The 57671-nt window shown below is 45.6% G+C and carries 43 protein-coding genes (1 of these 43 running past the window's edge); 12 read left to right on the top strand and 31 right to left on the bottom strand.

The window, feature by feature from the left end:
- Both rpoB and rpoC read left to right on the top strand, forming a co-directional pair.
- Positions 1-3368: the 3' portion of a DNA-directed RNA polymerase subunit beta gene (gene rpoB / locus ACED42_RS13075; RefSeq protein WP_009844675.1), read on the top strand. The gene continues 661 nt to the left of window position 1, outside the view; 3368 of the gene's 4029 nt are visible here — the last part of the coding sequence; the start codon falls outside the window, past its left edge; its stop codon occupies positions 3366-3368.
- A 90-nt stretch (positions 3369-3458) separates the two neighbouring features.
- Entirely contained in the window at positions 3459-7661 is a 4203-nt protein-coding gene (gene rpoC, locus ACED42_RS13070; protein WP_371702838.1) for a DNA-directed RNA polymerase subunit beta', read from the top strand.
- A 330-nt stretch (positions 7662-7991) separates the two neighbouring features.
- Here the strand turns inward: rpoC and ACED42_RS13065 are convergent, their stop codons facing one another.
- The gene (locus tag ACED42_RS13065; RefSeq protein WP_012604999.1) at positions 7992-8489 is read right to left on the bottom strand and encodes an Rsd/AlgQ family anti-sigma factor; all 498 of its coding nucleotides are present in this window, start codon (positions 8487-8489) and stop codon (positions 7992-7994) included.
- Between the two features lie 164 nt (positions 8490-8653).
- Between ACED42_RS13065 and nudC the strand changes: the two genes are divergently transcribed.
- Both nudC and hemE read left to right on the top strand, forming a co-directional pair.
- Positions 8654-9463 carry an NAD(+) diphosphatase gene (gene nudC / locus ACED42_RS13060; protein ID WP_371702836.1) on the top strand — a complete coding sequence of 270 codons (810 nt, stop codon included), beginning with the start codon at positions 8654-8656 and terminating at the stop codon, positions 9461-9463.
- A 299-nt stretch (positions 9464-9762) separates the two neighbouring features.
- Positions 9763-10830, top strand: coding sequence for a uroporphyrinogen decarboxylase (gene hemE, locus ACED42_RS13055; RefSeq protein WP_004729761.1), 1068 nt, complete (start codon positions 9763-9765; stop codon positions 10828-10830).
- 108 nt (positions 10831-10938) lie between these two features.
- Here hemE and ACED42_RS13050 read toward each other — a convergent pair whose 3' ends face one another.
- Together ACED42_RS13050 and ACED42_RS13045 are read right to left on the bottom strand one after the other, a co-directional pair.
- A complete protein-coding gene (locus ACED42_RS13050; RefSeq protein WP_017096514.1) occupies positions 10939-11532 on the bottom strand; it encodes a uracil-DNA glycosylase family protein in 594 nt (197 codons plus the stop codon).
- Complete coding sequence (locus ACED42_RS13045; RefSeq protein ID WP_017096515.1) at positions 11532-12458, bottom strand: D-2-hydroxyacid dehydrogenase; 927 nt, start codon at positions 12456-12458, stop codon at positions 11532-11534. The genes ACED42_RS13050 and ACED42_RS13045 overlap by 1 nt, the downstream gene beginning before the upstream one ends.
- A gap of 71 nt (positions 12459-12529) precedes the next feature.
- On the opposite strand from ACED42_RS13045, the gene ACED42_RS13040 reads away from it, so the two are divergent.
- Positions 12530-13117: a YjaG family protein gene (locus tag ACED42_RS13040; RefSeq protein WP_017055908.1), complete on the top strand. Its 588-nt coding sequence runs from the start codon at positions 12530-12532 to the stop codon at positions 13115-13117.
- 83 nt (positions 13118-13200) lie between these two features.
- On the opposite strand, the gene ACED42_RS13035 is transcribed toward ACED42_RS13040, so the two are convergent.
- A complete protein-coding gene (locus ACED42_RS13035; protein WP_135382773.1) occupies positions 13201-14352 on the bottom strand; it encodes a CNNM domain-containing protein in 1152 nt (383 codons plus the stop codon).
- A gap of 270 nt (positions 14353-14622) precedes the next feature.
- Here ACED42_RS13035 and hupA point away from each other — a divergent pair, with 270 nt between their 5' ends.
- On the top strand, positions 14623-14895 hold the full coding sequence (hupA, locus tag ACED42_RS13030) for a nucleoid-associated protein HU-alpha (protein WP_371702834.1): 273 nt from the start codon (positions 14623-14625) through the stop codon (positions 14893-14895).
- A 47-nt stretch (positions 14896-14942) separates the two neighbouring features.
- Positions 14943-15641: a DUF1481 domain-containing protein gene (locus tag ACED42_RS13025; RefSeq protein ID WP_009844684.1), complete on the top strand. Its 699-nt coding sequence runs from the start codon at positions 14943-14945 to the stop codon at positions 15639-15641.
- Between the two features lie 168 nt (positions 15642-15809).
- Here the strand turns inward: ACED42_RS13025 and purD are convergent, their stop codons facing one another.
- Positions 15810-17099 carry a phosphoribosylamine--glycine ligase gene (purD, locus tag ACED42_RS13020; protein ID WP_371702832.1) on the bottom strand — a complete coding sequence of 430 codons (1290 nt, stop codon included), beginning with the start codon at positions 17097-17099 and terminating at the stop codon, positions 15810-15812.
- A 282-nt stretch (positions 17100-17381) separates the two neighbouring features.
- Positions 17382-18974 carry a bifunctional phosphoribosylaminoimidazolecarboxamide formyltransferase/IMP cyclohydrolase gene (gene purH, locus ACED42_RS13015; protein ID WP_371702830.1) on the bottom strand — a complete coding sequence of 531 codons (1593 nt, stop codon included), beginning with the start codon at positions 18972-18974 and terminating at the stop codon, positions 17382-17384.
- Between the two features lie 325 nt (positions 18975-19299).
- On the opposite strand from purH, the gene zntR reads away from it, so the two are divergent.
- Positions 19300-19740, top strand: a complete 441-nt coding sequence (gene zntR, locus ACED42_RS13010; RefSeq protein WP_009844687.1) for a Zn(2+)-responsive transcriptional regulator — start codon at positions 19300-19302, stop codon at positions 19738-19740.
- 47 nt (positions 19741-19787) lie between these two features.
- On the opposite strand, the gene ACED42_RS13005 is transcribed toward zntR, so the two are convergent.
- The 10 genes from ACED42_RS13005 to ACED42_RS12960 form a co-directional block, all read right to left on the bottom strand.
- On the bottom strand, positions 19788-20747 hold the full coding sequence (locus ACED42_RS13005; RefSeq protein WP_017096520.1) for a GGDEF domain-containing protein: 960 nt from the start codon (positions 20745-20747) through the stop codon (positions 19788-19790).
- Positions 20748-20918: 171 nt separating this feature from the next.
- Positions 20919-21215, bottom strand: coding sequence for a DNA-binding transcriptional regulator Fis (gene fis, locus ACED42_RS13000; protein ID WP_004729744.1), 297 nt, complete (start codon positions 21213-21215; stop codon positions 20919-20921).
- Between the two features lie 23 nt (positions 21216-21238).
- Positions 21239-22207, bottom strand: a complete 969-nt coding sequence (dusB, locus tag ACED42_RS12995) for a tRNA dihydrouridine synthase DusB (RefSeq protein WP_009844689.1) — start codon at positions 22205-22207, stop codon at positions 21239-21241.
- 140 nt (positions 22208-22347) lie between these two features.
- Entirely contained in the window at positions 22348-23235 is an 888-nt protein-coding gene (gene prmA / locus ACED42_RS12990; protein WP_012604987.1) for a 50S ribosomal protein L11 methyltransferase, read from the bottom strand.
- A gap of 188 nt (positions 23236-23423) precedes the next feature.
- Positions 23424-24767, bottom strand: a complete 1344-nt coding sequence (accC, locus tag ACED42_RS12985) for an acetyl-CoA carboxylase biotin carboxylase subunit (RefSeq protein WP_009844691.1) — start codon at positions 24765-24767, stop codon at positions 23424-23426.
- 15 nt (positions 24768-24782) lie between these two features.
- Entirely contained in the window at positions 24783-25235 is a 453-nt protein-coding gene (gene accB / locus ACED42_RS12980; RefSeq protein ID WP_004729736.1) for an acetyl-CoA carboxylase biotin carboxyl carrier protein, read from the bottom strand.
- A 74-nt stretch (positions 25236-25309) separates the two neighbouring features.
- Positions 25310-25759: a type II 3-dehydroquinate dehydratase gene (gene aroQ / locus ACED42_RS12975; RefSeq protein WP_009844692.1), complete on the bottom strand. Its 450-nt coding sequence runs from the start codon at positions 25757-25759 to the stop codon at positions 25310-25312.
- Positions 25760-26082: 323 nt separating this feature from the next.
- Positions 26083-28032 (bottom strand): acetate--CoA ligase, encoded by a 1950-nt coding sequence (gene acs / locus ACED42_RS12970; RefSeq protein WP_009844693.1) that lies wholly within the window; start codon positions 28030-28032, stop codon positions 26083-26085.
- Between the two features lie 218 nt (positions 28033-28250).
- Positions 28251-28883, bottom strand: a complete 633-nt coding sequence (locus ACED42_RS12965; protein WP_371702828.1) for a 3'-5' exonuclease — start codon at positions 28881-28883, stop codon at positions 28251-28253.
- Positions 28884-28894: 11 nt separating this feature from the next.
- Complete coding sequence (locus ACED42_RS12960) at positions 28895-30724, bottom strand: DUF294 nucleotidyltransferase-like domain-containing protein (RefSeq protein WP_371695206.1); 1830 nt, start codon at positions 30722-30724, stop codon at positions 28895-28897.
- A gap of 249 nt (positions 30725-30973) precedes the next feature.
- On the opposite strand from ACED42_RS12960, the gene ACED42_RS12955 reads away from it, so the two are divergent.
- A complete protein-coding gene (locus ACED42_RS12955; protein WP_009844696.1) occupies positions 30974-32170 on the top strand; it encodes a 3-phenylpropionate MFS transporter in 1197 nt (398 codons plus the stop codon).
- Positions 32171-32287: 117 nt separating this feature from the next.
- Positions 32288-35719, top strand: a complete 3432-nt coding sequence (locus ACED42_RS12950; RefSeq protein WP_371702826.1) for a PAS-domain containing protein — start codon at positions 32288-32290, stop codon at positions 35717-35719.
- A 129-nt stretch (positions 35720-35848) separates the two neighbouring features.
- Here ACED42_RS12950 and ACED42_RS12945 read toward each other — a convergent pair whose 3' ends face one another.
- The 4 genes from ACED42_RS12945 to ACED42_RS12930 all read right to left on the bottom strand — a co-directional run bounded on the left by ACED42_RS12945 (position 35849) and on the right by ACED42_RS12930 (position 39813).
- The gene (locus tag ACED42_RS12945; RefSeq protein ID WP_371702824.1) at positions 35849-37234 is read right to left on the bottom strand and encodes a class II fumarate hydratase; all 1386 of its coding nucleotides are present in this window, start codon (positions 37232-37234) and stop codon (positions 35849-35851) included.
- Between the two features lie 12 nt (positions 37235-37246).
- Positions 37247-37630 carry a hypothetical protein gene (locus ACED42_RS12940; RefSeq protein WP_017096527.1) on the bottom strand — a complete coding sequence of 128 codons (384 nt, stop codon included), beginning with the start codon at positions 37628-37630 and terminating at the stop codon, positions 37247-37249.
- A 202-nt stretch (positions 37631-37832) separates the two neighbouring features.
- Positions 37833-39536 carry a sodium:solute symporter family protein gene (locus ACED42_RS12935; protein ID WP_009844700.1) on the bottom strand — a complete coding sequence of 568 codons (1704 nt, stop codon included), beginning with the start codon at positions 39534-39536 and terminating at the stop codon, positions 37833-37835.
- Between the two features lie 10 nt (positions 39537-39546).
- Positions 39547-39813, bottom strand: a complete 267-nt coding sequence (locus ACED42_RS12930; protein ID WP_009844701.1) for a DUF4212 domain-containing protein — start codon at positions 39811-39813, stop codon at positions 39547-39549.
- Between the two features lie 438 nt (positions 39814-40251).
- Between ACED42_RS12930 and ACED42_RS12925 the strand changes: the two genes are divergently transcribed.
- Positions 40252-42003 (top strand): potassium/proton antiporter, encoded by a 1752-nt coding sequence (locus ACED42_RS12925; RefSeq protein ID WP_371702822.1) that lies wholly within the window; start codon positions 40252-40254, stop codon positions 42001-42003.
- On the opposite strand, the gene ACED42_RS12920 is transcribed toward ACED42_RS12925, so the two are convergent.
- The 11 genes from ACED42_RS12920 to aspA form a co-directional block, all read right to left on the bottom strand.
- A complete protein-coding gene (locus tag ACED42_RS12920; RefSeq protein ID WP_012604978.1) occupies positions 42000-42629 on the bottom strand; it encodes a response regulator transcription factor in 630 nt (209 codons plus the stop codon). The genes ACED42_RS12925 and ACED42_RS12920 overlap by 4 nt on opposite strands.
- Before the next feature lie 212 nt (positions 42630-42841).
- Complete coding sequence (locus ACED42_RS12915; protein ID WP_371702821.1) at positions 42842-44710, bottom strand: protein-disulfide reductase DsbD; 1869 nt, start codon at positions 44708-44710, stop codon at positions 42842-42844.
- 175 nt (positions 44711-44885) lie between these two features.
- A complete protein-coding gene (locus ACED42_RS12910; protein ID WP_009844705.1) occupies positions 44886-45374 on the bottom strand; it encodes an arginine repressor in 489 nt (162 codons plus the stop codon).
- A gap of 327 nt (positions 45375-45701) precedes the next feature.
- The gene (pyrI, locus tag ACED42_RS12905) at positions 45702-46166 is read right to left on the bottom strand and encodes an aspartate carbamoyltransferase regulatory subunit (RefSeq protein WP_009844706.1); all 465 of its coding nucleotides are present in this window, start codon (positions 46164-46166) and stop codon (positions 45702-45704) included.
- Between the two features lie 15 nt (positions 46167-46181).
- Complete coding sequence (pyrB, locus tag ACED42_RS12900) at positions 46182-47111, bottom strand: aspartate carbamoyltransferase (protein ID WP_371702819.1); 930 nt, start codon at positions 47109-47111, stop codon at positions 46182-46184.
- A 499-nt stretch (positions 47112-47610) separates the two neighbouring features.
- A complete protein-coding gene (locus ACED42_RS12895; RefSeq protein ID WP_009844707.1) occupies positions 47611-48621 on the bottom strand; it encodes an ornithine carbamoyltransferase in 1011 nt (336 codons plus the stop codon).
- A gap of 178 nt (positions 48622-48799) precedes the next feature.
- A complete protein-coding gene (gene arcC / locus ACED42_RS12890) occupies positions 48800-49711 on the bottom strand; it encodes a carbamate kinase (protein ID WP_009844708.1) in 912 nt (303 codons plus the stop codon).
- Between the two features lie 72 nt (positions 49712-49783).
- Positions 49784-51007, bottom strand: a complete 1224-nt coding sequence (gene arcA / locus ACED42_RS12885; RefSeq protein ID WP_009844709.1) for an arginine deiminase — start codon at positions 51005-51007, stop codon at positions 49784-49786.
- A gap of 804 nt (positions 51008-51811) precedes the next feature.
- Positions 51812-53260 (bottom strand): YfcC family protein, encoded by a 1449-nt coding sequence (locus ACED42_RS12880; RefSeq protein ID WP_012604975.1) that lies wholly within the window; start codon positions 53258-53260, stop codon positions 51812-51814.
- Positions 53261-53770: 510 nt separating this feature from the next.
- Positions 53771-55078 carry an anaerobic C4-dicarboxylate transporter gene (locus ACED42_RS12875; RefSeq protein ID WP_009844713.1) on the bottom strand — a complete coding sequence of 436 codons (1308 nt, stop codon included), beginning with the start codon at positions 55076-55078 and terminating at the stop codon, positions 53771-53773.
- Between the two features lie 181 nt (positions 55079-55259).
- Positions 55260-56711, bottom strand: a complete 1452-nt coding sequence (aspA, locus tag ACED42_RS12870) for an aspartate ammonia-lyase (RefSeq protein ID WP_009844714.1) — start codon at positions 56709-56711, stop codon at positions 55260-55262.
- A gap of 284 nt (positions 56712-56995) precedes the next feature.
- On the opposite strand from aspA, the gene ACED42_RS12865 reads away from it, so the two are divergent.
- Positions 56996-57520 carry an FxsA family protein gene (locus ACED42_RS12865; RefSeq protein ID WP_012604974.1) on the top strand — a complete coding sequence of 175 codons (525 nt, stop codon included), beginning with the start codon at positions 56996-56998 and terminating at the stop codon, positions 57518-57520.
- Positions 57521-57671: the final 151 nt, after the last annotated feature.

Genomic DNA, 57671 nt, shown 5'->3' with positions numbered 1-57671 from the left:
TAGATCTGTTCTTCGACAAAGTGAACTTCGAAGTGAAAGACCAAACTCTACTTATGGAGTTGGTTCCTGATCGTCTACGTGGTGAAACTGCGTCATTCGACATCGAAGCAAACGGCAAAACTTACGTTGAGACTGGTCGTCGTGTAACTGCTCGCCATATCCGTCAACTTGAAAAAGATGGCGTTGAGCACATCGAAGTACCAGTAGAGTACATCGTTGAAAAGATTGCTGCGAAAGATTACATCAACGAAGCAACTGGCGAGATCATCGTTGGCGCAAACCAAGAGATTAGCCTAGAAGCACTTGCTAACCTGTCTCAAGCAGGTCACAAGACTCTAGAAGTGCTGTTCACGAATGACCTAGACCATGGTCCATTCATGTCAGACACTCTACGTGCGGATAGCACAGTAGATCGCATCTCTGCATTGGTAGAAATCTACCGCATGATGCGTCCTGGCGAGCCACCAACGAAAGAAGCTGCAGAATCATTGTTCGAAAGCCTATTCTTCTCTGAAGATCGTTACGACCTATCAACTGTAGGCCGTATGAAATTCAACAGCTCTATCGAGCGTGAAGAAGAAGAAGAGCGCGGTACTCTGGATGAATCAGACATCATCGAAGTGATGAAGAAACTGATTGGTATCCGTAACGGCATTGGTGAAGTGGACGATATCGACCACCTTGGCAACCGTCGTATCCGTTCTGTAGGTGAAATGGCAGAAAACCAATTCCGTGTTGGTCTAGTTCGTGTAGAACGTGCCGTTAAAGAACGTTTAAGCCTTGGTGACCTTGATGCAATCATGCCTCAAGATCTTATCAACGCTAAGCCGATCTCTGCTGCAGTTAAAGAATTCTTTGGCTCTTCACAGCTTTCACAGTTTATGGACCAAAACAACCCATTGTCAGAAGTTACGCACAAGCGTCGTATCTCTGCTTTAGGTCCTGGTGGTCTTACTCGTGAGCGCGCAGGCTTCGAAGTACGTGACGTTCACGTAACTCACTACGGTCGTCTATGTCCGATCGAAACGCCTGAAGGTCCAAACATCGGTCTAATTAACTCGCTATCTGCATTTGCACGTTGTAACGATTACGGTTTCCTAGAAACTCCGTACCGTCGTGTAGTAGATGGTGTAGTAACAGAAGAAGTTGATTACCTGTCTGCAATCCAGGAAGGTCAATTCGTAATCGCGCAAGCAAACACCATTCTTACTGAAGAAGGTACGTTTGCAGATGAGCTAATCACAGCTCGTCAAAAAGGTGAATCTGGTCTTCACCCACGCGATCACGTTGACTACATGGACGTTGCGACAAACCAAGTAGTATCTATCGCTGCTTCGCTTATCCCGTTCCTAGAACACGATGATGCGAACCGTGCATTGATGGGTGCCAACATGCAACGTCAAGCTGTACCAACACTGAGAGCTGATAAGCCTCTAGTAGGTACGGGTATCGAACGTAACATCGCAGTTGACTCTGGTGTTACAGCGGTTGCTAAACGTGGTGGTCAAGTTCAGTCTGTTGACGCTTCTCGTATCGTAGTTAAGGTTAACGAAGATGAATTGGTACCTGGCGAAGCTGGTATCGATATCTACAACCTGACTAAGTACACGCGTTCGAACCAAAACACATGTATTAACCAACGTCCAACTGTACTTCCTGGTGAACCAGTTGCACGCGGCGATGTTCTTGCTGACGGTCCTTCAACAGACCTTGGTGAACTAGCTCTTGGCCAAAACATGCGTATCGCATTCATGCCTTGGAACGGTTACAACTTCGAAGACTCGATCTTAGTATCTGAGCGCGTAGTTCAAGAAGACCGTTTCACGACAATCCACATTCAAGAATTATCTTGTGTGGCTCGTGATACTAAGCTGGGTTCTGAAGAGATCACAGCTGATATTCCAAACGTAGGTGAGTCTGCTCTGTCTAAACTAGACGAGTCAGGTATCGTTTACATTGGTGCTGAAGTTAAGGGTGGCGACATCCTAGTTGGTAAAGTAACCCCTAAAGGTGAAACTCAACTGACTCCTGAAGAGAAGCTACTACGTGCTATCTTCGGTGAGAAAGCATCTGATGTTAAAGATACTTCTCTACGTGTACCAAACTCTGTTTCGGGTACTATCATCGATGTACAAGTCTTTACTCGCGATGGCGTAGAGAAAGACAAACGTGCACTTGAAATCGAACAGATGCAGCTTAAAGAAGCTAAGAAAGATCTAACTGAAGAGTTCCAAATTCTTGAGGGTGGCCTTCTTAACCGTGTTAAAGCTGTACTTCTGTCTGGTGGTTACTCTGAAGCTAAGCTTGATACTATCGGTCGTAAGCAATGGCTAGAGCAAGTTCTAGAAGACGATGCGCTACAAACACAGCTTGAGCAACTTGCTGAGCAGTGGGATGAGCTAAAAGCAGACTTCGATAAGAAGTTTGAAACTAAGCGTCGTAAAATCACTCAAGGTGATGATCTAGCACCTGGCGTTCTTAAGATTGTTAAAGTTTACCTAGCGGTTAAACGTCGTATCCAGCCTGGTGATAAGATGGCCGGTCGTCACGGTAACAAAGGTGTAATCTCTAAGATTAACCCTGTTGAAGACATGCCATACGATGAGAAAGGTCAGCCTGTAGACATCGTACTTAACCCGCTGGGTGTACCATCGCGTATGAACATTGGTCAGATCCTAGAAGTTCACTTAGGTTTGGCTGCGAAAGGTATCGGTGACAAGATCAACCAAATGGTTAAGGAACAACAAGAACTGCATAAGTTCCGTGAGTTCCTACAGAAGGTTTACGATCTTGGCGATACTCGTCAGAAAGTTGATATTGCTGAACTGTCTGATGATCAAGTTCGTACACTGATCAAGAACCTACGTGGCGGTCTACCGATTGCTACACCTGTGTTCGACGGTGCTTCTGAGTCTCTAATCAAAGAACTACTTAAACTGGGTGATCTGCCAGAATCTGGTCAGCTTAAACTGTTTGATGGGCGTACTGGTGATTCGTTTGAGCGTCCTGTAACTGTTGGTTACATGTACATGCTGAAACTGAACCACTTGGTTGATGACAAGATGCATGCTCGTTCAACTGGTTCTTACAGCCTAGTAACTCAGCAACCACTTGGTGGTAAAGCTCAGTTCGGTGGTCAGCGTTTCGGTGAGATGGAAGTATGGGCACTAGAAGCATACGGTGCTGCATATACTCTACAAGAAATGCTAACAGTTAAGTCGGATGACGTTAACGGCCGTACTAAGATGTACAAGAACATCGTAGATGGTAACCATAGCATGGAACCTGGCATGCCAGAGTCGTTCAACGTACTGTTGAAAGAGATTCGCTCGCTAGGTATCAACATCGAGCTAGAAGACGAAGAGTAATCCCTCTTTTTTATAAAGAAGATTGGATTACTTGGTAAAGGGGGCTCACTTTAGTCGGTGAGCTCCTTTAACTCCTTACAGGAGCTGAACGTGAAAGACTTATTAAACTTTCTAAAAGCACAGCATAAGACCGAAGAATTTGATGCAATCAAAATCGGTCTATCTTCACCAGACACGATCCGTTCGTGGTCTTTTGGTGAAGTTAAAAAGCCAGAAACAATTAACTATCGTACGTTCAAACCTGAACGTGATGGTCTGTTCTGTGCACGTATTTTTGGTCCAGTTAAAGACTACGAATGTCTTTGTGGCAAATACAAGCGCCTGAAGCACCGTGGTGTTATCTGTGAGAAGTGTGGCGTTGAAGTTACACAAACTAAAGTTCGTCGTGACCGTATGGGCCACATCGAGCTTGCTTCACCAGTTGCTCACATCTGGTTCCTAAAATCACTACCGTCTCGTATCGGTCTACTAATGGATATCCCTCTGCGTGATATCGAACGTGTTCTTTACTTCGAAATGTACGTAGTAACTGAACCGGGTATGACTGATCTAGAAAAATCTCAGATGCTTACTGAAGAAGAGTATCTGGATCGTCTAGAAGAGTGGGGTGACGAATTCACTGCTAAGATGGGTGCTGAAGCGATCAAAGATCTGCTTTCAACAATGGACCTTCATCAAGAAGTGGAAGAAATGCGCGAAGAGTTGGAAACAACTAACTCTGAAACTAAGCGTAAGAAAGTTACTAAGCGTTTGAAGCTAGTTGAAGCGTTCATTTCGTCAGGCAACAAGCCTGAGTGGATGATCCTGACTGTACTTCCAGTGCTACCGCCAGATCTACGCCCTCTAGTACCACTAGATGGCGGTCGTTTTGCGACTTCTGATCTGAACGACCTTTACCGTCGTGTGATCAACCGTAACAACCGTTTGAAGCGTCTTCTAGAGCTAGCGGCTCCAGACATCATCGTACGTAACGAAAAGCGTATGCTGCAAGAGTCTGTTGATGCCCTTCTAGATAACGGTCGTCGCGGTCGTGCGATCACGGGTTCTAACAAGCGTCCTCTGAAATCTCTTGCTGATATGATCAAGGGTAAACAAGGTCGTTTCCGTCAGAACCTTCTAGGTAAACGTGTAGACTATTCTGGCCGTTCTGTAATCACAGTTGGTCCATACCTTCGTCTACATCAGTGTGGTCTTCCTAAGAAGATGGCACTTGAGCTATTTAAGCCGTTCATCTACAGCAAGCTAGAAACTCGTGGCATGGCTACGACAATCAAAGCTGCTAAGAAAATGGTAGAGCGCGAAGAAGCGATCGTTTGGGATATCCTAGACGAAGTTATCCGTGAACACCCAGTACTGCTTAACCGTGCACCTACACTTCACCGTCTAGGTATCCAAGCGTTTGAACCAGTACTAATCGAAGGTAAAGCGATTCAGCTTCACCCACTAGTGTGTGCGGCATACAACGCCGACTTCGATGGTGACCAAATGGCTGTACACGTGCCTCTAACTCTAGAAGCACAGCTTGAAGCTCGTACCCTAATGATGTCGACGAATAACATTCTGTCGCCAGCATCAGGTGATCCAATCATCGTACCTTCTCAGGACGTTGTATTGGGTCTTTACTACATGACACGTGACAAGATCAACGTGAAAGGTGAAGGTATGTACCTTGCTGGCCCTGCTGAGGCTGAAAAGGCATACCGTACTAAGACTGCTGAGCTACACGCTCGCGTTAAAGTACGTATCACTGAAACTGTAGTAGATGAAGACGGCAATAGCACAACGAATACTGGCCTAGTTGATACGACTGTAGGTCGTGCAATGCTATGGCAGATCGTTCCAGCTGGCCTACCGTACAACATCGTTAACCAAAAGTTAGGTAAGAAGCAGATCTCTACTCTTCTTAACGAGTGTTACCGTAAGCTTGGTCTAAAAGATACAGTAGTATTTGCTGACCAAATCATGTACGCAGGTTTCGCATACGCGGCACTTTCTGGTGTTTCTGTAGGTATCAACGATATGGTTGTTCCTCAAGCGAAATACGATGAAATTGAATCTGCTGAAGAAGAAGTTCGTGAAATCCAAGAGCAATTCCAATCAGGTCTTGTTACTGCGGGTGAGCGTTACAACAAAGTTATCGATATCTGGGCATCTACGAATGACCGCGTTGCGAAAGCAATGATGGATAACCTATCTTCTGAAACAGTTATCAACCGTGACGGCGAAGAAGAACAGCAAGAATCGTTCAACAGCATCTACATGATGGCTGACTCGGGCGCACGTGGTTCTGCAGCTCAGATTCGTCAGCTAGCAGGTATGCGTGGTCTGATGGCGCGTCCAGATGGTTCAATCATCGAAACGCCGATCACAGCGAACTTTAAAGAAGGTCTAAACGTCCTTCAGTACTTTATCTCAACGCACGGTGCTCGTAAGGGGCTTGCGGATACAGCACTGAAAACAGCAAACTCGGGTTACCTAACTCGTCGTCTAGTAGACGTTGCTCAAGACGTTGTAGTACACGAACATGACTGTGGCACGCATGAAGGTATCGACATGATGCCTCACATCGAAGGTGGTGACGTTAAAGTTGCACTTTCTGAGCTTGCTCTAGGTCGTGTAGTAGCTGAAGACGTTCTTAAGCCTGGTACTGAAGATGTACTGATTCCACGTAATACTCTGATTGATGAGAAGTGGTGTCAAATCATGGAAGACAACTCAGTAGATAGCATGAAAGTGCGCTCTGTTGTTACCTGTGATGCAGACTTCGGTTGTTGTGCACAGTGTTACGGTCGTGACCTAGCACGTGGTCACCTAGTGAACCAAGGTGAAGCAGTTGGTGTTATCGCTGCACAATCTATCGGTGAACCGGGTACACAGCTAACGATGCGTACGTTCCACATCGGTGGTGCGGCATCTACTGCAGCAGCAGAGAACAGCATCCAAGCTAAGACAACTGGTACTGTGAAACTTCACAATGCTAAGTTCGTAGTTAACAAAGATAAGAAACTGGTTATCACTTCTCGTGCATCTGAGATGACGATTATTGATGAATTCGGCCGTACTAAAGAGAAGCACAAACTTCCTTACGGTTCGATGCTAACCAAAGGCGACAACGCAGCAGTTACTGCTGGTGAAGTTGTAGCTAACTGGGAAGCGCATACCATGCCAATCATCACTGAAGTGGCAGGTCGTATCCAATTCGTAGATATGATCGATGGTATTACAGTTTCTCGTCAAACTGACGATCTAACGGGTCTTTCTTCAAGTGAAGTAACAGACGCAGCAGCTCGCCCAGCAGCAGGTAAAGATATGCGTCCAGCTATCAAACTTGTTGATGAACAAGGTAATGACGTAATGATCCCTGGTACTGATATGCCAGCTCACTACTTCCTACCTGGCAAAGCGATTGTAAACATCGAAGATGGCGCTGAAGTTGGCATTGGTGACACACTATCTCGTATCCCTCAAAAATCGAGCGGAAACAAAGATATCACCGGTGGTCTGCCACGCGTAGCTGACCTATTCGAAGCTCGTAAGCCTAAAGAGCCTGCGATCCTTGCTGAGCACACAGGTACTGTGTCTTTCGGTAAAGAAACGAAAGGTAAGCGTCGTCTAGTAATCACTCGTGAAGGCGGTGACGCTTACGAAGAGATGATTCCTAAGCACCGTCAATTGAACGTGTTCGAAGGTGAGAAGATTGAACGTGGTGATGTAATCGCCGACGGTCCTGAAACTCCACACGATATCCTGCGTCTACGTGGTATCCACGCAGTGACTCAGTACATCGCGAACGAAGTTCAAGAAGTTTACCGCTTACAAGGCGTAAAGATTAACGATAAGCACATCGAGACTATCGTTCGTCAAATGCTACGTAAGTGTACAATCACTCATTCTGGTGACTCTCCGTTCCTACCTGGCGAACAAGTTGAGTACCACAATGTTAAGATTGCTAACCGTAAGCTAGAAGCTGAAGGTAAAGAACTAGTGCGTTTCGAGCGTGACCTACTAGGTATTACTAAAGCATCTCTTGCAACTGAGTCATTCATCTCAGCTGCATCGTTCCAAGAAACGACTCGCGTACTAACAGAAGCTGCGGTTTCTGGTAAGCGTGATGACCTTCGCGGTCTGAAAGAGAACGTAATTGTTGGTCGTCTGATCCCAGCTGGTACTGGTTTCGCATACCACCAAGAGCGTCAAAAGCAACGTGAAGAAGAGCAAGAAGGTCCTTCAGCTGAACAAGCTACTGACAATCTAGCAGCACTTCTAAACGCTGGTTTCTCTTCAGAAGAGTAAGCTCTACGAGTAGTCTCTAAGAGATAAGAAAAAGGCACCTTCGGGTGCCTTTTTTGTATCTGGCGTATTGGTATTTAGCTATGACTTATAAAGTGATAGGTGTGATTATCTAGCTGGTGGGGTTGGATTTATGTCCTGAAGAGTGCTCTTTGAGGCCAGTAAGATAAAGGGTAGAGATGATTAGGCTGATTAGGGCTGTAACCATATGCTTATGGCTAAAGGTCAGGGCGAGCGAGTAAGCTCTGTCTGAAAGGTTCTGGGTAGTTTGGATAACCTTACAGACAAAACAAAAAGCTTGCACAGAGGCAAGCTTATTAAGGATTCAGCTAACTAAGCGCCTGGTGGAATCGCTAAACTGTCTGCAATAAGCTGGATAAGATTATCTTCTACTTCAAAACGTACTTCGAGTAGTTCACCTACTTTTGACATATCTCCTTCGAAGTTAGGCAACTCATCGTCTGCACTTACTTTAACGTACTTATCATTGAACTCTAGAAGCGGCTCGGTTGTAAGTACGATCTTCGCGTAAGTTGTATCAATCTCGTCATTGGTTTTAAAGCCTGTTGCTTGCCATTTTTTCATGACCATATCGTAGATCTTAAAATGACCCTCTGAGATATAATCGACAACATGATCGCAGAATGAGCTTATTTCTTTAGGAGAAGGGAGTTCAACAACGTTTGATTGCCCATTGCTAGCTGGCTGCAAGGCACCTAGCTTACAATACTCAACGATTAGAGACTGTCGAGTTTCGAGCCAATGATCGATGACCTCATTAGAGCCACCCCATTGTTCTTGTATTTGTTTGAATTTATTTAGCATGACCATGTCCTCATGATCTGATCACAACCTTGTGATCAAGTAATTGCCTAAGCAGGGTCCATTTATTGGTATCTACTAAAAGTAATAGTTTGAATTATTCTCGGCTACAACTCTAGTATGAAATCAGATTGCCAGTAAAATGAACGAACTGCAAGCAATGAGGCATAGGGATGTTAAAAAAAAGTGATAACAAAATGACAGAGCAAGCTTATTGGTGCGTCGTTTCAGGTAGTGATATTTGGGTTAATAATGATCAGTTTCCTTATGGCTCAGCTGAAGAGCTAGGGCTGGATGTCGAGCATGCAATCTGCATTGGTCAGCATCAAGGTCGTAAGGTGTATTGGCTCAACGATTGCGATGTGGAGATTGATCTGAGCATGGTCAGCCTAAGAGATTTGCTTCACTGGCCTGAATCAAGTTTTCTGATCGCAAGCAAAGCTATCCAGTATGGGCACATGACACAAAGTATGCGTTTTTGTCCTCAGTGCGGCGGTCGTAATCATTTGAATCATAATCAGGTGGCGATGCAATGTGGAGACTGCCGAACGCTTCATTACCCTCGTATCTTCCCGTGCATCATTGTCGCTGTACGAAACGACAACAAGATATTACTTGCGCAGCACCCAAGGCATAAAACGGGTATGTACACCGTAATAGCGGGCTTCCTAGAGGTTGGAGAAACCCTAGAGCAGTGTGTGGCGCGAGAAGTCAAAGAAGAAACGGGGATCGATGTGAGTAACATTCGTTACTTTGGTAGCCAGCCATGGGCGTTTCCATCGAGTATGATGATGGGCTTTCTTGCAGATTATGCTGGTGGTACGCTTAAACCCGATTACAGTGAACTGTCGGATGCCCAATGGTTTGACGTAACAAGCCTACCTGATGTTGCTCCAGTCGGAACGATTGCGAGACAATTGATTGAGAATACAGTCGATGACATAAGGAAAGCCGGCGTCGCGGAGCAAGAACTAGAACATTAAATTACCTGTGATAGTATTTGGCCTATGGGTGGTCAAACACTAAAAAAAACCCTCCACAAGTGGAGGGGGTAAGTAAGATGTCGTTATGAGATGCTGAGTAGTGACTACTCAGTTGTTATAATTGTAATTTTCGCTAGCGAACAAATTTTTAACATGCTCCTGTAATTGGGTGCAAATTAAGCATGGATTTAAAAGTTAATAACTTGATCTAGGTTGCAAAGCACACAGCTTTTACCCTTCAATCAGTGTTAGAATACTTGCCATCAAAACTAGACAAGATTGAATTGGAATTTAACGGAATGACCGAATTAAAAAACGATCGCTATTTACGCGCACTTTTAAAACAGCCTGTTGATTACACACCGGTATGGATGATGCGCCAAGCTGGCCGCTATCTTCCAGAGTACAAAGCAACGCGCGCTGAAGCGGGCGATTTCATGTCTTTGTGCAAAAACGCTGAACTAGCATCAGAAGTAACACTTCAACCTTTACGTCGTTTCCCGCTTGATGCGGCAATCTTGTTCTCTGACATCCTAACTATCCCAGATGCGATGGGGTTAGGTTTGTACTTCGAAACAGGTGAAGGCCCTAAGTTTGAACGCCCTATCACATGTAAAGCTGACGTAGAAAAAATTGGCCTACCTGATCCTGAAGGTGAACTTCAATACGTAATGAATGCCGTTCGTCAGATCCGTAAAGACCTGAAAGGCGAAGTGCCACTGATTGGTTTCTCTGGTAGCCCTTGGACATTGGCAACTTACATGGTTGAAGGCAGCAGCTCGAAGGCGTTCACTAAGATCAAGAAGATGATGTATGCAGAGCCACAAACGTTGCACTTACTTCTAGATAAGCTGGCTGACACTGTTATTGAATACCTGAACGCGCAAATTAAAGCAGGTGCACAATCGGTAATGGTATTCGACACATGGGGTGGTGTACTTACTCCGCGTGACTACAACCTGTTCTCACTGCAGTACATGCACAAAATTGTCGATGGCCTAATTCGTGAAAACGAAGGTCGCCGTGTACCGGTTACTCTGTTCACTAAGAACGGTGGCATGTGGCTAGAATCTATCGCAGCGACTGGCTGTGATGCAGTTGGGCTAGACTGGACAATCAATATTGCTGATGCAAAAGCACGTATTGGCGATAAAGTGGCTCTACAAGGCAACATGGACCCATCAGTACTTTACGCACAACCTGAGCGTATTCGTGAAGAAGTCGGCACTATCCTTGAAGGTTTTGGTGACGGCGGTACTGGCCACGTATTTAACCTTGGCCATGGTATTCACCTAGATGTGCCACCAGAAAATGCTGGTGTATTTGTGGACGCAGTTCACGACCTATCTAAGCCATACCATAAGTAATTCAGTATGTGTTTTTAGAAAAAGCGCTGTCGAGAAATCGGCAGCGCTTTTTTATTATCTTTCTATCCGCACTCAATATCGGCTAAATCATCGTTGATGTGCAGCTAATTAGGCATTTGGATCATGGCAGGCCAAATGCTCTGATACGTGCTTCCTGATATAGGGAATGACTTCACTTTCGAACCATGGGTTTTTCTTGAGCCAGATATTATTACGTGGTGAAGGGTGGGGAAGTGGCAAAAATTCTGGAGCCCAAGCCTGCCAGTTACGTACCGTTTCAGTGAGTGTGCTGGTGGCTTTATCTTTTAGATAATAGTTTTGCGCATACTGACCAATCAGCAAGGTCATTTGGATGTTGGGCAGTGATTGCAGTACTTTTTGGTGCCATAGCGCAGCGCACTCCTTTCGAGGCGGTAGATCGCCACTTTTTCCCTTTCCTGGATAGCAAAAGCCCATCGGGACAATCGCGACTTTTTGTTCGTCATAAAACGTATCGCTATCCATCTCTAGCCATTCTCTCAATCGCTCGCCACTGGCGTCGTTCCAAGGGATAGATGATTGATGAACCTTGATACCGGGTGCTTGGCCTATGATTAACAAGCGCGCGTTTGGGTGTGCCTGAATCACTGGGTTTGCACCGTGTGATAAATGAGGTTCACAAGCGGTGCATTGTCGTATCTCGGTGAGCAGTGACGAGAACATCAGTAGCCTTTATCAAAATCAATGGTGTTATTCAGTGTAAAACCATCTCGCCATTGTTGGTAATTATTGGCGAAGATCTCCACGACCTGTCTTGGCTCACTTAGAGCCGCAATGTGTGGTGTGATGGTCACTTGCGGCAACGTCCAAAACGGGTGTTCTTGTGTGAGAGGTTCGCATTCAAAGACATCTAAGAAAGCGTGTTCAACCCATTTATTCTTAATCGCAAGCAGTAACGCTTTATTGTCTACGCTTTCCCCGCGCCCCACATTAAACAGCAATACGTTAGAGCAGTAGCTTAAGGTGGTTTGATTCAGTAGTTGGTAGGTCTCATCCGTTGATGGCAGGGTGTTCACTACAATATCCGCTTGCTTGAGGGCGGCTTCTAGTTCATTAATGTGGAAAGTGTCTTTGAAGGTTTCTTGCTTTGATGGGATACCTGTCCGGTTGACACCTATGGTGTGAATACCAAAAGCAGCAGCGGTTTTAGCTAAATGACTGCCAATTGACCCCGTTCCTAAAATCACCATGGTTTTGTCAGTTAGGCTGGTATAAAGCTGCGGCTGCCAGTTTCGTTGTACTTGTTGCTGGTGGTAGTGAGGAAAGTGTCTACAGTGGCTGATCGTGTAACCCAACACGTATTCAGCAATCGCAGGGCCGAAGATGCCTTTGACGTTGGTCAGCGTATAATCTTGGCGAAGATCCGGCTGAGTGAGTTTATTGATTCCAGCATAGGTACTTTGCACCCAGTCTAGCTTTTTAAACTCATTAAGTCGCTCCACTATTAAAGGAGGAGCAGCCAGTACGATCTCAGCTAATTCGGGGTTTTGAGTGATTTCGAGGTCAGGTAACCCTTGGTTTAGAATCAGTTGCGTATAGGTATCGTCATGCTCGGTAAGAATATAGAGCTTATTCGTAAAATTGTTCATCGGCTTACCTTTTCCCCCCAGGGTTTATCAAGTACACTTTCGCTGTCTTTTTCTGCAATTATTGAGTGACTATGCTTCAGAATCCACTGCAGGTTCGTCTTGAAAAGTTAGAACCTTGGCAACAAATTACTTTTATGGCGTGTCTATGTGAGCGTATGTATCCTAACTATGCCATGTTTTGTGAGAATACAGAATTTGCGGAAGCTCGAATCTACCGTGATGTTTTGGATAGCATTTGGGAAATCCTAACCGTTAAAACGGCAAAGGTGAACTTTGAGCGTCAACTTGAGAAAGTAGAAGAGCTATTCCCTAGCGCAGATGATTTTGATTTCTATGGTGTTTACCCTGCAATGGATGCATGCCAAGGCTTAGCAACATTAATCCATGGTCTACTTGATCGTGAGCATATGTTGGAAGCGGTAATTAAAGTGAGTCAACAATCGGTGAAGACGGTTGCTGAGCTTGAGTTTGCTCAAGGCGCTGAAGAAGTGACGAACGAAAACCAGAAAGAAAACGAAGCGGTATGTGAAGAGTGGGACGTTCAGTGGGCCATTTTCCGACCTCTACGTGAAACGACTGAGCGTGACTTAGAGCTGATCAAAGACCTACGCCACGAACTGCGTGAAGACCCAGTGAGCAACATTGGTGTTGCGTTATAACGGATGTTGAGTTGTAGCGAATAGAATAAAAAACAAAGGCTCCCTAGGGAGCCTTTGTTGTATCTGACGCTATCAAATTTAGATTAAGCGTCTTTCTTGTCTTCTTTTTGAACCTTGCTTTCATCCGCTGACTTTGAGTCTGAGGTGTCGTTGTCTGCTAGAGTTTTTTCTTCTAGCTCGTCCTCTTCATCGCGGTTTTCGATAACACCGTGTGTCTCTTTCCACGTTTCCCAGCGTTGGAACGCCAGTTCTTGCATGTCTGTGGTTTTATCTGCTTCGTCGACAATCTCTTCACCCACTAGGTGTTCAAAGATATCTTCTAGGGTGATGATGCCCTGAATTGTGCCGTACTCGTCCACAACTAAAGACAGTTGCAGGCGGTTTGCCATCATTTGGTCAAAGGCCTTAGCTAAGCCCATGTTGTTTAGCAAGACGTGGATAGGGCGCATCACTTCACCCAGAGCCTTCTCACCGCAACCCGCTTGCTGCAATCTAAACAGCTCTAAGCGGTGGACAAAACCGATGATATTGTCAGTTTGCTCGCTGTAAACCAGTGGGCGTGAGAATGGCGTGTCTTTGTGTTGTTCTAGGAACGTATTAACACTCATTTCTGCATCAACGCGGAATACAACAGGGCGTGGTGTCATGACTTGAGTCACGGGCACATCTTGAATACCTAACAGATTGCTCAGGATTTTTGATTCACCTTCAGCAAATTCACCGCTCTCTTTTGCCAAAATAGCCATTGCAGATAGCTCATCACGCATTTTTGGTGCCTGGTGGCCGCGAGCTAAACGTTTGGTGATTTGCTCTGAGAACCACACAAATGGTGTTAGGAAAAAGACCATCCAGCGAAGCACATTTGATGATGCTGGAGCAAGTTGACGCCAGTAGGTTGCGCCAATGGTTTTTGGAACAATCTCAGACAGAACTAAAATACCCAGAGTTAATACGGCAGAGAATACGCCTAACCATTGGCTACCAAAAATGACTGCTGCTTGTGCACCCGCTGTCGCTGCACCTATGGTGTGCGCGATGGTGTTGAGCGTTAAAATTGACGCAAGCGGGCGGTCAATGTCGGTTTTCAGTTTGTCTAATGACTCTGCTGCAGGGTGCCCATTTTGTTTTAGTTGAGCAATGTAGCTCGGACTAATACTCAAAAGTACAGCTTCCAAAACAGAACAAATGAAAGAAACTCCAATAGCAATGGAGACGTAAATAGTTAGCAGCAGCATGTTTGCCCTTAAATTAAATTGTACGCTTTAGCAGCGATTCAGCGTGGATTATAGAGAATAAGTAGTGGCTAGGTCATCATTAATTTTGCTCTCAACCCCTTTTAAACAAGGGCTTGCTCAGTAAAATCAGTAACAAATTGTGAGTTATTACTCATATTATGGCTAAAACTACGGCATTAGAGCTAAAGATCGACGACAAACCTTTGCCAGATGGGGCATTTATGTTTTAGAGTGAATCGAATTCAAAAATACAAAGAAGGGAAACCTAAAATGAACAAGACTCAATTAATCGACTTTATTGCTGAAAAAGTGGACCTTTCTAAAGCACAAGCTAAAGCTGCTCTAGAAGCGACTCTTGGCGGTGTTACAGATGCTCTTAAAGATGGCGATCAAGTTCAGCTAATTGGTTTTGGTACTTTTAAAGTAAACCACCGTGCAGCTCGCACTGGTCGTAACCCAAAAACTGGTGACGAGATCCAAATCGCTGCTGCAAATGTTCCAGCATTTGTTGCAGGTAAAGCGCTGAAAGATTCAGTGAAATAATCTAAACTGTACCGAGGTAGTCGTATTCCACCTCGGTACAGGTTTTTATGAAAAAAGCATTTCTTCTCGTTTCACTATTATCTACATTTCTCATTGGCTGTTCATCAACCAGCCCTCGCAAAAACCTAGAGCAATTTGAAACTCACACCGGCGGCCAAGTCATGGGCGACGCGACAAGTTTCTACTGGGTTACAAACAAGCTAACACAACCTCATACTTCAGCTGACTACGTCACTGTAGGCGATTACGGCTGGTACCAAACGGACTATGCTTGGTCGGAAGGTATACTTCGTGAATTTATTCGTGAAGGTGAGCAACGTAATTCTTCTAATGAGCTGGTTCCGTATAGTGTCCATGTGCGTTTTAATAAGTCAGGCGAAGCTGTATATCAGCAGTATCGTATTGATAGCAAAATTTTACCTATCCAAGTTAAGCAACTCGAAAGCTACCAGAAAGAAGCCAAGTCGGTTTTAGAAACTACGATGAAGCAGCATGACGAAGGGCTAAGACTGGTTCAGGGTTACTGGAATGGTCGTTCTTTTGAAACGTGTGCTGGTGGTGAGTTTGATCGCTTTGAATTTAATCAGACCTTGCCAAGCTTCGTGATCGATCGATTGGCGTCTGTGGAAAGCTATGCGGCGTTTCTTGGCAGTGATTCACTAGGTAAGATGAGCGTAGAAGAGTTACTGATGCTGGCTGAAGACAGCCATGATTGTGTCGTTAGGCCGTCATTGTTGAAAGAATAGCGATCAACTAAAGGATTGAGGGTATTTGGCTTGCTGTAGGCCAAGTGCTGATTTGTCTGTACAGGTACAGATTCCTAGAGAGATTGAGTGATAAAAAAGGCGCCTATCGAGGCGCCTTTTCTGTCATTTGCTTACTGTTATTGGAAAGTAAGCGAGCAACAAGATTGTTTACTGCTCTTGTTCGCGCGCAATCGCACGGTAACCAATATCATTGCGGTGGAACATACCATTCCAGCTAACTTGCTTCGTCAACGCGTAAGCGCGCTCTTGAGCCTCAGAAACCGTATTGCCCAGTGCTGTTGCACAAAGTACACGACCGCCGTTTGTCACAACGTCGCCAGCTTCATTATTTGTCGTACCCGCGTGGAAAACCTTTTGGCCTTCAACTTCGCTTGTTGGTAGTGAAATAACGTCACCTTTTGCGTAGTCAGCAGGGTAACCGCCAGCCGCAAGAACAACACCGATAGAAGCGCGTGGATCCCACTTCGATTCTGCTTCGTCGAGCTTCTCGTCGATAGCCATCAGGCAAAGTTCAACAAGGTCTGACTCCATACGCATCATGATAGGTTGCGTTTCAGGGTCGCCAAAGCGGCAGTTGTATTCGATAACTTTAGGTGTGCCGTCAGCATCGATCATTAGGCCAGCGTAAAGGAAACCTGTGTAAGGTGCGCCTTCCGCGTCCATGCCACGTACCGTTGGGTAGATAACTTCTTCAAGGATACGGTTGTGGATTTCAGGCGTCACAACAGGAGCAGGAGAGTAAGCACCCATGCCACCGGTGTTAGGACCAGTGTCTTTGTCGCCAACACGTTTGTGATCTTGGCTGGTGGCCATAGGAAGCACGCTAGAACCGTCAACCATTACGATGAAGCTTGCTTCTTCGCCTTCAAGGAACTCTTCAATTACCACGCGGCTGCCTGCTTCGCCAAATGCGTTGCCTGCTAACATGTCTTTGATTGCGTCTTCTGCTTCTTCAAGGGTCATCGCAACGATAACGCCTTTACCAGCAGCAAGGCCGTCAGCTTTTACTACGATTGGAGCACCTTGCTCGCGAACGTAAGCGATAGCTGGCTCGATCTCAGTGAAGTTTGAGTAGTAACCTGTTGGGATATCGTGACGAGCTAGGAAGTCTTTGGTGAATGCTTTAGAGCCTTCAAGCTGTGCTGCCGCTTGAGTTGGGCCGAAGATTGGTAGGCCAACTTCGCGGAATGCATCAACCACACCAATAACCAATGGTGCTTCAGGGCCCACGATAGTCAGTTCGATTTTTTTATCTTGAGCAAACTCGACTAAACCAGCGATGTCTTCAACACCGATGTTTACGTTCTCAAGTTTCGGCTCAAGTGCAGTACCTGCGTTGCCTGGAGCGATGAATACTGTTTCAACATTTGGGTTTTGTGCCGCTTTCCAACCAAGTGCATGCTCACGACCGCCGGCACCGATAATCAATACATTCATGTTTTAAAATCCTTATAGCTGCTTCAGAGCCTTTATTTCTGCGTCAAACATGCTCACTTATGGTCATAAGCTCCGCGTGTTTTCCTTGAACTAAAGTCACTGACTTGCTCTACGTATTTCAAATATCGGAATATTTAAAAAACAAAATTATAAGTTTTGCTCAAAGTAGTTGGTGATGTGGCTAGGCAGCAATTGAGCCCATCCCCGGGAGCATAGTCCGCTATGTGACCGGGGTGGGCGAAAGCAGCTAACGACGCCACAGTGCCAAATACGAAGAGGAAATTAGTGGCGGAAGTGACGCATGCCCGTAAAGATCATCGCCATGCCGTGTTCGTCTGCTGCAGCGATAACTTCGTCATCACGCATAGAGCCGCCCGGTTGGATAACACACTTGATGCCAGCTTCTGCTGCCGCGTCGATACCGTCACGGAATGGGAAGAATGCATCTGATGCCATCACACAACCTTCAACCTGTAGACCTTCGTCCGCCGCTTTGATGCCTGCGATCTTCGCTGAGTAAACGCGGCTCATTTGGCCTGCGCCAACACCAATTGTCATGTCACCTTTCGAGTAAACGATAGCGTTAGACTTAACGTACTTCGCTACTTTCCAGCAGAATAGCGCATCTTTTAGCTCTTCAGCCGTTGGTTGACGCTTAGAAACTACTTTTAGGTCGTCTTCAGAAACCATGCCTTGGTCGCGGTCTTGAACTAGCAGGCCGCCGTTAACGCGCTTTACGTCAAAGCCAGTCGTCTTCGTTGTCCACTCGCCACACTCAAGTAGGCGAAGGTTTTTCTTAGCTGCTACGATTTCTACTGCTTCAGCAGAAACTGATGGTGCAATGATAACTTCAACGAATTGACGCTCAGTGATAGCCGTTGCTGTTGCAGCGTCTAGCTCACGGTTGAAAGCGATGATGCCGCCAAATGCAGACGTTGGGTCTGTTTTGAATGCACGGTCGTAAGCTTCTAGGATGTCTTCACCTAGTGCAACACCACATGGGTTAGCGTGCTTAACAATTACACATGCTGGCTGGTCGAACTCTTTCACACACTCAAGTGCTGCGTCAGTGTCAGCGATGTTGTTGTAAGAAAGTGCTTTACCTTGGATTTGACGAGCTGTAGATACAGACGCTTCTTCAGGGTTTGCTTCAACGTAGAAAGCGGCTGCTTGGTGGCTGTTCTCACCGTAGCGCATGTCTTGCTTCTTCTCGAACTGTTGGTTGAACGTGCGAGGGAATTTGCTCTCTTCATCGCCTTCCTTGTTCGCGCCGTAGCTAGGAACCATAGTGCCGAAGTAGTTAGCGATCATGCCGTCGTAAGAAGCCGTGTGCTCAAATGCAGCGATAGCGAGGTCGAAGCGAGTCTCTAGGGTTAGAGATTGCTCGTTAGCGTCCATTTCAGTGACAACGCGCTCGTAGTCGTGTGCGTTTACAACGATCGTTACGTCTTTGTGGTTTTTCGCTGCAGAGCGAACCATTGTAGGGCCACCGATGTCGATATTCTCAACAGCGTCAGCAAGGGTACAACCTTCTTTAGCAACGGTTTCTGCGAATGGGTATAGGTTTACAACAACCATATCGATAGGGTTGATACCGTGAGTTTCCATCACGTCATCATCTTGGCCACGACGGCCTAGAACACCACCATGAACTTTTGGGTGCAGAGTCTTAACACGGCCATCCATCATTTCTGGGAAACCAGTGTAGTCAGATACTTCTGTAACAGAGATGCCTTTTTCAGCAAGCAGGCGAGCAGTGCCACCGGTAGATAGGATATCTACACCACGGTTAGCAAGAGCTTGTGCAAATTCAACGATACCAGTTTTGTCTGATACGCTGATGAGAGCGCGGCGAATTGGACGAGCGTTATTCATGCTTCCATCTTCCTCAAATTCATGGGGTTAAAATAAAGATATTTGCCAAAAAAGAACTTGTTTCTATCTTCTTAGCGTGGATTATCTTAGATACCAGTAAGAGATAAAATATTGGCCAGTTTTGGTAAAGACCTTTTGGGTTTGTCTTATGATTAAGCAATAAGATAACCAACTCCAAATTTGATGGCGCAGATTCTAACTAATTTATTACAAAAAAGCTCGCGCAATCGTTTGGCATCTCAAAATTAATTATGAAAAGTGCCATTTCAGCCTGAAAAGTAACGATAAGGTTAATTGTGGAATGGACGGAACAGTAGGAAAAAACATGTTTCAGATCGGTGAATTAGCGAAAAGATGCGGTGTGACAGCCGATACCTTGCGGTTTTATGAAAAAAGTAACCTGATTGCTCCTGCCAGTCGCAGTGACTCAGGATATCGCTTATATGATGAAAACAATCAAAAACAGGTGACCTTTATTCTTAAATCTAAAGCGTTAGGGCTGAGTTTAGATGAAATTAAGGAATTGCTCGAGATTCGCTTGGAAGCAACGCAGCACAGTTGCTCGGAAGTGAAAGCCATCACAACGGCAAAGCTGACACTTATTGATGAAAAAATCAGTGAACTTGGCAGAATACGCACGGCATTAAAGAAGATTAATGATGCTTGCTGCGGTCATGTAGATGACGATGCGAGCCATTGTTCTATCTTAGGTGCTTTGGCGAGCGAAGATAAACAAAGCTCATGCTGTGCTGCTGATGGTAAATAGCTGAAAAGGTCCCCGTTAGGGAGAGAGGTTTACTACGGTTGATAACCCTAGGAAGCTTGCAGTATTTTGGCTCTTAGTTGAGCGTCAATTTTTAAAGTGGGTAGGTTATTATGGTAAAGCGTGACTTGGTTGCGACCAGTCTGCTTTGAAGAGTACATGGCTCTATCAGCTTGAGCCAATAGTTCTTTTATGGTTTTAAGGTGTGGTGTGTATTCAGCAACACCGATGCTGACTGTTGGGTAGATGATGTGGCCGTCTACGGTACACGGCGTTGATTCAATCGTTTTACGAATCGTCTCCGCAACGTAATAAGCTTCAATGGCACTGGTGTGTGTGAGAATGACACCGAATTCTTCGCCACCCAAGCGACCTAGATAATCATCGCAGTCTATTGACTGTTGGCATAAACTCGCGACTTGAACGATTACCTCATCACCAGAAAGGTGGCCAACTTGATCATTGATCTCTTTGAAGTGGTCTATGTCTATCATCAAACACGTTAAGCTTTGCTTAGGCGATTGACTGAACTCTTTTTCCAACCCAAGTAAAAAGGCACGTCTATTTAAAATCCCAGTTAGCTCATCGATTTCAGCGAGTTCTATCAGCTCAGCTTCACGTTGCTGTGCTTTAGTAATATCTCGCTCTTGCCACAGCACGTATTGCTTTTCTGGCGAGAGATACAATGGCTTTAATGTCGATTCAAAATATCGATCGTCTGATTCTGCAGATTCTTCCCCTTGAGCGAAAAGTTGTTCAATAGAAAGCTGAAGTTGCTGACAGGGCGCAAGAGAGTATTGAATGTATTGAATTTCGCGACTGGAATAAGCTTGCTTTGCCGCCTCTAACAGCTGCTTTTCAACCGCGGGAGGCAACAGTTCTGAAACTGTGTGGTGATTTGGATTGTCAAAGTTTTCAACAATACGTCCGGATGTATCCAACAGAAGATGACGATCAGGCAGTTCACGGATCAGTGTGCTAAGCCATTCTTCCCTTTTCATATCAAGCATGTAGCTTCCAGACGATTAGATTAATGGGTCATTATATCGGTAGTGATTACGTTATCAATCGTTACATCTCATTAATTGATTGATAATTGTTCGCTTGTTGCCATATAAACAAAAAAAAGCCGAGTTCAATAAAGAGCTCGGCTTCTAATTCAATAAATTACGAAAGAACGATTAGTTCATGCCGTATTTTTTAAGTTTCTTGCGAAGAGTACCGCGGTTAATACCCATCATGGTTGCTGCGCGAGTTTGGTTACCGCGAGTGTACTGCATGATAGTGTCTAGTAGTGGCTGTTCAACTTCAGCTAATACTAATTCGTATAACTCGCTGACTTCTTGACCGTTTAATTGAGCAAGGTAATTTTTCAATGATGCTTTAACTGAGTCACGTAGTGGCTTCTGCGTGATTTGGTCTTGTGATGTAACTGTAGTTACTGTCAATGCTTCTGAAGTCAGATTTTGTTCGAACATATTCGGTCTAGCTCTTCTCGTAATTATGGTGCAACGTTATCAAAAAAACCTTCTAGCGCTTCAAGCTGCAGATCACCTGCTTCGAATGCGTTGAAGGTACGGCGAAACTCACTCGCTTGTTCATGCTCTTTTAGATACCAACCCACATGCTTACGAGCGATGCGAGGGCCTAAAAACTCTCCATAAAATTCATGTAGAGCGAGCACATGACCAAGCATGATGTCTTTCACTTCCGAAATCGGGAGTGGGTCCATCGTGGTGCCGTTTTCCAAATAGTGTAGGATTTCGTTAAAAATCCAAGGACGTCCTTGGGCAGGTCGACCTATCATTAAAGCATCAGCGCCGGTGTACTCCAGCACAAACTTCGCTTTTTCCGGACTATCGATATCACCGTTAGCGATAACCGGAATAGATACTGCTTGTTTCGCTGCTTTAATGTGTTTGTATTCTGCCTCACCTTTGTACATACAAGCGCGAGTTCTCCCGTGAAGGGCAAGAGCTTGTATGCCGCAGTCTTCGGCTATTTTCGCGATTTGGACACAGTTTCTATTGTCTGTATCCCAGCCTGTGCGCGTTTTCAACGTTACTGGAACGTCGACAGCATTTACGACAGCCTTCAGAATATCTTCAATGAGTTCTGGATGCTGAAGTAGGGCTGAGCCCGCAAGCTTCTTATTCACTTTTTTGGCTGGGCAACCCATATTGATATCGATGATTTGCGCACCGTTAGCAACATTGAATTGAGCAGCCTCGGCCATAAGCTGTGGATCTGCACCAGCGATTTGTACTGAACGAATGCCCGATTCGCCTTCATGTACCATACGCTGCTGAGATTTTGACGTTTTCCAAACTTTCGGATTGGAGGACATCATTTCACTGACTGCCATCCCCGCACCGTAACGAAGACACAACTCACGGAATGGTCTATCCGTTACGCCAGCCATAGGAGCGACGATTAGATTGTTCTTAAGTTGATAATTTCCGATTTTCAAAAATGTCATCACAGTTCTGTACCAGCAAGGGCGCGCATTTTACGCATTTTTTCGCTGCGTGAAAAGACTAATATTTGAGCATTTACAATTTGTTTTTGTAATTCGTTTAAATTTCAATCAATTAGCGCCCAAAGTCTTACCTAGCCTTGCTTGCGACCAGAGATTCGACACCATTCTTGTTGTTCAATGATCGGATCAATGTGAAGCTCATCACGATAATAAGTTGCAACATCTTCCGCTTGTGTATCTAAAACACCCGACATTGCTAGTACACCATTTGGCTTTACTAGACCTTTAATGATGCCAGAAAGGTCGCGTAATGGACCGGCAAGAATGTTGGCAACAACAACGTCAGCGAGCAAACCTTCCGGTTGATCTTGTGGCAAGAACACCTCTAGTTGCTCAGCAACACCATTGCGTTGTGCGTTGTCTTTTGATGCAAGCAGAGCTTGAGGATCAATGTCGATCCCGACAACTTTTGCCGCGCCAAGTTTGATCGCAGCGATCGCAAGAATGCCTGAACCACAACCGAAGTCGATCACGGTTTTGCCTGTCAGGTCTAGGCCTTCAAGCCATTCAAGACACAATGCTGTTGTTGGGTGAGTGCCCGTACCAAATGCAAGACCAGGGTCTAGCATGACGTTTACAGCGTCAGGTTCAGGGATATCGCGCCAGCTAGGGCAAATCCATAAACGCTCACCAAACTTCATTGGGTGGAAGTTGTCCATCCATTCACGTTCCCAATCCTTGTCTTCAATTTGCTCTACTTTGTGAGCAAAGTCTGCAGGGAACATGTTGCTTGCTTTAATCTGCGCTAGAACGACACCAGTGTCAGTCTCAGCGTCGTAAAGCGCGAGAATGTCAGTATCACCCCAAAGGCGAGTTTCGCCCGGCAGAGGCTCAAATACAGGGGTATCTTGTGCATCCAGGAAAGTTACAGAAAGAGCACCAGTCTCTTCCATTAACATGTCGCCGATTTGTTCGGCATTTTCATTGGTAGCATTAAGCTTGATTTGAATCCAAGGCATGGCTGCATCTTCTATATGAGAAAAATTGGATGGCGAGTCTAGCAGAAAATATGAGCAAATTCACCAAAACCCCACGGAATATAATGGGGATTATGAATTGATTATTGCGAGTATTTACAAACAAAAATGCTCACCGAAGTGAGCATTTATTACTGTTCTACAGAGAACGAATTACGGAAGGCTAGCGTCTATTGTAGACCAAGCTTCTTCTCAAGGTAGTGGATGTTTGCCCCACCGTGTTGGAAGTTTTCGTCGTTCATAATAGACAGTTGAAGCTCAGTATTAACGTTAATACCTTCAACAATCATTTCACCCAATGCGTTCTTCATACGAGCGATAGCAACATCACGGTTCTCACCGTAAGTGATCAGCTTACCAATCATTGAATCGTAGTGTGGTGGCACTGTGTAACCCGTGTAGATGTGAGACTCCCAACGTACGCCCATACCACCTGGAGCATGGAAGCGCGTGATCTTACCCGGAGACGGTAGGAAACGTACGGGATCTTCTGCATTGATACGACATTCGATTGAGTGGCCGCGCAGCTTAATATCATCCTGTGTGAATGATAGAGGCTGACCAGCAGCAATGCGAAGTTGCTCTTTCACTAGATCGATACCCGTTACCATTTCAGTAATCGTGTGCTCAACCTGGATACGAGTGTTCATTTCGATGAAGTAGAACTCACCGTTCTCGTATAGGAATTCAAATGTACCTGCGCCGCGGTAACCAATCTCAAGACATGCACGAGTACAACGGTCGCCGATGTATTTACGCATTTCTTCAGTGATACCTGGTGCTGGCGCTTCTTCCACAACTTTCTGGTGACGACGCTGCATTGAACAGTCACGCTCACCTAGGTGGATAGCATTACCTTGACCATCGGCAAGCACTTGTACTTCAATGTGACGTGGGTTTTCTAGGAATTTTTCCATGTAAACCATGTCGTTATTGAAACATGCTTTTGCTTCAGCACGAGTCATTGCGATAGCTTCTGTTAGTTCTTTTTCAGTACGAACAACACGCATACCACGACCGCCGCCGCCGCCAGAAGCCTTGATGATTACAGGGAAACCAATGCGCTTAGCGTGCGCTTTGTTTTTCGCTTCGTCGTCGTCAAGAGGGCCGTCAGAACCTGGTACACAAGGTACACCCGCTTTTTTCATTGACGTGATAGCTGACACTTTGTCACCCATCATGCGAATGGTTTCAGCTTTAGGGCCAACGAAGATAAAACCACTGCGCTCTACCTGTTCTGCAAAATCTGCATTTTCAGATAGGAAGCCGTAGCCTGGGTGAATAGCAACTGCACCCGTTACTTCAGCAGCGCTGATGATACGAGGGATGTTCAGGTAGCTATCGATACCACGAGCTGGACCGATACAAATGGTTTCGTCAGCAAGCAGTACGTGCTTAAGATCGCGGTCAGCGGTTGAATGAACTGCGACCGTTTTGATGCCAAGCTCTTTACATGCTCGCAGAATACGCAGTGCAATTTCACCACGGTTCGCGATTACTAATTTATCTAACATAATGAGTGCTCTCTATTATTCGATAATTACTAGAGCTTGGTCGAATTCTACTGGTTGACCGTCTTCAACTAGGATAGCCGTTACAACACCAGATTTATCAGCTTCGATTTGGTTCATCATTTTCATCGCTTCAACGATACATAGTGTTTCGCCAGCAGTTACAGATTGACCCACTTTAACGAACGGTTTTGCATCTGGGCTTGGAGCACCGTAGAAAGTACCAACCATTGGAGAAAGAACTTGGTGACCAGCAGGAACCGCAGGAGCTGCCGCTTCTGCAGCTACAGGTGCCGCCGCAGGTGCTGCTGCCGCTACAGGAGCTGGAGCTGCTGCATATTGAATAGGCGCTGCAGATACAGGGCTGTTACGACTGATTCGTACTGACTCTTCACCTTCAGAGATCTCTAGCTCAGAAATACCAGACTCTTCAACCAATTCGATTAGCTTCTTGATTTTGCGAATATCCATTGTTTCTTTCTCTTTATCTGTTGATTGAACTTACTCTTTGACTGAGTAGGTTAGTAATAGTTCGTTGTTTTTATTTACTTTGCGTTGAGCTTGTTGAGCGCAGCTGTCAAAGCAAATTGATAACCTTGGGCACCTAAGCCACAAATCACACCTTCTGCTTTATCAGACAGGTAAGAGTGGTGACGGAATGGTTCACGTGCGTGAACATTCGATAGGTGAACCTCAATAAATGGGATAGCAACACCAAGTAGTGCATCACGCAACGCCACACTGGTATGTGTAAAGGCCGCTGGGTTGATAATAATGAAATCAACATTTTGATAAGCACTATGGATAGCTTCAATCAGCTCATACTCACGATTTGACTGTAAGTGAGATAGCTCAACATCGTGTGTTTTCGCTTGCTCGGTCAATGAGCTAATAATCTGGTCAAGTGTTTGAGAACCGTAGTGTGCAGGTTCTCTAAGGCCTAACAGATTAAGGTTTGGTCCATTTAAAACTAGAATGCGAAACTTTGTAGACATTGTGGGGCTATCTTCCTTTATCGTGTTTACGAACGTGAATGTTGCCATTTTATTGAAAATTTGGGGATAATTTCCAGTAAGAAAAACCCAAATTTAAAAATTAGAACCAGATTATAGCTAATTCAGCGCAAATCGCAGCAATTTACTGGTCTAATCTCCTATTGAGAGAGTGTGAGATTGTTACCAACTTAACAAAAAAGCGCCTTAGCCTTAATTTTGTCGAGGATATTTGAGATCAAGATCAGCCATAAAAAAACCGCCACATAGGTGACGGTTTAGAAAGGAGTTGTTTTAAACAGTAATTACGTAATGTGACGGGTTGCTTATGCCAGTTCCGCTTTCTCTGCAATCAGCTTATCGACCACGCTTGGGTCTGCGAGTGTCGACGTATCGCCTAGGTTGCCAGTATCGCCAGTGGCAATCTTACGCAGGATACGACGCATGATTTTACCTGAACGAGTTTTTGGTAATGAGTCGGTCCAGTGCAGTACATCTGGCGTTGCGATTGGGCCTATCTCTTTGCGTACCCAGTCTTTCACTTCTTTATGAAGCTCTGCGGTCGGAAATTCACCATCATTCAACGTGATGTAAGCGTAAATCGCTTGGCCTTTAATATCATGAGGGATACCTACAATCGCAGCCTCTGCGATCTTATCAAATGCGACTAGAGCCGATTCAATCTCAGCGGTACCCATACGGTGGCCTGATACGTTCAGAACGTCATCAACACGGCCAGTAATCCAGTAGTAACCGTCTTCATCACGACGAGCACCATCACTGGTGAAGTACATGCCTTTAAAGGTCGAGAAGTAAGTTTGTTCGAAACGGTCATGATCGCCGTGAACGGTACGCATCTGGCCTGGCCAAGAGTCAAGAATCACTAGGTTGCCGTCTGTTGCACCCTCAATGATGTTACCCATGTTATCAACCAGCGCCGGTTGCACACCGAAGAATGGACGCGTCGCTGAGCCCGGTTTTAGATCGGTTGCCCCCGGTAGTGGTGCGATTAAGATACCACCCGTTTCTGTTTGCCACCATGTATCAACAATTGGAGACTGCTCATTACCGATTGTTTTGTAGTACCACTCCCACGCCTCTGGGTTGATAGGTTCACCCACTGAGCCCATGATTCTTAGGCTGTCACGAGACGTGCCTTCAACGGCTTCATTGCCTTTCGCCATCAATGCACGAATAGCTGTTGGCGCCGTATAAAGAATATTAACTTGGTGCTTATCGACCACTTCACTCATGCGGCTTGTGTTCGGGTAGTTCGGCACGCCTTCAAACAGAATGGTTTTTGCACCATTGGCAAGCGGTCCGTAAACAAGGTATGTGTGACCGGTAATCCAACCCACATCGGCTGTACACCAGAAAGTTTCGCCTTCTTGGTAATCGAATACGTATTTGAAGGTCATTGCTGCATAAACAAGGTAACCACCTGTGGTGTGCATAACACCCTTAGGTTTGCCTGTTGAACCTGACGTATAAAGGATGAATAGTGGGTCTTCTGCGTTCATCTCTTCTGGAGGACAATCTGCAGATACATTAGCAATAGCATCGTGCCACCACACATCGCGGTGTTCGTGCCATGCAACATCGCCGCCAGTACGTTTGAATACTACAACCTTTTCGATGTTCTTCACTTCAGGATTCGTCAGTGCTTCATCGACATTTTTCTTCAGTGGAACCGCACGGCCGCCACGCACGCCTTCATCGGCAGTGATAACGACTTTAGAATTTGAGTCGATAATACGACCAGACAGTGCTTCTGGGGAGAAACCGCCAAATACTACTGTGTGAACCGCCCCGATACGGGTACACGCCAGCATCGCAACCGCAGCTTCTGGAACCATTGGCATGTATAAACAAACTACATCACCTTTGCGCACGCCTTGCTCTTTTAGAGCATTTGAAAACAGGCACACTTCTTTGTGTAGTTCATTAAAAGTTAGAGTTTTGTCATCTGCCGGGTCATCGCCTTCCCAGATAATAGCGACTTCATCGCCGCGTTCAGCAAGGTGGCGGTCGATACAGTTAGCCGAAACGTTAAGCGTGCCATCTTCAAACCAGCGAATATCAATGTGGCCAGGGTCGAAAGAGGTATTTTTTACCTGTGTGAAAGGTTTAATCCAATCAACGATTTTTCCGTGTTCACCCCAAAAGCCTTCAGGGTCAGAAACAGATTGCTGGTACATGGCTAGGTAAGTGTCATTATCCGCGTGTGTGGTTGATTTAATATTTTCTTTTACCGGATAAACGTGGGCTTCACTCATTGCATCTCTCCTTGTGCCTACATTCCTAATGAACTGGCAACTTCCTTTGTGTTCAGTTTCTAGGTCTATTACAGAACCATCTTTGTGTTATCACTCTCGACTAGGACGGCGATTTCCACAATTAGACTTTAGGATGAGACGGTGCTTTTCACTTACAAAATAGCGAGTTAAGTTCATTTTTGAGATGTTGCTCTCTATGTGAAGAGCCTGTGGTTGAATTAAGAATAAGAAGAGTTGAAACGGGGCAGATCACCATGTTTCAGGCGAACAAAGATCAGGGCGGCGGAGATAGCGTCTTGTAATGCATCATGTTTATTGACGGGGATAGGTAAATCGAGCTGGCGACAGATGGCGTCCATACTGAGATCAAAATAGGCATTGGGCAGCTGCCTTTCGAGCTTGTCTTGATAAAGTTGGCTTACTTCGACTAATCGGTTAGGCAGTGGAAATCCAAGCTGTTTTAAACTGGCGCGATCGAGGATTTTTTTATCATAGCGGATGTGATAGCCGACTAAAGGACGATTTCCAATGAAGTTCAGTAGCTCGATTAAAGCCTGTTTTTCTTCGATGCCGTGCTTTAGATCTTGATGGCGAATACGGTGGATTTTTATTGAATTGCAATCGAGCGATTGAGGGGCGCGCAATCGGACTTCAAAAGGTTGGCTGGTAATGATTCGGTTGCCGATGATCTTGGTTGCGGCAATGGTGACTAATTCTGCCTGATTGGGGTCGAGGCTGGTGGTTTCACAATCGAGAGATACGTATTCGTGATTAGCAGGCGCAGTAAACAGAGGCTGATAAGTAGAGCCTTTGAGTTTATGATGCCAGTAATAACGAACCAATCTATTCATCGTTCAATCGCCTAATCCCGTATCTGATAGTGGTAGCCAAGCCATTGCTTGAATTTTTTGACCACATGCAAGCTATGGCGAAGCAGGTCTCTGTCTGCTCGCTCCATCAATTTGACGTTAATCTTGTTGCTACTGTGCTGCTGAGAAAGTCTTTGGGCTAAGCGCCACTTAAAGAACTGTTTGAGTGCTTCACTAAGGTTATCGGCGGTACTTTGCTCAAGCACTTTCTTACAGACCAACTGTTCAATGCGTTCGAAGGTGTTGTTTACCGTGACACCATGCTCAAGACAGAGTGCCCTCACACCATGCACGATAGGGAAAATACCGCCTTGTTTGATATCGAGCCCTGACTTGGATTGTTTAACATTGCCAAACAGGGTGAGGGGTACTGAGAAGTTCAGAGCCGGTCGGCAGAATTCAGTCAGAATCAATTCTTGTCCGAGCATCAAATCACTTAGGTGCTGCTTTACGGGTTTTAATAACTCTCTATTACCCGCAACGGCGTGTGCATCCGCCATGATCGCGATATCCATCACGGTATCTGGCGTGGCTTTTTTTACCCAACGGGTGAGGGTTTGTTTCCACTCTTGTTCTGAATGCACCCATTTGGGGTTGTTGACCATCACGTTGCCCGGACAGAGTGGATAGCCCAATTGCTGCAATGTATGAGTGAGGTCGTTCATGGCGCTCTGGCATTGGTGCCACTCCAAGCCATCTTGAATTATTAGCGCGTTGTCTTGATCGGTTTTGAGGATTTGTTCTCCACGGCCTTCGGAACCCAACACGATGAGGCAGCAATGATTATGCAGTGCGGGTGGGATAACCAACTCAAACGCTTTCTCTATGATCTGTTCATTAACGGCTGAAATTAGCTCCATGATGAAGCGCGTGCGAATGCCGTTATTGAGTAGGCTTTCGACCAGTTGACGTTGTTTGTTGGAGGCTAATGCGAGCTCTTCAATGCTGGTGGATCGCGCAATACGCAAAGTGAGCACGTGAGAGTGAGTGGAGAATGCACTGAGGATTTGTGTCATATCCACCATGCCGACAGCATTTAGACCGTCACAAACCATCAACCTTTTTACCCGGTTTCTGGTCATGGTAATCATGGCATTAAATAAGAAATCCCCTTGGTTTACGTGCATCACCGGAAATGTTGCAATCTCGCCAACGGGCGTATCCTGTGGGAAGTTATCGAGCATTACAGCGTGCAATAAATTGGTTCGTGTGACGATCCCATACGGTAAGGAGCCTGAACCAAAATCTTTTATGCCTTTGTCGTCTAAATGCACCAGCGCCGAGTCTAAGCCTTGTTCTTTTAGGATTTGAGTCACTTGGTTGATGGGTTGCCCTGGCTCAAGAATCAGTGGTGGGTGATAGATAGAGCCATCCACTTTGGTCAATATAAACTCGGCAAGGTTTTGTTGCTGCTGAGCGGCCTCAATCAGAGTTTTCCGTGTCGACAGGTTACTATCAAAGTAGGCGGCAAATTGACCATTAGCGTGGTAAAGATCGAGAAAAATATCGGTAGGCAGTAGGTAGCTTAAGGTGTCTTCGAGTGCGATATATTGATGTTTGGTGTGAGGTTCAAACTGGCTGCGCACATCAAAAATATCGTCATTGGCGTAATGTGCGTAAATCTCACCATCACTGCTTGCGCGCTCTTCAACGGCTCCTTTGATCAGGATGTGCAGGTGTCTGCTCGGCCTATCTGCTTCCAGTATCACTTCTTGAGAGCGGTAATACACCACGTCTAATGAAGAGCGAAGCTTCAATTGTTCCGTATCGGACAGGCTATCGAAGGGTGGGTGCTGCATATTAAATTTTTCAGGCATAAGCATCACAAGAAGTGGGAGTCTTTAATCAGTCTGACAAAATACCAGCGAAGCTCCAGACGACTTTAGTCTAAATGCAGACTAGATATCGATGAACGTGATATAGCTTGGTGATAAGTGATAAGTGATAAGTGATAAGTGATATCTAGGCTAATTAAATATAGGAATGCTATCCCAGTAATAATTCCCTTTTTCATCCTACTCTAGATAGGCATAATTGGAGCCGCCTTTTTCCGCACACTTTATAGGTTATTTATGTTTAGCCCCTCTCCTTACGGATGGATATCTCAGTATTTTCTTGGTTTCTTTTTTGCGTATGGTGTGTACTTGCCATTTTGGGCGTTGTGGTTTGAAGACCAAGGCGTTTCTGCAGGGGACATCGGTGTATTGATTGGTATTGGTTTTGCGACTCGCTGTGTTGCTAACCTTGTGATTACGCCGCGCATCCATAACGTAGAGAATCTTTTGCCCGCTCTGCGCTGGTTGAGCTTCGCCTCATTGTTATTTGTTGGTTTCCACTTTTTTACTGGAGGCAGTTTTCTATTGATGCTGTTGGCAACAGTATTGTTTAACCTGTGTTGTGGGCCGGTTATCCCTCTTTCTGACGCAATGGCTAACCATTACAGTCGTCTTAAGATGCTTGACTATGGACGCACTCGTTTATGGGGTTCGATTGCTTTTATTGCGGGTTCAACCGTGGTGGGTTATTTAGTCGCACAGTTCGGCACTGATATGATTTTGTATACAGCGCTTGTTGGTGTGCTGTTGTCGTTAGTGTTGGCGATGAGAAACCCTAACGTGATGCCAGTAACGCAATCTGAGAAACAAGCAGTGCGACCAAAATTAGGTGAGTTACTGCGTGAGTCGTCTGTGGTTAAATTTTTGGCCTTGATGGCGTTGCTGCAAGGTAGCCATGCGGCTTACTACAGTTTTAGTGCGATTTACTGGAAAGAAGCCGGTCACTCAGAAGCGATTATTGGTTATTTATGGAGCCTAGGCGTTGTTGCTGAGGTGGCTGTGTTTGCTCTCAGTAAGCGCTTATTCTCTGGCTGGTCAATGCGTACTCTGTTCGTGGTAGCTGCAATCGGTGTGATGGCTCGTTGGGGGATTACCGCATCAACAACGGCGATTTTCGCCTTGGTTATGGTGCAAATGCTGCATGGTGTGACGTTTGCTATGGCGCACATCGCAGCCATTCAATACATTCAATCAGAAGAACAGAATAAAATGGTCGCGCTGCAAGCTCTGTATAACGCGATCCCATTGGGGGCTGTTATCGCACTAATGACGACCTTAAGTGGTTGGGGCTATGAGCTTTGGGGGGCAAACATCTTCTGGGGTATGGCCGCGATGGGGGCTCTTGCTCTGTTCATTAAGTTGGACGAGAGAAGTTCAGTGGTTGAGATTAATCAATCAGGTTCGGAACAATTAGAATCTAACAGCAAATGCTGATAATTAGAGTCTGAAGCACAGAATTTAAGCGATTCGATTGAGTTAATGACCCATCCTTAGTTAAATGAAACCTCTCCCTTATGGAGAGGTTTTTTTATGGATGAAAAAGGGTTTTTAATGCAAGGATGGATAGTAATTCCAGTCTCTTTAGCCTATTTGGGCGTGTTATTTCTGATCGCTTGGTATGGAGACAGGCAGGTTCGTTGGCTATCGCGTTGGCGCCCATGGATCTATAGTCTTTCGATTGCAGTGTATTGTACCTCTTGGACTTTCTATGGAACGGTCGGACAGGCGAGCAATAACCCATGGTCCTTTTTACCCATCTATCTCGCCCCCATTCTGGTCTTTACACTCGGGTGGCGGATCTTGGCGCGGTTGATCCTGATTGCAAAGCGTGAACACATCACTTCAATTGCCGACTTTATCGCGGCTCGTTATGGAAAATCTCAGGGCTTGGCTGTTGCCGTCACCGTGATTGCCGTGGTCGGTATTCTTCCTTATATCGCGCTACAGCTGCGTGGTATTACGATGGGGCTAGATATTGTTGCGCCAAACCTAGCGTCTGATTTCGGTTATCAGGATTATCACGTCTCTTGGTTTGTGGTCGGTGCTTTGGCCATTTTTACCATGCTGTTTGGTACTCGGCACATCGATAACACAGAGCATCACCGTGGCATGATGATGGCGGTGGCGTTTGAGTCAATTGTTAAGCTAGCGGCATTCCTGATTGTTGGCCTGTTTATTATCTACCTGGCGATGAGCAGTGACAAAATTGACTTGTTTGATGTGGCGGCTTCCACCTACGAATCGCCCAATATTCCGACCTTAATTATTCATACCGTTTTGACTATGTTGGCGATTGTCTGTCTGCCGCGCCAATTTCACACCATGGTGGTTGAGAACGAACGTCCTCAAGATTTGCATACCGCTCGCTGGTTGTTTCCACTTTATCTGATTTTAATGGGCCTGTTTGTGCTGCCAATTGCTTGGGCAGGACAGGGGTTGCTTACTGATATGCCAGCTGATACTTACGTGATCAGTGTACCAATGGCAGAAGGGGCGAATCACATTGCTTTGTTAGCTTTCCTCGGAGGTACTTCAGCGGCGAGTGGAATGGTGATTGTTTCGACCATCGCATTAGCGATCATGGTTTCGAATGATTTAGTAATGCCATTGCTGCTGCGCCGTATGCGTCTAACTCAAAGAACCCATCGACATTTTTCTGGCATGTTGCTGGTGATTCGACGCGGGTTGATTTTACTGCTGTTACTTGGTGCTTGGCTGTTCTATCAAGCGCTCGATACCATTCACTCACTGTCGGCGATTGGCTTTCTTTCCTTTGCGGCGATTGCTCAATTCGCGCCAGCACTTATTGGTGGTTTGTACTGGCGTCCGGGCAACCGGAAGGGGGTCTATGTCGGCTTAATGGTGGGCTCGTTGATTTGGCTGATCACCCTGATGAGCCAAACCAGCATGCTGGCGGGCGATAGTGAAAGTAACCTTTTACTGTGGATTATCACGCCACCAGAGTTGTTCAACAGTTGGGAGATCAGCAGTTCAAACTGGGGGATTGTGCTGAGTATTTTACTGAATACTTTGTGTTATGCCGTGGTTTCGATGGTGACCAGACCAAGCCTAAGTGAGCGTTTACAATCGGCTGCTTTTATTGGCACACCATTACCAGAAAATGAGAACATCAGCCTCTATCAGAGCCGTGTGACGGTCGCTGAATTAGAAATGCTGGCGTCTCGTTTTGTGGGGCGTAAGCGTGCGAAAAGTGCCTTACAGAGTTATTGGCAACAGCACGGGCAGCCGCTACTTCCTAACCAACAAGCGCCCGCAAGCCTGATTCGACATGCAGAACGTGTGCTCGCTGGTGTATTCGGTGCATCTTCAGCTAAGTTAGTACTTACTTCGGCCTTGCAGGGCAGAAATATGCAGCTTGAGGAAGTTGCGACCATCGTTGATGAAGCCTCTGAACTGTACGATTTCAGCCGTGGTTTACTGCAAGGTGCGATTGAACATATTGGTCAAGGCATTGCCGTAATTGACAAACAAATGAGGCTGGTGGCGTGGAATCAACGTTACTTAGAACTGTTTGAGTTCCCTGCAGGCTTGATTCAGGTGGGTCGACCCATTTCAGATGTAATTCGTCACAATGCTGAGCAAGGTTTGTGTGGCCCAGGCGACCCAGAAGATCACGTTCGACGCCGTGTTTATCACCTTGAGCAAGGCACGCGACACACCTCATCTCGTATTCGTCCGGATGGTCGAGTGATTGAGGTGCAAGGTAACCCAATGCCAAGTGGTGGCTTCGTCATGAGCTTTACCGATATCACGGTTTTCAGACAAGCAGAGCAAGCGCTAAAAGATGCTAATGAAAGCTTGGAATCGAGAGTCCATGAACGAACTCAAGAGCTCGAGAAGCTTAACCATCGCTTGGTAAAGGCGACGCAAATATCTGACCAAGAATCACAATCTAAGAGTCGTTTTCTTGCGGCTGTTAGTCACGATTTGATGCAGCCATTAAATGCTGCTCGCTTGTTTGCTTCTTCGCTATCTGAGGTCGCAAAAGAACAAGAGGAGAAGCAGCTTTCTTCTCATATCGAAAGTGCGTTGGGTGCGGCTGAAGATCTGATTGGCGACTTGTTGGATATCTCCCGCTTGGAGTCAGGAAAACTAGAAACCAACATTCACGCGATTGCCGTGCACGATGTGCTAACCAATTTGAATGCGGAATTTAGCGCCCTAGCGATGCAGCAAAAAATTGATTTTAAGATGATCCCCTCATCCCTCTTCATTCACTCTGACCCTAAGTTGCTTAGACGAGTGATTCAGAATTTTTTGACTAATGCTTTTCGCTATAACCCAGAAGGGAAGGTGGTGCTCGGCGCAAGAAGAGTCAATGGGCAGGTGCGAATTGATGTGTGGGATAACGGAACTGGTATCGATGAAGACAAGCAACAGGAGATCTTCGAAGAGTTTACGCGTGGTAGTCAAGTTCGTGCCGATCAGGGGTTGGGATTAGGGTTGGCGATTTCGAAAGGGATTGCTCATGTGCTTGGTCATCAAATCTCGATGCGTTCATGGCCGGGAGAAGGCAGCGTCTTTTCCATCACCTTAGCGAGAGCAGAGCAAGTGGCTCCGGTTGTGCAAGCTTCTACGCCAATGGCGACCAGTGATATCGAGCACTTGAAAATACTGTGTGTCGATAATGAGCGAGAAATTTTGGTCGGTATGGAGAACTTGATAGGGCGATGGGGCTGTGAAGTTAAGACCGCCGTCGACTTAGTCGAAAGTTTGAATTGTCTCGATGATGATTGGCAGCCGGATGTGATTTTCTCTGATTATCGCCTCGATAATGGCCGAACGGGTCTCGAAGTGTTGCAACAATGCCGTTTACGTCTTGGGGACTCTTTTGAAGGCGTCATCATCAGTGCTGATAGAACCGATGACATGTTGGCAGCGATAAAGGCCAACAGCTTCAGCTTTATTGCTAAACCTGTGAAGCCACTAAAACTCAGAGCGGTTCTAAATCGTGTGAGTTAATTAGGAATAATCAGCTCTAATTCCTAATTAATGAACTGATGTAAAAAAAGGCCTCGGATGAGGCATTTTTTGTTTCAGTAAGGATCGTTAATGCCTATTCGATTTTTAACTAAATAGATAAATAACTAACTAGCCCGCAATACCGCCCTGCGTCAGCGTGCTTGGATCAAGCAGCTTGCTGAGTTCTTCTCGGCTAAGATCCGTTTCTCGTTCGGCCACATCAAGAATCGGTAAGCCCTCTTTGTAGGCTTTCTTGGCAATATCAGCCGCTTTTAGATAGCCAATCACAGGGTTAAGTGCGGTCACCAGAATTGGATTCTTTGAAAGCGCTAAATCAAGATTGTCTTGGCGCACGGTGAAGGTAGCTATCGCTTTATCAGCCAGTGCGACTGAGCTGTTGGCTAATAGTTCTATGCTTTCTAGAACGTTATGAGCAATAACGGGCAGCATCACATTCAATTGGAAGTTACCCGATTGGCCTGCAATCGTAATGGTGGTGTCATTACCTATTACTTGAGCCGCCGCCATGGCTGCAGCTTCTGGAATTACAGGGTTTACCTTGCCAGGCATGATAGACGAGCCCGGCTGCAGAGCCTGCAATTCAATTTCCCCTAAGCCAGCCAACGGCCCAGAGTTCATCCAGCGAAGATCGTTTGAGATCTTCATGATCGCAACTGCTGCAGTTTTGAGCTGACCAGAGAGCGCAACGATCGCGTCTTGACTGCTGAGGTTAAAAAAGAAGTTTTCACTGGAGCTGAAACTGATCTTTGTCGATTGAGACAGGTTACTCGCAAACTTATCGGCAAAGCGCGGGTCAGCATTGATCCCTGTTCCAACCGCAGTGCCACCTTGCGCTAAAGCCTTGATAGCGGGCAGGGTGCTCTCTATTGCTTGCTTAGCGTGTTCTATCTGAAATTTCCAACCACCTAGCTCTTGAGCAAAGGTCATTGGCATCGCATCCATTAGATGAGTGCGACCGGTCTTCACGACCTCTGCAAGTTCCTGTTGCTTGATAGTGAGTGCTCCAGAAAGGTGAGTTAATGCAGGTAACAACTTGTTTTCTGCCATCAAAGCAACGCTCACTTGAATTGCGGTTGGTACCACATCGTTACTGCTTTGCCCCATGTTTACGTGATCATTCGGGTTCACGTCTCCTTGCAGGCTTCTTGAAGCGAGCGTGGCAATCACTTCGTTAGCATTCATGTTAGAGCTGGTGCCAGAGCCCGTCTGATAGACATCAATAGGGAATTGCTCGAGGTGTTTACCATCGATGATCTCTTGGCTGGCTTCGGCTATCGCGTTGGCAATATCACCTTCCAGTAAACCTAGCTGAGCATTAGTATCGGCGGCGGCCAGCTTAATTAACGCCAGTGCTTGAATGAAGCTGGTTGGCATCTTGTGTGAACTAAACGCGAAGTTATCCGCGGCACGCTGAGTTTGTGCTTGGTATAGCGCATCGGCAGGAACTTTCACTTCGCCCATGCTGTCTTTTTCTATCCGAAATTGTAGGGTCATCTTCTATCCTTGTTAGCCAAGTGGGGCTTGGACTTGTTGTAGTGTTTGGCTGAGATTCAAAAAACGCGCTTGGCCTTGAGGCTGCTGGCAGTAGTGGCGTTTCAAATAAAATAGTGGTGAGTGAATAGAGTCTAGGCAGATATGACGAAAGGCGAAACTGCGTTCTGGAGACTCAATCGCTTCTATCAAATGGAAGAAAACTTGGCGCAGGTACAGCTCGCACAACAAGATGTTTTCTTGGGCGGCATGCTTTTCATAGTAAGCGGAAAGCGTTAGTGCACACTCGATGTAGTCTCGAATCACAAACGGCTCATGGCCTTGAACTTGCTCTAATGAAGCAAAGCGATCTTGTGCTTTGTAAAACCTCGAATAGAGACTCTGCTGTTCTTTCATCATTATTTGCATCTCTTCAATAGATGTTAATGATAATTATTATCAAATGAGGTTTTAAAAACAACCCTTTGTTTATCTTTTTATAAAATGGAGGGGAAAAGAAAAAGCCGATACATGACGTATCGGCTTTCTTGAGTCAGTACCTAATCCCTACAATGTAAGTACTGATTCTTTTTTGCTAAACATCTTTGTTTCGTGGTAGTGCTTAGTGGTCGTGAGCTTCACCAGCACCTTTCGGGTAACGAATGTTCTCAACCATCTCTTGTACATCTTCAGGAACTTCAGCGGTCACTTTGTTCACTGCAATTGATACTACGAAGTTTAGACACATACCTAGCGTACCGATGCCTTCTGGGCTGATACCAAACCACCAGTTTTCCGGTGTGCTTGCTGCTGGGTTAATGAACTTGAAGTAGATGATGTAGCTTGCTGTGAAGGCAATACCTGACAACATACCTGCAATTGCGCCTTCCTTATTCATCTTCTTGTAGAAGATACCTAGGATGATCGCTGGGAAGAAGGATGCTGCGGCTAAGCCGAAGGCAAACGCTACTACCTGTGCTACAAAGCCTGGTGGGTTGATACCCAAGTAACCTGCACCTACAATCGCGATCATGGCAGCTAAACGAGCGGCTAACAGCTCCTGCTTGTCGGTCATGTTTGGTCTGAAGCCTTTCTTCAACAAGTCATGTGAAATCGACGTTGAGATTACCAATAGTAGACCCGCGGCTGTTGATAGTGCGGCTGCTAGGCCACCGGCTGCAAGTAGTGCTACAACCCAGTTTGGTAGTTTTGCTAGCTCTGGAGAAGCCAGTACGATGATGTCACGGTTAATCTTCATCTCGTTGCGCTCATCGCCCGAGTAGAACATTTTGCCATCGCCGTTCTTATCTTCCCAACCAACTAGGCCAGTGCTTTCCCAGTTTTTGTACCAGCTTGGTGCTTCTGCTGCTGCGACACCTTGCATGTCTGGGCCGTTAATCGTTTCGATCATGTTTACACGAGCGAAGGCTGCAACGCCTGGTGCTGTTGTGTATAGCAATGAGATGAACAGTAGTGCCCAACCCGCTGAGATACGAGCATCACGTACTTTTGGTACCGTGAAGAAACGAATGATTACGTGTGGAAGACCGGCAGTACCTACCATTAGAGCTGCACAGATGAAGAATACATCTACCATGCTCTTGTTACCTTCGGTATAGGCGGTAAATCCGAGCTCTTCGGTTAGTCCATCCAGTTTATCAAGTAGGTATACATCTGTACCTGATAGAGTCGAGCCCATACCAACTTGTGGAAGTGGGTTACCTGTCATCATGATTGAGGTAAAGATTGCAGGAACAAGGAAGGCGAAAATGAGGACACAGAATTGAGCTACCTGCGTATAAGTGATGCCTTTCATGCCACCAAGCACTGCGTAGAAGAACACAATACCCATACCAATGATGATGCCTAGGTTAATATCAACTTCTAGGAAACGAGAGAATACAACGCCAACACCACGCATCTGGCCCGCAACGTACGTAAATGATACGAAGATTGCACAGAATACCGCTACCATACGTGCTGTTTTCGAGTAGTAACGTTCACCGATGAAATCAGGAACCGTAAACTGACCGAACTTACGTAGGTAAGGTGCTAAACATAGCGCAAGTAGTACGTAACCACCTGTCCAACCCATGAGGTAAACCGCACCGTCGTAACCAACGAATGAGATGATACCTGCCATTGAGATGAATGATGCTGCCGACATCCAGTCAGCGGCTGTTGCCATGCCGTTTGCTACTGGGTGTACGCCGCCGCCAGCAACGTAGAATTCACTCGTTGTTCCAGCGCGAGCCCAGATTGCGATGCCGATATAGACTGCGAAAGTAATACCGACGAGAATAAACGTCCAAGTTTGAATATCCATGTTCTAGCCTCTAGTCTTCCTGTACGTTGTATTTTTTGTCCAGCTTATTCATGCGAACAACGTAAATAAATATCAACGCCACGAAGGTATAAATTGAACCTTGTTGAGCGAACCAAAAACCTAGCTTAAACCCGCCAAATTGAATGGTATTTAGGACATCCACAAATAAGATGCCAGCGCCATAAGACACCACAAACCAGACAGCGAGTAGTGTTCCCATTATTCCCAAGTTTTCCTTCCAGTAGGCTTGAGCATGTTCCGTAGATTCGAACGCCATTGCCTTCTCCTTTAATTCCGTTTTCGTAGAAACCGTTTCTGTAGAAATTGCCGTGTTAACGTAATGTTACGATTTAGAATGTAGCAAGGATAAGTCAAGGGATCTGTGCAACTTTAGTCGGGATGGTATTAGCGCTAATGTACTGAAATATGGGAGCTAGGAGACATAACCATAGAAAAATGTGATGTTACAGTATTGTTAAATTAGCCAAAGGTCTAACAAAGAGGGATGAATTAGAGTGCGAGTCATAAAATTTAACAACTAAATGACCGAGAAACGGTATTTAGCTCTGCTTATGACACGAAGCGAAACATAAGTTTGTTATAGTAACCACGGCACTTTCACCGACCGTGCCTTGCTAAACGGCAGAAGATCAACAAGCTAGTGGCAAAAGATCAACAGGCTTAAAGCTCGGATTTTATTCTTTGGGGGAACGAATTGGACGCAATAACCATTAACCACTTATTCTTGACTGGTGCCGTACTCATCGCCATCAGCGTGCTTTTCTCACAAGTGTCCTCTCGATTGGGCGTTCCTATTCTTTTGATCTTTTTGTTCGTTGGTATGTTAGCGGGTGAAGATGGACCCGGTAATATTCATTTCGATGATTACTCACTGACCTACTTGGTGAGTAACCTTGCGCTTGCCGTGATTCTGTTGGATGGCGGTATGCGAACCAAGGTGGCGAGCTTCAAGGTCGCTTTTTGGCCGTCGCTCTCGCTGGCGACGATAGGTGTCGCATGTACTGCAACCCTAACGGGCTTAATGGCGGCTTGGCTGTTCGATCTGTCATTGATGCAGGGTATCTTAGTTGGTGCGATTGTGGGTTCGACTGATGCCGCTGCGGTATTTTCTTTGTTGAAAGGGCAGAGCCTCAATGAGCGTGTTGGCTCAACCCTAGAGATCGAATCGGGTACCAACGACCCAATGGCGGTGTTCCTGACGGTGACCTTAATTGCGCTTCTGGGCACGCCTGATGCTGAAATGGGGATGAACTTTCTACTGAAAAGCTTTGCGATGCAGTTTGGTATCGGTACCCTTGTTGGTATTGGTGGAGGTTGGGTTCTATGGAGTCTAATTAACCGAGTGCAACTGGCGGATGGCCTTTACTCTATTTTGGTGCTCAGTGGTGGTGTGGCGCTGTTTGCGTTCTCTAACATGCTGGGCGGCAGCGGTATCTTATCGATCTACCTTGTAGGCCTGTTCATTGGTAATCGTCCGACGCGCTCTCGACACTCTATTCTTAATGTTCTTGATGGTATGACGTGGCTAAGCCAGATCGTGATGTTCTTGGTATTGGGCTTATTGGTGACGCCATCAACGTTGATGGACATTGCTCTGCCTGCGCTAGCGCTGGCCTTCGGTATGATTTTGTTTGCTCGTCCGCTGTCGGTTTGGTTGGGTTTACTGCCGTTCAGAAGCTTTACCACCAAAGAACGTTGGTTTGTTTCTTGGGTAGGTTTACGTGGCGCTGTGCCGATCATTTTGGCGGTGTTCCCGATGATGGCTGGCCTGCCCAATGCTCAGCTTTACTTCAATATTGCCTTCTTCGTGGTTATGGTTTCGCTGATTGTTCAGGGCGGTAGCTTGATGAAAGTTGCGAGGTTGGCTCAGGTGACCTTACCACCGACACCAACACCGATTTCTCGTACTGGCATGGAGATTTATCCGACCAGTGAGTGGGAGATGTTTGTCTACAAGCTGAAAGAAGAAAAGTGGTGTGTTGGTGAACCGCTTAAGCGTTTGTCTATGCCTGAAGGGACGCGAATTACGGCACTGTTTAGAAAAGATGCTTTGCTTCACCCATCGGGTAGCACCGTGTTAGAGGCGAACGATATTCTCTGTGTGCTTGGTCAAGATAAAGACCTAGATAGCTTAAGTGCGCTATTCAGTGAGGCTCCTCTAGCTGAAGAGGCCGCTCGATTCTTTGGTGATTTCTTCCTGGATGTCGAACTATCGGTTGCAGCGGTCAGTGATTGTTATGGTATCGAACTGGGCTCGGAAGAAGAGCGAGAAATGACGCTAAAACAATTGGCTGAGCGAGAGCTCGGTGCCCACCCTGTATTAGGCGATAGTTTTGTGTGGCATGACATTACTTGGGTGGTTGCAGAGATAGATGATCATAAAGTCGTCAGGTTGGGTTTATGTTTACCAAAGACGACTTTAAAAGAGGATATAAGCGAAGCTTAGTTGTGGACTTCTTGTAGCAAGATAACTGCTTGAGTTCGGTTTTTTACATCCAGTTTACGGAAGATGGCTGTCATATGTGCCTTGATGGTCGCTTCCGAAACATTCAATTCATAGGCGATTTGCTTGTTTAGCAGGCCGTCTGAAAGCATACCTAACACCTTGTATTGCTGAGGCGTCAGTGTGGAAAGCTTTTCCGCAAGGTCGCTACAGGCTGCATTGTTGGTGATAAGCCCTTCAGGGAAGAACGGGTCGCCATTCAGCACTTGATTCAGTGCACTCACCAATTCACGCATATCACTCGACTTAGGAATGAAGCCAAAGGCACCGTGGCTCTTCACTTGAGTGACAACGCTGGCATCCTCGCTGGCTGAGATCACCACAATCGGTAAATCTGGATATTCAGCACGCAGTTGAATTAAGCCCGACATCCCGTTTGCTCCCGGCATTTTAAGGTCGAGAAGCAACAGGTCTGGTTCATCTTCTTTTTTTAGTAGAGTCAGTAAGGCATCGAGAGAATCAGCCTCAAGCAGGTTCGCACCGCTGATAGCCATATGAACTGACTGAAACAGGGCGTTGCGAAAGAGAGGGTGGTCATCAGCAATGATGATGGTATAGGTCGAGTCCATGACGTTCATACTTTTAACAATTTAGTTAATATTTATTATCATCCTGATTGAGTATGTGGACAATATCTATGCATGAAAAGTCTGAACCATATCGACTTTTATCCCCGGAATAAGAAAGTGTTACTCTGAATAGCAAAAAAGCCGCACTGCCATCTCGTTACGGAGGGGCGATGCGGCTTTCGTTTAGGCGGATATTCCGGTGAATATTGCCGTTATAGCTGGTGGTTTTGCATATGTTTCAAGAATACATCGGCAGGCATAAAGCCCGTCACACGAGCATTTGCAACATGGTTACCCTCGCCATCCCAGAACTCAATGGTTGGCAAACCGAGTACCTGTAATTGTTTAAGCAGTTCAATATCTTGAGGCATGTTTCTCGTTACGTCAGCCTGAAGCAGGACGAAATCAGAAAGCTTGTTCTCAACATCTGCTTGGTGGAAGGTGTACTTCTCAAACTCTTTACATGCCACACACCAATCGGCGTAGAAATCGAGCATCACTGGCTTGCCGAGTTTCTTGGCTTCGATGAGCTGAATTTCTAACTCTTCAACCGTGTTGACGCGCGCAAATTGGATATGCTGTTGCTCTACCGTTACGCTCTTCTCTGCAAACCAGTAATTTAAGGCAGGTTGCGCTGAAGCGAACAGGCCGAGCATCGCGATGATGCCCACTGCGCTCTGCTTCCAGCCGCCGAATGGCAGTGCATTCTTGCTGTGGTAAAGCCAACCAAAGGCGATGAAACCAAGCCCAGACCAAAGCACGGTTGCCCATAATTCAGGGATAATACGCTCTAGTAGGAAGATAGGGGCTGCCAGCAAGATAAAGCCAAATACGATCTTAACCTTGTCCATCCAGCTACCTGCTTTCGGCAGAAGCTTATTACCAAATACCGCAACCAAGATCAGCGGGATACCCATACCCATGGCTAAGGCATACAGAGCAATCGCACCCGTTAATAGGTCGCCACTTTGAGCCACATACAGCAGCGCACCTGACAATGGAGCTGTGGTACAAGGTGAACACACCAAGCCAGAGATAGCACCCATCGCGAACACGCCCAAGGTATTGCCGCCTTGCTGTTTGTTACTTTGATTGTTAAGCCAAGTTTGGATACTGCTTGGAAGTTGCAGGTTATAAACGCCAAACATCGACATGGCTAATGCCACGAATAGAACGCTCAACGCAATTAATACATAAGGGTGTTGCATCGCAGCTTGGAACTGCATGCCCGCAGAGGCAACCACTAAACCTAATAAGGTGTAGGTCAGCGCCATGCCTTGCACATAGATGAAGGACAGCATCAGCGCGCGACCTTGGCTGAGCTTGCCGCCGCCTAATACGATACCGGTTAGAATTGGGTACATAGGCAGAACACACGGCGTAAAGGCTAAGCCAACACCGAGAGCTAAGAATAATAGTGGCGTCCACCAACTGTCACCGAGCTTATCGGCTAAGCCAGCTTCTTTTGATACGGGAGCATTGGCTTGTTGAGTGGTATTGCTTGCTGCGTCAGTGGTAGGAGAAGAGGCTTGTACTGAATTGTCAGCTTCACCAGCTGCATCAGAAGAACCTTGTAAAGCACCACTGTTTTGCTCATCACTGCTTTTCATATCCCCAGAACTCGTCGCAGTAAACGGTTCAATGTCGATTACTCGGATCTCTGGTGGGTAACAGAAACCAGCATCTGCACAGCCTTGATACTTAACGATAAGCTGTGAGCCATCTTGGTAACTCTGTAGAGGAACTTGCACGAATAATGGCTGAGTATAGATGCTCACCTCACCGAAGAATTCATCTTGGTGTGGTTGGCCATTTTCCATTTCAACATTGCCGATAGTGAGATTTTGGCCAGTGAACGAGAGGCTATGTTGATAGAGGTAGTAGCCCTCTTTTACTTGCCAGTCGAGAAGGACCTTGCCGTCTTGCTGGTAGAAATTGAAAGGGAAAGCTTGGTCTACAGGGACAAAACCGTTGTTATTGCCTCCGAAGCTTGGCTCGGGGTTGTCGTTTCCAAAAAGCGCCCACGCAGGCTGGGTGAACAGGGAAACACAAACAAAAAGTAATGTGGCAAGTCGTCGCATACTATTTAGTCATCAAAATGGAGTTGAAGGTATCTTAACTCAATCAGACCGTAATAGTTTGTGATTAGTTTCATCGGTAGACAAATATCCCCTAAGGCGGGTGGGCTATTTTCTGGGGCAGTCGAGAGAGTGTCAGTCGCTCAACATGAGTTGTCAGCTTTTGCCAATAAGACATTTAAGCCACTCCTAAGCGTGCTCTTACTACTTGTTCGCAAGCATCTATATTCGTGGTGTCTTTCGGAATAATTAACACAGTGTCATTGCCGCCAACCGTACCGATAATCTCGGTATGTGGGTCGATATCAACCAATCTTGCGACCAACTGTGCGCAACCAGGGTTTGTTTTTACGATCACCATTGCTTGGTTGTGAGTAATTAATTCGATTTGTGATGAGATTGACGCATCGACACGTACCGGTGCGCTTTCTACGGTGATGCAGTAAACCTTTTTGCCACAGGCGTTCTGGATTTTGACAACACCGAGTTGTGACAAAATACGAGACACAGTCGACTGGCTAATGCCTGTATAACCAATGTCGACGAGTTTCTCTCGCAGCTGGTTTTGGGTCGAGAAGCTTTGCTGTTGTAGTAAGCGTTTGCACGCTGCGGTCAGTGTTTTATCTTCAGCTGAATACAAGCAACCGTGCTCAGTGATTTGGTTCATGAACAACTCCTTAAGGTCAACGTGTTGATATCGCTTGTCCATAGCGCAGAACGCACTCCCAAAGCCGTAGAGTACGATTGTTAATTAGGGCTTACCGATGAATCCCGAAATAAATAGGAAGGGTATGCGTGATGTATGATCTTCTATTCATCCAGTCTACCACTAAAGAATAGTTATCTTTTTGAAGGTGATCACCAAACAAAATTCTGGTTATTTGCTTTTTTTGTGGAGTTTTATTCTTTAGGTAAGTGGATATTTATTCCGGGTTAGGAATAAATATCCATGTAGTTTGAGCGGTTTCTTTTACGAAGGTAAGAGCGCTAAGGGCTAGCGGATTTCACTCATGATCTCGCGGGAGAATACTTTTTCACAATAGTGACATTTTAGTTGGACGTTTTCGTGTTTTAGCTGCACTTTAAAGCTACTTTCAACGGGTTCACCGTGCGAAATACAGTTGCTATTCGGGCAAGAGTACACACTGTTGATTTGGTCTGGCAGTACTAATGTTAGCTTATTAACCACCTTGTACTCTTCAATCTGATTTACCGTCGCTTGCGGCGCATACAGAGCCAATTGGTTGGCTTGTTCCTTGGTCAGAAAGATGTTCTCAATCTTGATCAGATCTTTATGACCAAGCGCAGATGATGGCAGATTCAATCCCATGGTGATGCGTTGTTCTGTTTTGTGTAGCTTAAACAGTTTAAGGATTTTGATACCAAGATGAGCAGGGATGTGGTCAATCACGCTGCCGTTACGGATCGCTTCTACTTGTAGCTGAGTTTGTTTAACCATGACTGTTTCTCCTGCTTATAAAGTGTCGTTAAGAACTAGGGCCAATAGGGCTTCGCGAGCGTATACACCGTTTTCAGCTTGTTCAAAGTAATAAGCGTGTGGCGTTTTATCTACGTCGGTTGTGATTTCATCGACGCGTGGTAATGGGTGAAGCACCTTCATGTTCTGGCGTGCATCTTTCAAGGTATCGGCCGTTAGAATGTAAGCCGACTTCATGTGCGCGTATTCTGACGCATCAAAGCGCTCTTTCTGTACGCGAGTCATGTACAGGACGTCCAATTCAGGCACCACTTCTTCAATGCTGCTGTGGGTGCTGTATTGGATGCCCATCTCTTCCAATTCTTCACAGATGTAATCAGGCATCGCTAACACTTCTGGCGCGATAAAGAAGAAACGCACGTTATTGAATTTTGATAGTGCTTGCGTCAAAGAGTGTACGGTACGGCCATATTTTAGGTCGCCGACGAAAGCCACATTGAGGTTATCGATCGTGCCTTGCGTTTCGTAAATCGAGAACAGATCCAATAAGGTTTGCGTTGGGTGTTGGTTTGCACCGTCGCCACCATTCACAATTGGCACACCGTTAGAAAATTCAGAGGCCAAACGTGCTGCGCCTTCTTGTGGGTGACGCATCACAAAGGCATCCACGTAAGATGAAATAACTTGAACGGAATCGGCAAGTGTTTCGCCTTTTTTCGCCAGCGATGTGTTGCCGCCATTATCAAAGCCGATGACTGTGCCGCCAAGGCGTTGAACTGCGGTTTCAAATGAGAGGCGAGTTCGAGTTGAAGGCTCAAAGAAGCAGCTCGCAACGACTTTATTTTTCAGCAGCTCAGGGTTTGGTTCTGCTTTGAGTCTTGCTGCAGTATCGACGATAAGCTCCAGTTCATCACGAGATAGCTCTGGAATGGAGATGATGTGCTTGTTAAATAACGAATGCGCCATAACGGGTCTTCCTTTTTCTATGCATACAGTCAAATTGCGGACAAAAAAAAGCCCCCTAAAAATAGGAGGCTTCGAAATGATCAATAGAGCAAAATAAAAATGACACCAACGCCGTTCTAAGGCGTATTGGCTGACAATCATGTGCGAAAAAATTGCGGTTCATTTTTTGCTCTCTTAAGACAAATTGCGGAGGATTATACTCAGATAAAAAGGCCATGCAATACTTTCTGTAAAGTATTCATTTAATGGATTTTTATGCGAGATTACGTCCATTTTTAACTCCCATTTAAGTCTTTGTTGGGGCTGAGACTTACAGGGTTTTCCAGGAAATTACCTCTTCAACCGCATGAAAAAAAATGCGAGTTTTATTCAAGGTCAAAATCCCAAGAACGCCACCCGCATTTCCCTGTCATTGCACTTAACTTATCAACGTATTTCGAACAAGTGAGTGCCTAGCTTCTTAATTTTTAACGTCTTAACTGTTTCGTTTCTTAGGTAATTAGCTGCCTAATGTCGCAACCATTACTGCTTTGATGGTGTGCATGCGGTTTTCTGCTTCATCGAACACGATAGAGTATTCAGACTCAACCACTTCATCCGTCACTTCTACGCCATCTTTAAGCTGCGGATATTCAGCAGCAAGCTGTTTACCGACAGTTGTATCTTCGCCGTGGAAAGCAGGTAGGCAGTGCATGAATTTCACATGTGGGTTGCCTGTTGCTTTGATCATGTCCATGTTGACTTGGTAAGGCATCATTAGGTTGATACGCTCAGCCCATGCTTCTTTCGCTTCGCCCATTGATACCCAAACGTCGGTGTATAGGAAGTCACAACCTTGCACGCCTTCTTGAACATCTTCTGTCAGCGTGATTTTGCCGCCAGTGTGTTCTGCGATTTCACGACATTGAGCTAATAGCTCTTCTTCTGGCCAGAATTGCTTTGGAGCAACAAGGCGAATGTCCATGCCCATTTTCGCAGCGCCAACCATTAGAGAGTTACCCATGTTATTGCGAGCATCACCTAGGTAAGCAAACTTGATTTCATGCAGTTGCTTGCCACGGCCGTATTCCGTCATAGTTAGGAAGTCAGCTAGGATTTGTGTTGGGTGGAATTCGTCAGTCAGGCCATTCCATACAGGAACGCCAGCGTAAGCGCCTAGCTCTTCAACGATTTCTTGACCAAAGCCGCGGTATTCGATGCCATCGTACATACGGCCTAGAACGCGAGCGGTGTCTTTCATTGATTCTTTGTGGCCAATTTGAGAGCCAGATGGGCCTAAGTAAGAAACTCGAGCACCTTGGTCGAATGCTGCTACTTCGAATGCACAGCGAGTACGAGTTGAGGTTTTTTCAAAGATAAGCGCAATGTTTTTGCCAGTCAGTGTTGGCTGTTCGTAACCGTTGTACTTCGCTTTTTTTAGCTCCATAGAAAGATCTAACAAGTGTTGAATTTCGCGTGGAGTGAAATCTAGTAGTTTTAGGAAGTTACGATTGCGTAGGTTAAAAGCCATGATGTATTCCTTCTTAGATTTAGGCGCTTCCTTGTTACAGGGAAATAAAATTCAAGAAAGCGCGATTCAATTTTTAGTTAAAGTTGTTCGGTTTTGTTTGTTTCGTTTAATCTGTTTTCGCAAGCTTTAAAAGCTCTCAAGGTTTAAGGCTCTCAAAATGATAAAGCTCGCTAGTGCGTTAACCTTTGGTGATATTGGTGCCCGCTTGGCCTTGCAGGATTTGCAAACCATCTTCGAGTGCGCCGATACCCACTACTTTGCCGCCTTGCTGAATGAACTCGCATGATGCTTCGATTTTTGGCCCCATTGAGCCTGCATCAAATGTAAACTTCGCCAATTCACTTGGTGTAGTACTGCGCAGTGCGTGTTGAGTCGGTTTGCCCCAATCAAGATAAACAGCGTCAGCATCGGTCAGAATAAGTAGTGCATCCGCATCCAATTGTTTCGCCAAGAATGCCGCTGACATGTCTTTGTCGATAACCGCTTCAACGCCGACTAATTTGCCATTTTCTTTTTTCACTGGGATGCCACCACCGCCAGTACAAATTACGAGGTGACCTGCATCGATAAGTTGAGTGATCGCTTCGTGCTCAACAATGCCAGTAGGGCGTGGGCTTGGCACTACTCGACGGAAATGTTGGCCGTCTGGTTTTACGATCCAGTGGAATTTCTCCGCTAACTCACGCGCTTCTGCTTCTTCGTAGATCGGGCCAATTGGCTTGGTTGGATCTGCGAATGCAGGATCGTTTGGATCAACGGTCATTTGCGTCAACATGCATGAGATGTTGCGGTCAGGCAGGTAGTTTTTGAACTCTTGCATCAGCATGTAGCCGATCATGCCTTGAGTCTCACTGCCCAATACATCCAATGGATACGGGTTTACTTTTTTGTACTCCAAACCTTGCAGAGCAAGTAAGCCAACTTGTGGACCATTACCGTGCACTAGAACTACGTTGTACACTTTCGCGATTTCAGAGATGGTTTTAACAGCCGTTTCAATATTACGGCGTTGAACATCGGCTTCTAACGGCTCACCGCGACGAAGTAGGGCATTACCGCCGAGTGCAACAACAACAGTTTGCTTAGTCATAATTGTGTTCTCTCATTTTGGCCAAGTTGAGATTATTTAAGGTCGTTCAACTTGGCCGTTTCGTCTTAGTGATTAGATACCATCACGCTCAATTGGGCAGCTCATGCAGCGTGCACCACCGCGACCGCGACCAAGTTCGTCTCCTGGAATCGGAAGAACCGTGATGCCTGCTTTGTCGTATTTTTCGTTGGTGTATGTGTTGCCTTCGTAGCCAATAACAACGCCAGGTTTAACCGTTAGAACGTTGTTTGCATCGTTCCACTGCTCACGTTCTGCATGGAAGTTGTCGCCACCCGTTGTGATTAGGTTTAGCTTGTCTACGCCAAGTGCTTTCTCGATAGCTGTTACGAAGTAGCCTTCTTCTTTCACTTTCACTGCGCCTGACTCATCGCCAGTTAGGTTCCAGCACTGCACGTCTTTACTTACCACTTCAGGGTAAACAGAGAACGTATCTTCGTTCATGTGAGTCATCACGGTGTCTAAGTGCATGCAAGAACGGTGTTTTGGTAGCTGCATTGCGATAACTTGTGTCGCTTGACCGTGTTTGAATAGGCTAGACGCTAAGTGTTCAACACCTTGTGCTGTTGTACGCTCAGACATACCGATAAGAACCGCGCCACGGCCGAGAACAAGAACGTCACCACCTTCGATTGTTGAGTTGTCGTAGTTGATGTTTTCTTCATCACCGAAGTATTTAATGAAGTCTTCGCCTGCGAATGTTGGGTGCCAGCGGTAAATAGCGCGAACGTGGTTTGTTTCACGTTGACGAGCAGGTTTCGCCATCGGGTTGATAGATACGCCACCGTATACCCAGCAAGATGTGTCACGAGTAAATAGGTGGTTTGGTAGAGGTTCGATAATGAAGTCAGTTGGTGCGTGCATGCCTTGCATCATTGAAGATGATTTCATTGGCATTTCAGCGTAAGACAGACCGCCCGTTAGGATTTTTGCTAGCTCTAAGTTTGGTAAGTCGCCCAAGTAGCAGCGCACATCATTAGCGAATGTTTTACCCAAACGGTAATCAGATACCTGGCAGCTTAGTAGCCAGTCTTTCGCTTCTGGCACTGCTAGTGTGTCTGCTAGTAGGTCAGTAAGAAGAAGAACTTCAACACCCTGATCACGTAGCGTTTTAGTAAATGCGTCATGCTCTTTACCTGCGCGCTCAACAGCCAGTACGTCATCAAATAGTAAATCGTGACAGTTAGAGGGTGTTAGGTGAGTCAGTGCGCGTCTTGGGCGGTGAACTAGAACGCGGCGCAATTGACCTATTTCAGAACCTACATAGAACTTACTCATGATCGTCTCTCTCTTATATATTTGAATTACTTTTATCGCTAAGAGTAATTATTTATTTTCAGTGGAGAATAATGAATTGTTTTATTCATATCTCTTGTCTGGAATTAATATTACGCCTGCTAGTCAGGTATTCTTAGAGATCTATCACAAATCGTTTTTTATCCTGCAGCCCTTTAAAACTAAGGGTTTTAACAAACTTTATGCACTTTTAGTCATGACGATTACATTCTAAATAGTTAGCTGTTAGGGAACTTTATGCACGCTTTTTTGATGAACCTGCCTAGAATTAAAATTGTTAGGGATTATATGCATAATAGTTTTATTGATAAGAATGTACTTAGCTTGGAAGTATGCAATGTTTCTATTTAGATATTTAATTTTGGATGTGAAATTAATTATTTATTAACAAAATAAATGCGAATAAAGCTGTTGTGGTCACACTTTATAATTGGTTTTTTTAAGCCAGTTTTCTATAAAAATAGCTTTTATTTCCCCTTTGGTTATTACAAGGTTAATAACTTTAAATATAATTAACGTTAATAAGTGACTAAATATTTTTATAAACATAATGGAGAGGAATGGATTGTTTTTTATTAGCCTTAACATCAATATTAAAACGTTGATTTACGCTTTGTCGAAGGTGTCCTTGGATTGTTTAAGGTTGGCTGATGAGGTTGGCTATAGAGAGGCTTTAAATAGAGTGTGTGCAGCTCGTGAGGTTGTTTTGGGGACTGGCTCTGAGGGCGATAGCAATAAAAAAGCCGCTAAGAAAGCGGCTTTGAACGAGAAGGTGGTGTGTAGGTTTTAGATAAGCGCACCAATACTTAGTACAACGATGCAGAACACCATCAAGATTCCGATTAATGGCATCACCCATTTAACCCAGCGCACGTAAGGGACACGAGCAATCGCCAAGCCGCCCATTACCACTGCAGAGGTTGGAGTGATTAAGTTGACCAAGCCAGATGCAGATTGGTAAGCGGTGATAACAAGGTCACGACCTACGCCAGCAAAGTCGGCTAATGGCGCCATGATTGGCATAGTCAGCACTGCTAGACCAGAGGTTGAAGGTACTAAGAATGACAGTAGAATTTCTAAGAAGAACATCACGTTAATGAAGACAACTGAAGAAAGGCCAGTCACCATTTGTTCTGCTGAGAAAAGAATAGTGTCGGTGATCATACCGCGGTCCATTACGACTACGATACCACGTGCGATACCTATGATAAGCGCAACGCCCAGTAGGTCTCGAGCACCGTCAATGAAGCTAGTTGTGAACTCTTCCTCACTCATGCGAGACACAATACCGACAATAATAGTCGCAGCTAAGAACATCGCGGAGATCTCTGCCATCCACCATCCAGCAACGGATACACCGTAAATCATGACAGCGAAAGAGCCACCAAAAATGGCCAGGATCAGTTTGCGAGTCGCGGTGAACTCCAGTTTTTCACCACTTGCGTTGCCAAGGAAGTGCGCTTTGTTCTCTTCGTATTTGTCGTAAACAATCGATGTTGTTGGATCGGCTTGTACCATTCTTGCGTAGCGCATGACGTAGGCGACACAGATACCCCAACCAATAATCAGCATTCCAATACGCAGCGCGATACCGTCGGTAAATGGAATACCAGAGGCGTTGGCAGCAATAACGGTCGCGAATGGGTTAATGGTAGAGCCTAGCACCCCAATGCCCGCGCCAAGCAATACCGTCGCAGCCGCAACTAGAGGGTCAAAGCGAGCTGCCATCATTACTGGTACTAGTAATGTATAGAATGGCAGTGATTCTTCCGCCATGCCGTAGACGGTACCACCTGCGGCAAACAGTGCCATCAGTATTGGTATCATCAACTCTTCTCGCCCTTCTAAGCGGGCGGTAACGCGCTCGATGCCAGCATCAATGGCACCTGTTTTGGTTACTAGTCCTAAGAAGCCACCAATGATTAAGATGAACAGCGAAACGTCGATAGCCGCTGCTTCATAGCTATTGTGGTCGTAGAAGCCATCAATAGGCGCTAGCAGTACATCAATCACGCCTTGAGGGTTACCTTCTACCGCTTGATAGGTTCCGGTTACGGGGACTTCTCGGCCTAGCTCTTCATTCATTGCACGGTCGTATTGGCCTGCTGGAACAATCCAGGTAAGCAGCGCGACGAACGCAATCAGAATAAATAGAATGGTGTAGGCAGAAGGAAATTTAAAGTTGGCAAAGAAGCCGCCCTTTTTTTTCTCGCTTGGTATCGTTTGAGTTGTCATGGCTATCTCCTTACATCATCTTAAATAGAAGTGATGTGAATTAGCGACTAATGATTTATAGATTGTAAATACACGGACACTTATAAAGCACTCAACGATATAAAGTTGCTGACTTTAAATTAAGGTTGTTTTTATATTTACCAATCCAAATGAAGTTAGATTTAATTTAGCTGCGGTTATTTTATTCTTTACGTCAGTATTTAAGTTTGGTGCTGTTCACAAAAATAATGGCTAATGAAAGGGCTGAAAAATGGCAGAAAATTGGCAAGGTTTTTTGGTTAGTTAGCTTGGATTAATATTCGATGGGGATGACGGTAAATCAAAGGGTGATTGACTGGGTAGGCATTCCTAATTAATGGTTTGAATAATCCTGGAATTTTATTCAAACTTTATTTTTAGTTGGTTTTTGAATTTTATAACGGTTATTTGACGTGTATCAAATAACACATTGAGCAGAAAACAAAAAAGGAAGCCGAAGCTTCCTTTTTTAGTTTAGAACATTAGTGATTACTAGATGAATAGGCCGCCAAATGCGAAGCCGAGTGCAACCGCTGTACTGATTGTTACCACACCAGGAATGAAGAATGGGTGATTAAATACGTACTTACCAATACGCGTTGAGCCTGTGTCATCCATCTCAACCGCTGCCAGTAGCGTAGGGTAAGTTGGAAGTACGAACAGTGCACTTACTGCAGCAAAAGAAGCCACGGCTGTTAGTGGTGCTACGCCAATCGCTAGAGCTGCTGGCATTAGTGCAACTGTTGTTGCGCCTTGAGAGTAAAGCAGCATAGAAGCGAAGAACAAAACAAGAGCCAGCATCCATGGGTAGTCAGCCAGCAGAGCACCTGCTACGTCTTTGATCTCAGCAACGTGTGCGTTTACAAACGTTGAACCTAACCAAGCTACACCAAGTACACAAACACACGCTGTCATACCAGAGCGGAATGTTGGCGCTGAAGAAATCTTCGCAGCATCAATCTTAGTGAACATCACGATAGCCGCTGCTGCTGCTAGCATCACAGACATGATCGCTTCGTTACGACCAAGCGCTGGGTTTTCAATTAGGCCAACAGAGCTAGAGATAGCCGCTGCGTAGCAAACCACGAAACCAATCGCTGCTAGGAAGATGTACGTTGCTCTCTTCGCTGTTGGTAGAATTTCACGTTTCTCTTCTGTCGCCAGTTTGATTAGACCTTTCTCTAGACGTTCTTGGTAAACAGGATCGTCTTTCAGTTCGCTACCCATGTAGTTAGCAACAACCGCACCAACCATACAAGCGATGAAGGTTGTTGGGATACAAACCATCAATAGCGTTAGGTAATCAACACCAAAGGGTGCCAGCATTGCTGCGAAAGCGACAACGGCAGCCGAGATTGGCGAAGCTGTGATAGCAATTTGAGAGGCGACAACTGCGATAGACAGTGGACGAGAAGGACGAACACCTTGGCCTTTCGCTACTTCTGCGATTACAGGAAGCGTAGAGAATGCTGTGTGACCAGTACCGGCCATTAGTGTCATTACAAAGGTCACAATCGGCGCGTAAAAGGTGATGCGTTCAGGGTGTTTACGCAAAAAGTTTTCTGCAATTTGTACCAACCAGTCCATACCGCCAGCAACCTGCATAGCAGCAATTGCGGTGATAACCGACATGATGATCAAGATTACGTCGATCGGGATGAAAGACTGGCTTGTTGGAACGCCAAGAATCAGTGAAAGGGCAATAACACCAGCACCACCGGCAAAACCAATACCGATACCGCCAATTCTGGCCCCCAAAAAGATAAAGAGCAGGACGACAAATAGTTCTACTGCAATCATAAGTAACACCTCATTTTAGATTTTATTATGTGAACATTCGCCGCTGGAATGTTCACATAATAGTTCTATGGTTTAGATTCTATTTCGCAAAAGTGCAACCAATAGAAATCCACAAAATTAACATGGTTAACCGTATTGGAGCCTAAAAAAGGGCTCCGTTTGGAGCCCTTTTTCGCTAACGTTATTCGTAGCGTTTTGCTTTATACTGAGGATGCATCAAATTTTCAACAGAGAAAATGTCATCAAGTTCTTCTTCGGTTAATAACCCGCGCTCTAGAACTACATCACGAACGCTTTTACCTGTTTCAGCACAGATCTTACCAACAACATCACCCTCGTGGTGGCCAATGTATGGGTTTAGGTAAGTGACGATACCGATAGAGTTAAATACGTGAGATTCACACACTTCTTTGTTCACAGTAATGCCGTCTACACACTTGTCGCGTAGGTTCACACATGCGTTTGTTAGAATGTCTAGAGACTCAAACATGCTTTGTGCGATAACAGGTTCCATTACGTTCAGTTGAAGCTGACCGCCTTCTGCTGCGAAAGAAACCGTGTTGTCGTTACCTAGAACTTTAAAGCAAACTTGGTTTACTACTTCAGGCACAACTGGGTTTACTTTAGCTGGCATGATTGAAGAGCCAGCTTGCAGTTCAGGTAGGTTTAGTTCGTTAAAGCCAGTGCGTGGGCCTGAAGAAAGAAGACGTAAGTCGTTACAAATCTTAGACAGTTTAACCGCTAGGCGCTTAAGTGCACCGTGCGTCATTACGTATGCGCCACAGTCAGATGTTGCTTCGATAAGATCTTCAGCCGCTACACACTCTAAGCCCGTTACTTCTGCTAGGTGTTTCACTGCTAGGCCTTGGTAACCCGGTGCTGCGTTCAGACCAGTACCGATAGCCGTTGCGCCTAGGTTAACTTCAAGCAATAGCTTTGAAGTGTATTCTAGGTTTTTGATTTCTTCGTTGATGGTTACAGCCCAAGCGTGGAACTCTTGGCCAACCGTCATAGGTACTGCATCTTGAAGTTGAGTACGACCCATCTTCAGGATTGTGTTGAATTCTTGGCTCTTAAGCTCGAATGCACCTTTTAGGTATTCGATAGCGTCAATCAGTTTACGAACGCTGTTGTACACAGAGATACGGAAACCAGTTGGGTAAGCACAGTTTGTTGATTGGCTGCGGTTTACATGGTCATTCGGGTTGATGAACTCATATTGGCCTTTTTCTTTGCCCATAAGTTCAAGTGCCACGTTTGCCACAACTTCGTTAGCATTCATGTTTACAGAAGTACCAGCACCACCTTGGAATACATCCGATGGGAACTGATCCATGCACTTACCAGTGTCTAGAATGAGGTCACAAGCTTCGATGATGTATTTAGCTACTTCGCTTGGGATTACACCTAACTCTTTGTTTGCTAAAGCCGCTGCTTTCTTTGTCATCACCATACCGCGAACGAATTCAGGTACATCTGAGATCGTTACATTTGAGATGTTGAAGTTTTCAACTGCGCGTAGAGTGTGGATGCCGTAGTAAGCATCAGCCGGAACATGACGTTGACCTAGTAGATCTTCTTCGAGACGAGTAGCTTGAGGAGCTTCAACTTGAGCTTCTGATAGATTAGCCATAACAGGATCCTTAGAGAATTATTCTGATTATATAGTTAGTTATTAGCCTATTCTGTGTGCAAATACTCCGTTCGCTAGAATATTGGGCTGATAAATCCGTCCTGACTTATGTGGCACATGATACTGTACTTAGCGCATAAAAATATTAAGTTGATCACCTTTTTCGGTTTTGTTTCGTCAATATTTTGCAAAGTTATTCTCGGTCAATAAACACGCTTATTTACAGGATAAATTTGAGATTGATAGGGCTTTCAGCGTAAACTGGATGTAACAAAGGAGGGCGTGTGTTTCCTATCTTATTATTACTATTTATCTTCGTACCCATCATTGAGATTGGGCTATTTATTCAAGTTGGTGGCTTCTTAGGATTGTGGCCAACTATTGCGTTGGTTTTGATTACTGCATTTGTTGGAGCATCGCTTGTTCGTAGCCAAGGCATTCAAACACTTATGTCTGTGCAAGGTCGATTACAACAAGGCGAAATGCCAGCACAACAGATTCTTGAAGGCGTGATGCTTGCGGTTGCTGGTGTATTGCTGCTGACTCCTGGCTTTATGACGGACGCACTCGGTATGTTGGTATTGCTACCAGCACCAAGAGCGATGATTGCTAAGAAAATGATGGAAAAAATGGTGGTGACCAATATGTCTGGCGGTTTCCATGCGGGTGGACAGGCTGGTTTTGGTCAGAGCCCATTTGGACAAGACCCATTCAATCGCGACCCATCAGATCAATCAAAAGACGGCAACACCTTTGAGGGTGAATTTGAGAAGAAAGACGATGACAACGATCGTAACCGCTTAAACTAATCCGTTTTTTCTCTCTTCTTTATATAGAGGGAAAAACAGAAAAGGCTCTTACCTTTATCCTTCGCAAGAAAGTGATAATGGTAAGAGCCTTTTTTATGGTTCATCGCGGATTAGCGGGAACTTAAAACAAAAACGGTAGTAAGTGATATGG

Source organism: Vibrio sp. FF145, from assembly GCF_041439075.1.
GTDB classification, from domain to species: domain Bacteria; phylum Pseudomonadota; class Gammaproteobacteria; order Enterobacterales; family Vibrionaceae; genus Vibrio; species Vibrio tasmaniensis_A.
Note: the sequence above shows the minus strand (reverse complement) of the source record. Positions and strands in the feature narration are given on the sequence as shown.

Bases quoted from the DNA above. Each gene is read 5' to 3' on its own strand.
- purD (WP_371702832.1), bottom strand. From the start codon at position 17,099: ATGAATGTATTGATTATCGGTGCCGGCGGTCGTGAGCATGCACTTGGT.
- ACED42_RS13065 (WP_012604999.1), bottom strand. From the start codon at position 8,489: ATGGTCATGCTAAATAAATTCAAACAAATACAAGAACAATGGGGTGGC.
- arcA (WP_009844709.1), bottom strand. From the start codon at position 51,007: ATGAGTAAGTTCTATGTAGGTTCTGAAATAGGTCAATTGCGCCGCGTT.
- ACED42_RS12895 (WP_009844707.1), bottom strand. From the start codon at position 48,621: ATGGCTTTTAACCTACGCAATCGTAACTTCCTAAAACTACTAGATTTC.
- pyrB (WP_371702819.1), bottom strand. From the start codon at position 47,111: ATGGCGCATTCGTTATTTAACAAGCACATCATCTCCATTCCAGAGCTA.
- ACED42_RS12875 (WP_009844713.1), bottom strand. From the start codon at position 55,078: ATGATTGCAGTAGAACTATTTGTCGTCCTGCTCTTTATCTTTTTGGGG.
- prmA (WP_012604987.1), bottom strand. From the start codon at position 23,235: ATGCCTTGGATTCAAATCAAGCTTAATGCTACCAATGAAAATGCCGAA.
- arcC (WP_009844708.1), bottom strand. From the start codon at position 49,711: ATGACTAAGCAAACTGTTGTTGTTGCACTCGGCGGTAATGCCCTACTT.
- aspA (WP_009844714.1), bottom strand. From the start codon at position 56,711: ATGGCTAATCTATCAGAAGCTCAAGTTGAAGCTCCTCAAGCTACTCGT.
- ACED42_RS12880 (WP_012604975.1), bottom strand. From the start codon at position 53,260: ATGACAACTCAAACGATACCAAGCGAGAAAAAAAAGGGCGGCTTCTTT.
- accC (WP_009844691.1), bottom strand. From the start codon at position 24,767: ATGTTAGATAAATTAGTAATCGCGAACCGTGGTGAAATTGCACTGCGT.
- ACED42_RS12965 (WP_371702828.1), bottom strand. From the start codon at position 28,883: ATGAATAGATTGGTTCGTTATTACTGGCATCATAAACTCAAAGGCTCT.
- ACED42_RS13025 (WP_009844684.1), top strand. From the start codon at position 14,943: ATGAAAAAAGCATTTCTTCTCGTTTCACTATTATCTACATTTCTCATT.
- fis (WP_004729744.1), bottom strand. From the start codon at position 21,215: ATGTTCGAACAAAATCTGACTTCAGAAGCATTGACAGTAACTACAGTT.
- ACED42_RS13045 (WP_017096515.1), bottom strand. From the start codon at position 12,458: ATGAACAATTTTACGAATAAGCTCTATATTCTTACCGAGCATGACGAT.
- pyrI (WP_009844706.1), bottom strand. From the start codon at position 46,166: ATGGTTAAACAAACTCAGCTACAAGTAGAAGCGATCCGTAACGGCAGC.
- ACED42_RS12940 (WP_017096527.1), bottom strand. From the start codon at position 37,630: ATGATGAAAGAACAGCAGAGTCTCTATTCGAGGTTTTACAAAGCACAA.
- aroQ (WP_009844692.1), bottom strand. From the start codon at position 25,759: ATGTCTACAAAGTTTCGCATTCTAGTTTTAAATGGACCAAACCTTAAT.
- ACED42_RS12945 (WP_371702824.1), bottom strand. From the start codon at position 37,234: ATGACCCTACAATTTCGGATAGAAAAAGACAGCATGGGCGAAGTGAAA.
- ACED42_RS13050 (WP_017096514.1), bottom strand. From the start codon at position 11,532: ATGTTCTCGTCACTGCTCACCGAGATACGACAATGCACCGCTTGTGAA.
- purH (WP_371702830.1), bottom strand. From the start codon at position 18,974: ATGAATAACGCTCGTCCAATTCGCCGCGCTCTCATCAGCGTATCAGAC.
- ACED42_RS13040 (WP_017055908.1), top strand. From the start codon at position 12,530: ATGCTTCAGAATCCACTGCAGGTTCGTCTTGAAAAGTTAGAACCTTGG.
- hemE (WP_004729761.1), top strand. From the start codon at position 9,763: ATGACCGAATTAAAAAACGATCGCTATTTACGCGCACTTTTAAAACAG.
- ACED42_RS12960 (WP_371695206.1), bottom strand. From the start codon at position 30,724: ATGCTTATGCCTGAAAAATTTAATATGCAGCACCCACCCTTCGATAGC.
- ACED42_RS12920 (WP_012604978.1), bottom strand. From the start codon at position 42,629: ATGGACTCGACCTATACCATCATCATTGCTGATGACCACCCTCTCTTT.
- accB (WP_004729736.1), bottom strand. From the start codon at position 25,235: ATGGATATTCGCAAAATCAAGAAGCTAATCGAATTGGTTGAAGAGTCT.
- ACED42_RS13005 (WP_017096520.1), bottom strand. From the start codon at position 20,747: ATGCTTGATATGAAAAGGGAAGAATGGCTTAGCACACTGATCCGTGAA.
- ACED42_RS12930 (WP_009844701.1), bottom strand. From the start codon at position 39,813: ATGGCGTTCGAATCTACGGAACATGCTCAAGCCTACTGGAAGGAAAAC.
- hupA (WP_371702834.1), top strand. From the start codon at position 14,623: ATGAACAAGACTCAATTAATCGACTTTATTGCTGAAAAAGTGGACCTT.
- ACED42_RS12915 (WP_371702821.1), bottom strand. From the start codon at position 44,710: ATGCGACGACTTGCCACATTACTTTTTGTTTGTGTTTCCCTGTTCACC.
- acs (WP_009844693.1), bottom strand. From the start codon at position 28,032: ATGAGTGAAGCCCACGTTTATCCGGTAAAAGAAAATATTAAATCAACC.
- zntR (WP_009844687.1), top strand. From the start codon at position 19,300: ATGTTTCAGATCGGTGAATTAGCGAAAAGATGCGGTGTGACAGCCGAT.
- ACED42_RS12935 (WP_009844700.1), bottom strand. From the start codon at position 39,536: ATGGATATTCAAACTTGGACGTTTATTCTCGTCGGTATTACTTTCGCA.
- ACED42_RS12910 (WP_009844705.1), bottom strand. From the start codon at position 45,374: ATGAACCAAATCACTGAGCACGGTTGCTTGTATTCAGCTGAAGATAAA.
- ACED42_RS12950 (WP_371702826.1), top strand. From the start codon at position 32,288: ATGCAAGGATGGATAGTAATTCCAGTCTCTTTAGCCTATTTGGGCGTG.
- ACED42_RS12955 (WP_009844696.1), top strand. From the start codon at position 30,974: ATGTTTAGCCCCTCTCCTTACGGATGGATATCTCAGTATTTTCTTGGT.
- nudC (WP_371702836.1), top strand. From the start codon at position 8,654: ATGTTAAAAAAAAGTGATAACAAAATGACAGAGCAAGCTTATTGGTGC.
- ACED42_RS13035 (WP_135382773.1), bottom strand. From the start codon at position 14,352: ATGCTGCTGCTAACTATTTACGTCTCCATTGCTATTGGAGTTTCTTTC.